Raw genomic sequence first — 57,671 nt, 5'->3', positions numbered from 1 at the left:
CTCTTCCACACCTACTGGTTCATGACCCGGACGGGTAGATTCCCCACCAATATCAATGATATTCGCTCCATCCTCCACTAGCTTCAATGCATGTAAAACAGCAATCTCTGGATTATAATTTAATCCTCCATCCGAAAATGAATCCGGGGTCACATTAAGTATGCCCATAATCTGGGTGGAATGCCCGAGTGTAAGCTTGGCATCCCCCATTTGATAGCTGCGTTCATAAAGAGTTGGTATATTCACTTCATCCCTGCTTTCTGCCTATAATCATGCAACAGCAAAGCTGTTATGGACTCGGTCTGCGCCAAGGGCACCGATAAATGACTTGCTACGCCTCCCGGTTCCAACAATAAATCCACGGGTCGTATTTCTTGTATAGAGTTGGTCATAAAAATTTCATCAGCCTGTTTCAGCTCATCCCAGTGGTATAACCCTTGCTCACATGGAATGCCCCGCAGGTCCGCCAACTCCAAAATGAACTCACGTGTAATGCCTGGCAGAATTCCTGTAGACAAGTCAGGGGTATACAGCGTATTATTCCGCACAAAAAACAGATTGCTAACTATTCCCTCTGCCAGAAAACCGTTGGCCGTAAGCATTATTCCTTCAGCCTTATAATGGACAGCCTCGGCATACTGCTGAAGTTCCCGCTTCGCAAGAATATTATTCATATAATGGAGCGATTTTAATCGAACCTCACCCTCCGGAGTGTTTCTGGAGGTTCGTAGCAACTGAAGCGCAGAGGATTGCCCGGTTTGTGTATTTGTAGAGGGCAGCGGCTTGGCGAACAAAATATGGTTGGGCCGCGTGTAGTCACCAGATGGCAAGCCCAGTGCCTCTTCACCCGCCGATACGGTGTAGCGGATATAGGCTTCATCCAGCCCATTTGCCACCATCAGATGCTGGATGTGTTTCGTAAGCTGCTCCTTATCCGCTTGAAAAGGAATGCCGAGCATTCGGCAGCCTTCCTCCAGTCGACGTAGATGCCGATCCAGCAGGAAGGGAACCCCGTTATAGGTGCGGAATGTCTCAAACAAGCCCATTCCGTATAAAAAGCCGTGATCACTTACGTGAATCACGGCTTTTGCGGCTTCCGTGAGGACGCCATTGACTCCGATATATCTCATAAATCAGACGCCTACCTTGCGTTTTAGGAAATTGCGCAACAGTTGATGCCCGTAGTCCGTAATAATGGATTCGGGATGGAACTGGACTCCTTCTACGGCAAATTCTTTATGCCGCAAACCCATAATTTCACCCTCTGCGGTTTCAGCAGTAATCTCTAGACATTCAGGCAGGCTCTCGCGCTCTACCAGCAATGAATGATATCGGGTAGCTGTAAACGGAGAGGGCAAGCCTTCAAATACCGAGGTATTGTGATGGAGAATCGGTGATGTTTTGCCATGCATGAGCCGATCAGCCCGGATAACCTTACCGCCAAAAGCCTGTCCGATGGCCTGGTGACCGAGACACACGCCAAAAATCGGAATCTGGCCTTTAAAATGGCTGATTACATCCAGCGATATTCCCGCTTCATTCGGCGTGCATGGACCCGGCGAGATCAAAATGTGATCTGGTGCCAGCTCTTCTATGCCTTTCACATCAATCTCATCATTCCGTTTTACGGTTACTTCTTCGCCAAGTTCACCCAGATATTGAACAAGATTGTACGTAAATGAATCATAATTATCAATCACCAAAATCATTAGACTCACCCTCCTGTGATACCGCTCCTGCTCAAAGCGGCTTCTTCTTCCCCACATTGTACCGCCTTCATGACAGCTCTGGCCTTGTTCCGACACTCCCGATATTCCCTGTACGGGTCTGAATCAATGACAATACCCGCACCTGCCTGTAAATAAGCAGTGTTCCCCTTTACAGCTAGTGTTCTTATTATAATATTTAATTCCATATTACCATTATAGTCAATCCATCCAAGGGACCCCGTATAAGGACCCCGACGGACGGGCTCTAATTCTTCAATAATTTCCATCGTACGCACCTTAGGAGCTCCGGTAATGGTTCCACCCGGGAAGGTAGCAGCAATTACGTCTATAGCTGTACGACCCGTGGCTAACTTCCCCTCAACCTGAGAAACCAGATGCATAACGTGCGAATAATATTCGACAGTCAGCAATTCAGGAACATGCACCGATCCGTATTCAGCAATCCGGCCGATATCGTTACGCTCCAGATCGACGAGCATAATATGCTCGGCTCGTTCTTTTTCACTTGATAGAAGCTCTGCGGCCATAGCGGCATCTTCATCCGGTGTTAGTCCCCTTCTTCTCGTACCTGCAATAGGTCGAGCACTCACACGTCCATCTTCCAGCTTCACCAGCAATTCCGGTGAGCCACTGACGATCCGCAAATCTGGCATGCGCAGCATCCCCATATAAGGGGAAGGATTCAGCAGACGAAGCCATTCATATATATTCTCAGGAAGGGCTGCAAGCGTACGTTGCTGACGAATCGACAAGTTCACCTGAAATACATCTCCTTGAGCAATGTATTCCTGCACACGTTTCACAGCATGTTCAAAATCTTGTTGACTGAATGCCGTTTTCCAGCCTTCAGATTCCTGATGAACAGCCTCTAATCCTTTTTCGGACAACCGAGCACAACGAAGAGGGTAAGCTGGATCAGTCTCTCCCGCATGTATAATGTTCTTCCACTGAGTCAACATGCGTTCTGTACGTTGGACCGCCTCCGCATAATGCTTGCCAAGTATCGATGCGGTCTCATTCAACATAACCTCATTTGCCAAATCAGTCTGACTACTGAATTCACCGAAGCGGACAGGGTTAGGCATATGAACAGCACAGTATAAGCATGATGTTTCATGATCATAAATCCATAGCTCATTCACCCGCATCCACACATAATCAGGTATATCGGTATCGTCTGCAGCTTGAGTTGGCAAACGCTCTAACGAGCGAGCTACATCGTAGCCCAGGTAGCCTGCAAATCCCCCAGAGAAAAAAGGCATGCCAGGTACACGTGGCGCACGGTAAGGGGCGATCCAATCGTTCATGACTGTCAAAGGTTGTCCATGTATAGCACCATGCTCCCCGCTTTGCAAATCAGTCCAAACTGCTTGTTCCCCCTTGCCTTCCAATATAGCAACCGGATTCAAGGCCAGATACGTATATCTTCCACCTTTAGCGCTCTCCAGCAAGAAGGCATATGGCGACGAATCCTCCCAAGCCCTCCGCCACGATGGAGGTAATCCGCCTCCGGGCAATGGGTACTCAGCAATATAGGGAAGTATACTCCAGCCCTCCTTCTGCCAGGTTTGCCACTGCGCCTCCGTCACTCTAGCTGTCCATTTCATCTGTGTGCGCTACCCCTTCCATTACTTTGCCAAAAGTCTGCATTCTTCTCCTTACAAAGAAACCCTCATCCCCCGGTTACAGGGAAATGAGGGTTTCCTTACGTATAGTATACACAATTACGACATAATTACAGCTCAAAATTGTATAGTGGTGTACTCAGGTAACGTTCGCCATTACTTGGAATAATGACAACAATCCGCTTACCCTTGCCCAATTGCTTAGCAAGCTTCAAGGCCGCGTGAACAGCCGCGCCAGAAGAAATACCGGACAAAATGCCCTCTTCCTTGGCCACTCTACGCGCTACCTCGAAAGCTTCATCGTTTTCTACATGAAAAATTTCGTCATAGATATCGCGATTTAGAATTTCAGGAATAAAGTTGGCACCCAGCCCTTGAATTTTGTGAGGTCCTGGCTTGCCGCCTGCTAGCAATGGGGAAGAAGCGGGCTCTACAGCCACGATTTTAATATCAGGGAATTCTTTTTTAAGCACTTCTCCAGCACCGGAAATAGTTCCACCAGTCCCTATACCTGCTATAAAAGCGTCCAGAGTGCCGCCAATGGAACGAATCGCTTCTACGATCTCAGGACCCGTCGTTTCACGGTGAATTTTGATATTAGCTTTGTTCTTGAACTGCTCGGCAGCGAAATAATCCGGGTTTTCGCTCAATAGCTCTTCCATTTTCTTAACAGATCCGTTCATACCCTCTGAGCCAGGTGTTAACACAAGCTCGGCTCCATAAGCACGCAGCAAATTACGACGCTCTATACTCATCGTTTCTGGCATAACAATTACTGCTTTATACCCCTTCGCAGCAGCAACCATAGCCAAGCCGATTCCTGTGTTACCGCTAGTTGCTTCAATAATAGTACCGCCCGGCTTAAGCAGACCTTCACGCTCAGCTTCTTCCACCATACTAATCGCAATACGGTCTTTTACACTGGAGCCCGGGTTCTGATATTCCAGTTTCAAATAAATTTCGGCGCTATCTTCCGGTACGATCCGGTTGAGGCGAACGAGGGGAGTCTCCCCGATAAGGTCGGTGATGTTATTAACAACTTTAGCCATGATAATTCCTCCCTGACTGTAGATGATATATTAAAAATTGCGAAAACATATTGTAGATGATTCTAGGTAAATCATTCTTCGTGTTATGCCGTTCATTTAATTTCCGATAAAAATAGTTGGTTTTATACGCTAATCATAACAATCTTCAATTCCATTGTCAATACGAGTAAATAAGCTACAATGCTGTTCGCCCGCGTTATCCGCACCGCGCTTCCTTCAAATCTAGATTCTTTTACGACGCTATAGAGAAGCGGAAGGTACCTCTTTCCCAGATAAAATACGAGCTCCATATTTATCACGCAGACTCTTCTCGACCTCATCCAAAGGAGCGGCTTGTGCAAGCGCAAGCGACCGGCGAATTTGCTGACGAATCTGCCGCTTATCCGAAGAACTCTTTAGCCTGACATCCTGTACATAAATGACCGCATAGCCATCGTTAATGGAGATGGGACCTGCAACGTCCCCGGAGCTTAGTTCTCTTGCCGCCTTCATGATCGCCTCCGGTTGATATGGGTCATATTCATCCACCCATCCCAGCTGTCCGCTATGATCCTCGCCGAGAAGATTACCTGAGCCTGAATGTTCCCGAAGCAGCGTGTCGAAGCTTTCTCCTTGCTTAACCCGATCCAGCAATACCTCTGCTTCCTCTGCTTTGGCCACATAAAGAGCTGCCAGTTTGATCTGCTTACCAACGGCAAATTCCTCAGGGTGCTGTTCCCAATACTCGTCAATCTCCGTTTCCTCAACCTGAATACCTTGCGTGGCTATTTTCTCCAAGCCAATTCGGTACTCCGCTTCATTCCGCAAGTCAACCGGATCTAGGCCAAATTGTCGCTGCATTTCCTCAAAGTAGGCGTGTTCTGAGTCGTACCCTTTGCTATCCTGCTCCAGCACCTGCTGTAAATCCTCTTGGGTGATCTTGATACCGAGACGCTTGGTTTCAGCCTGCACGGCTTTACGATTCAACATTTGCAACAGCGTATTCGTTCCATATCGCTTTTTCAGTTCCGCTACCCACTGTTCCTCCGATATGCCTTCCTGACCCATCTCCGCCACAGTATGATCGCCGTCATCCTTGCTTACATCACCCGGCTTTAACAGCCCCCGAAGCATGATAAGACCACCCAAGGCGGCGACGCTAACGGTCAGAATAATGACAGCTGTCCATAATCCCTTTTCCCGTGTAGTCATCGCTTACACCGCCTATCCGGTTAGGCCTTGGCTTGATCTAACAGATTTTGCAATTCATCCTTATTAAACTGATAAGCCTCGTTACAAAAGTGACACACGACCTCAGCCTGTCCTTCTTCCTCAATCAATTGCTTCAATTCACTTTCTCCCAGACTGATCAATGTTTTCTCTACGCGCTCGCGTGAGCACTCACATTGAAAATGGATATCCATTTCATCAAGGATTCGAACGTCCGGCAGCATCCAACGCAGCATTTCGTCAAGCTCTAGCCCTTGATCCAACAGAGCGGTAACGGGTGGAATGGAGCCGACTGCATTTTCGATAGCAGTAATCTCATCATCATTCAAACCTGGAAGCAATTGAATAATAAACCCGCCGGCCACTATAACGGAGTTATCCGTATCTACCAGCACACCCAAACCCACCGCTGACGGAGTCTGTTCGGATTTGGCAAAATAATAGGTAAAGTCTTCACCAAGTTCACCTGAAATAATCGGGATACTACCGCGATACGGCTCTTTTAATCCCAAATCCTTGATGATATGAATAAATCCCTCTGTACCTACTGCACCCGCTACATCCAGTTTGCCCATACTATTGCTTGGCAAATGCACATGGGGCTCAGTAACATACCCTCGCACTTCCCCTACAGCATTGGCATCCACGACGATTTGACCAATCGGCCCATCACCTTTGACTTGAATGGTCAGTCTTTCTTTGCCTTTGAGCATGGAACCCATAATTGCACCTGCTGTGAGAGTTCGTCCCAAAGCAGCAGTTGCTGTAGGATAAGTATCATGTCTTCTCCGCAATTCTTCTACCAATTGAGTTGTCCGAACCGCAAAGGCTCTAACCCTTCCATCCATGGCTGTACCGCGAATAAGTCGATCCTGCTTATTTTCCATATTGATATCCTCCCCTATTATCCAAGGCAGCCATGCTGCTTATTTTCGTTAGTATTTCCTCATCCTTGAAACATCATTTCCCACTATATAAACAACCTGCCTTAACAGATCACCGAATTGTTCAAAAACGTAACATATTTCAGTATAGACGAAAAACGCCGCTAATCCAAACCGATAAGATCATCGGCTTGACTCAGCGGCAGCTTATATCCACTTTTTATTCGGCGTTACGTTGGTAAATGATGCGTAATCCTTCGAGCGTCAACATCGGCAACACTTTCTGAATGCTCTCTGTCTCTGATGCGATTAGCTCTGCAAGACCTCCGGTAGCAATAACTGTAGGTTCCGCTTGCATTTCTTCCTTAATGCGCCTCACAATGCCATCCACTTGCCCAGCGTAACCGAAAATAATCCCGGCTTGCATGGCATGGACCGTATTCCGACCAATAACCTTTTTGGGTTTCTCCAACTCGATACGAGGGAGCTTGGAAGCCCGTTGATACAGTGCCTCTGTCGAAATGCCGATACCCGGCACAATGACTCCACCCAGATAGTTTCCCTTATCGTCAATACAATCAAACGTCGTCGCCGTTCCAAAATCCACCACAACGAGAGGCCCGCCAAACCGTTCTACAGCCGCAACAGCGTTCACGATCCGATCCGCACCTACTTCACGCGGATTCTCGTAACGCAGGTTAAGACCGGTCTTGATTCCCGGTCCGACGATTAACGGCGTTTTGCCTATATATTTATCGCACATTTCCTCTAATACACGGACCAACGGCGGAACGACAGAGGAAATAATAACTCCCTGAATGTCATCCTTTAATACGCCGCCCATACTAAAAAGATTATGTATGAGTACGCCGTATTCATCCGCGGTTGCCTGTCTGGAGGTGCTGATCCGGTAGTGGTGCAACAGCTCGCGCCCTTCATACATCCCCAGAACAATATTGGTATTACCTACATCCACTACAAGAATCAATCGGTGTCACCTATCTTTCTTAGCGTTAAGGTCAAGGCTGATATCCAGGTTATGAAAAGAGTATGTCAGCCTGCCTACAGAAATCACATCTACGCCGCTCTCAGCCATCTCACGCACTGTATCCAGCGATACATTGCCTGAGGCTTCTGTTTTGACGTGTGGGGCCTGTTCACGAATGAAGCGAACGGCTTCCTTCATATCTGGGACGGACATGTTATCCAGCATAATAATATCCGCCCCAGCCTCCAGAGCTTCCCGGACTTGCGTCATGTTTTCCGTCTCTACTTCGATCGTCATTGTATGCGGTATATGCGCGCGCGCTCGGCTGATCGCCTGTGCAATCCCACCCGCACCCTTAATATGATTATCCTTAATCATAACCGCATCGTACAGACCAAAGCGATGATTCGAGCCGCCACCTACACGCACAGCATACTTCTCTAACAGTCGATGTCCTGGCGTTGTTTTACGTGTGTCCACCAAGCGCGTGGAAAGTCCATGCAGTTGATCTATAAAAGTCCGCGTCCGCGTTGCAATACCGGACATCCGCTGAAGTAAATTTAATGCCAATCGCTCCCCGGTCAAAATCGCATGAGTACTCCCATTCACTTCTGCCAAAACGCTCCCCTTTTCAATCCATTGGCCATCGGTCACCAACGGAGTGAACGACAAGGAAGGGTCCACTACTCGAAATACAAGTTCAGCCACAGGTAAACCCGCAATCACGCCGCTCTCTTTGGCATGAATGACAGCCTTGGATTGGTGACCCGGCTCAATCGTCCAACGTGTGGTCACATCGCCAGAACCTGTATCTTCTCGCAGCCAGCTGCGAATTTGTGCCGTCAGTTCTTCCTGATATCCGCTAAACTCTCCATAAAGCTCGCTGTTAGATGTCATGAACGCTCTCCTCCGTTATGCCTTGCTCACGTCGCTGCTGAACATGCTTTCGCCACATGCGATCATCTGTCTCAGGGAAGTCCTCACGATAGTGTGCCCCCCGGCTCTCCTCACGCAGTAGCGCACCATCTGCTACTAATAAAGCACAGGTGAGCAAATTGGCGAATTCGATCTCTTCCCGGCTGGTGATCACAGCCTGAAAAACAGGCACTAGCCCATGCAGCTCTTCTAAAGCTGCTTGCAGCCCTTCACTATGCCGACGAACTCCAGCATAATGAACCATCGTTTCTTGCAGCTTATGTCGCTGTCCCACGACGGATGAAGCCTGGAACTCTGCACGGTTATCACTGTAAGATATCAAAGTATGGCCGACCAGCGGTGGCAATGAATGCAGCCGCTCGATAATCCTACTGGCGAACACAATAGCTTCAGATAGCGAATTGCTCGCCAGACGATTAGCACCGTGAACACCTGTGGAAGAAGTCTCTCCACAAGCGAACAAACGCCTAACGGAGCTTTCCCCGTATAGATTAGTCTGGATACCACCCATCATATAATGGGCAGCAGGAGCAATGGGAATCCAGCCTGTCGTCATATCCAACCCATATGACAGACATGTCCGATAAATCGTTGGAAAACGTTGCTTTACCCGCTCAGGCGGCTCGTGTGTAATATCCAGGTATACAAACGTAGACTGAGTGCGTTCCATCTCATGGATGATCGCACGAGCTACGATATCTCTGGGTGCAAGCTCCTGCCGGGAATCGTACTTGTCCATGAAGCGTTCTCCATGAATGTTGCGTAACACGGCCCCTTCTCCCCGTACGGCTTCGGAAATTAGAAACCTTGGAGCGCCCGGATGGCACAACGCCGTAGGATGAAACTGTACGAATTCCATATCCCGTACAACTGCCCCCGCACGATAAGCCATAGCAATACCGTCCCCAGTTGCGATATCCGGGTTAGTCGTGTAACGGTATAATTGCCCGCTACCTCCTGAGCACAAAATGGTTGCATTGGCAGTGATATACGACCTTTCTCCATCTGGCATTTGAACGAGGGCCCCAATACACTCACCATGCTCAGTCAGCAGGTCAATGACCATGCACTCTTCCCACACCTCAATACTGGGATGGGCGACAACCTGCTGTGACAAGGCACGCACGATTTCATAACCGGTGGCATCTCCATTTGCATGCAAAATGCGACGATGACTATGCGCCCCCTCTCGGGTTAGCGCTAGTTCACCATCCACACGGTCAAAGGCTGTCCCCAATCGTATTAACTCTTTAATACCGTCTGGTCCTTCATGAACAAGCGTTCTGACCGCCTCGGGTTCACACAGACCTGCACCAGCAATCAGAGTGTCTTGCATATGATAAGCCGGTGTATCCTCGTCCGATGTGACAGCAGCAATGCCGCCTTGAGCATAACGTGTGTTGCTTTCCATTAAAGTTTTCTTGGTAATCAGCAACACTTTCCGATTCTCCGCAGCCTTAATCGCTGTATATAAGCCCGCAATGCCGGAGCCGATGATTAAGACGTCGGCTTCGTATTGGGTCAATTCCGCTACATCAAAATCAACTAGATATCTTGGAATCATGCCTTTCACCTGATTTCACAGAAGAATAGCGCACACCATAGATCGTACAGTATGCGCTCACGGATATGTTCAAAATGATAGTAAGTCGATTGCAGCGGCTGTTAGCCTTTTAAGCTAGGAAGGCGACAGCCGTTTATTTAACAATAAATGTACACAACGTTCCTGAGTCTGTCAAATCATGTTAGCAATAATCTTCCATATTTAAAAAAGCTTCGGGAAACCAATAGGATCTGGTTCCCCGAAGCTTACATATATGCTTATTTAACTATCCATCAGATGATCAGGTTGTTGTCGGTGGAGTACCGCCGGAATTGCCTGAATTGTTATCATCCTCTGGTTTTTGCAGATTAGGGATATCGTTCGGTTGATCTGTTGTATTCTTAGGCTCGTCATCCTTACCTTGAATACGTACACGAACATCACCGATGTTGTCGATCACAGGCTCACCGTTTTCCGGTGTTCCTTCTCCCTCATTCGTATTGCCGTTCAAAGAACCTGTCTCGATCAAACGTTTGATTTGTTCAAGCTCCAGAGTTTCTTCTTCCAACAAGGTTTGAGCGATCAAATGAACCTCTTTCGAATACTTCGTCAAGAGTTCTCTAGCACGCTCATAGGAGTCAGTGATGAAGCGATTCATCTCCTGGTCAATCTCATAAGCGATCTGATCACTGTAGTTTTGCTCATGACCGATATCACGTCCAAGGAATACTTGACCTTGGGAAGTTCCGAACTGCATCGGGCCGAGCTTCTCACTCATACCGTATTCCACGATCATGCTACGCGCAATGCCTGTCGCTTGTTGGAAGTCACTATAAGCCCCTGTTCCGATCTCACCAATAAACAGCTCCTCGGAAACACGTCCACCCAACAATCCAGTGATTTTGTCCAGCAATTCCTGCTTGGTTGTCAGCATGCGGTCTTCCTTCGGAAGCATGATGACATATCCGCCTGCACGTCCACGTGGAATAATAGTTACCTTGTGAACCATATCGGCATTCTCCAGGAAGTAACCGATAATCGTATGCCCTGCTTCATGATAAGCAACAATTCGTTTCTCGCGGTCACTGATTACGCGGCTGCGTTTTTCAGTACCTACAATCACGCGGTCAATAGCTTCATCTACTTCTCGCATCGAAATATCTCTACGGTTGCGACGAGCGGCCAGCAAGGCAGCTTCGTTCAACAAGTTTTCCAGATCAGCGCCCGTAAAGCCTGTTGTACGTTTCGCAATGACGTCCAATTTAACATCCTTCGTTAATGGTTTGTTGCGTGCATGTACATGCAATACTGCTTCGCGACCTTTAACATCTGGACGGTCAACCGTAATTTGACGGTCAAAACGTCCTGGACGAAGCAAGGCTGGATCTAGAATGTCCGGACGGTTAGTAGCAGCAACGATGATGATGCCCTCGTTTGCGCCAAATCCATCCATCTCTACGAGCAATTGGTTGAGCGTTTGCTCACGTTCATCATGTCCGCCACCCAATCCGGCACCACGTTGACGTCCAACGGCATCAATTTCATCAATGAAAATAATACAAGGTGCGTTCTTCTTCGCATTCTCGAACAGGTCACGAACACGGGAAGCACCGACCCCGACGAACATTTCTACAAAATCAGAACCTGAGATACTGAAAAACGGCACTCCGGCCTCGCCTGCAACAGCTCTCGCCAAGAGTGTTTTACCCGTACCTGGAGGGCCCACTAACAGAACACCTTTTGGAATACGAGCGCCCACGGCTGCGAACTTACGTGGGTCCTTCAAGAATTCTACGACTTCGACAAGCTCCTGCTTCTCTTCGTCAGCCCCTGCTACGTCTTCGAAGGTAACTTTCTTCTTCTCTTCGTTATACAGACGGGCTTTGCTCTTGCCGAAGTTCATTACTTTGCCGCCACCGCCCTGTGCCTGATTAAACAGGAAGAAGAACAACAGGAACATGATCACCAAAGGAATAATAGAAGTCAAAAATGTCAGCCAAATGCTTTCGCCTTCCATTTTCTTCTGTACGTATTCAAACCCGTTCGTTTCGCTGGCATTCACCAGTTCACTTAGTGCTTGATCCGTTGGCGGAACGTATACGGAAAAATTGGTTGATTTAGCATTAGCCGGCTGCTTCTTATATGCACCGGTTACAAGATAGGCGTAACCGTCAAATTGGACCGTTACTTTAGAGATGTTATTAGCTTTAACCTCTTGCCGTAATTGGTCATATCTAGGGAGATCGGAGGCTTCGTTACTGTTGCTAACAAACTGAACGATACCCACCACAACTAAAAAAAGAATCAAATAAAAACCAGAATTCCGGATGAACCGATTCATCCCCTACCTCCTCTCGAGACACTTAAGTTATTTTACCATAGCCTGTAAGCCCTTCTCAACAAAGGACCCTATTTAGTCCTAGGACTGGAGGCTGAGATTAGCTGGTGTAGATTTCCGGCTTTAAAATCCCTATGTATGGGAGGTTCCGGTAGTGCTCGGCATAGTCCAGACCATAGCCGACAACAAACGCATCCGGAAGTGTAAATCCGGTGTAATCAGCTTCAAGATTAACTGTCCGGCGTGCAGGCTTGTCGAACAAAGTTACGACACATACCGAATTGGCATTACGATTCTTAAGCAATTCAATCAAATGTGTCAGTGTCAGACCACTGTCGATAATATCTTCGACAATCAGAACATCGCGTCCTTCTACGGAAGCGTCCAAATCTTTGATGATTTTAACGACGCCTGATGATTTGGTGGATACTCCATAACTAGATACAGCCATGAAATCAAGTTCCAACGGCACTGTAATGGATTTAACCAAATCGGCCATAAAGATAAACGCACCCTTCAGCACGCAAATCACCAATGGATTTTTCCCTTCATATTTCACGCTAAGCTGTGCGCCTAATTCCTTGATTTTACTCTGGATTTCTTCTTCACTGATCAATACTTCCTGAATATCATTTTGCAACGGTGTAAACCTCCTAAGTTTATACTATGAAAGCCGTTCCTGCGCAATTACCGGTGCCCCGGACTCTCTCGTCTTTGCCATGACATATATATAACCGAAGACGTGTGCTTTTGCACCGCAGCATGTACAGAACGTCGTACGCCCGGAATCCAGAGAACAACTCCAGAATGGTCGCAGACGATGGGAATAACGGAACGCATTGAAGGAGGTATTTTTTCATCAATAAAAATATCTTTAACCTTTTTTCTTCCGTTTAATCCCATTACATACATGGTATCTCCAGGTAATCGCGAGCGTACAGTCAACGGCAGAGTCAATTCATCTGCGTCGAACCATGCTTCTTCCTCATTCGCCGGATGTTGTCCATCCAAATAGGAAGCTCTTTGCCACCGGAGTATACCACCCGCTTCAGGCAACTCAAGCTCACCGGAAATAGGCAATACGCTCAGTCCATAGCTCCATTCACCCATAACGACTTGCGTACGGTCAAACAAAACCGCCTGGTCATATTCGCGGACTCCAACCGCACCGCCGCCCAAGTCCAAGCTCCATGTAGAAGTTGTCTCCTGGAGAAGTCTTAGTCGAACGGTCTCAATTTTACGAAAATCAAAATTTCCACTGTCCGAAGGCAGATAATTTAATATTAGTTTAATCAACCTCCGTTGTAAAGCAACGGATAGCTTACGGTATGATGCGATGGAAAACATGTACCTGCCATTATTGAAATGCACCATTTTCTCGTATACCGACAGTGTAGCTGCCTCCATAAAATCATTTTCGTCAGCCATCGTTTCGGCCAGCCGGTTCAGGGACGGTGTCAGTTGCTCATTATATTGCCCCAAAAAAGGAAGCACATCCATACGGATGGCATTACGACGGTATTTGGTCGATAAATTAGTGCTGTCTGTCACATAGGAAAGACCATAAAAGTTACAATACTCAATCAAGTCAGCCTTGTACATACGAAGCAGCGGGCGAATGAGTTGCACATTTTTTTCGGTGCGTGCCAAACGCATACCCGCCAAACCCGCCGGTCCGCTACCGCGCAGCAAGTGCAAGAGGACTGTTTCCGCTTGATCATCGCCATGGTGAGCCATAGCAATATGCTGTGCCTCCCACTTCGTAGCCGTATCATGTAAAAAGCTGTACCGTAGCTCACGGGCCGCTTCCTGTGGACCCTTGCCGCTTTCCTTTATATAAGCGGGTGCATCAACCCGGATCATTTCAAATGGAAGCTTGAGCTTTCGGGCAATATTGCGTACCTCTTCAGCCTCCGCATCCGATTCCTCTGGCCTGAAGCCATGATGAACATGAGCGCAGACAAGTTGTAATGGCATATGTATAACGGATATTTCATGTAAAATGTGCAAAAGGGCCACCGAATCCGGTCCGCCGGATACAGCAACCACAATGCGGTCTCCGGGGCTCCACAGGGAATGTTCTCGCGCCAAAGCGAGCACTTCCTGTACAACACCGGTCGGTTTTGTTGTTCCCATTCACGACCCTCTTTTCTCCCGACCGTAAAAATGATGATCCTATGTTATCTTATGTAAGTCATGCTGCTACCTTAACGCAATCCAGAGCGCTCCAGCAAGCAGCAAAAGCGATACCGTGAAAGCATATCCCAACCAGCGTGGATTTCCTCTTTTGACAGATGATTGCCTGACATGCGCGGAAGCCAGACGCGACCAAGCTCGGGCCGCTGCACGAGTATCGGAATATTCGCCACGTACTGCACCCAGCAGCCATTCGGCGTAGGGGCGTAATACACGACTGCGACGAATAATGACTGTCAATTCTGCCGTATTACGTAGCTGCGGCAGCCTACTCGCAGCCGCCTTTAACGATTCGCTCTCCAATATATGAACCGTTAAAAGAGCAAAGGCAAACAGATCATACTGGGGATCAGCATTTCGGCTACCAGCATTCCAAAATCCCCTATCGTACCATTCTGTAAATTGTTTAACACTCCGACCTGCAAGGGACACGCCACCATAATCAATCAACTCAGCCTCTCCATAGGCATTGACCAATATATTTTGAGGCTTCAGGTCGCCAAACACCCATCCTGCCTGATGGAGATCGGCCAGACGATTCAGTATGCCAGTCCCAGCCACACCATACCATTCAGACCCTTTGGCTGCCACAAATTTATGAAGCGGATCTCCTTTAACGTATCGCATAACATAAAAGGGGATCTCCCCATTGCGTAACACTACATCATCCACTTCAAACAAGAAGGAAGGATTCCCATTCCGCTGGAGGGCAGCCTGAGTCCCTTGAGACTGTAATGTGGTCAGCACATTAATCTCCGATTGCAGATCAAGCGTGTTCTTTCCCATTTTGAGAGCAAATTGCCGATCGGCCTGTGCTTCTTTTACCAAATATACAGTTCCGTTCGCTCCCCGGCCCAGCAAGCGCTGGATGACATAGCTACTCCGCTTCCACTTGCCCTTGATGACCGTTCCGGGTGCAAGAACGGGATCAGACGACGTAGTCACCGAGCATCCCTTCTCCTTTGCCATAGGATTCTTCCAGATCTTTCTGTTCCCCTAGTGTAACATATCGGTAATAATCAATCACTTGTAAAATGGCTGGTCCTGTCGGTGTCGCTCCTTTCATCCGCAAGCGTCCGAATATCGATTTGATCTGGTCTAGCTCAGAGGTCCACCCGATATCCATGACTGCGTCTTCTCCCATTCGTCCACCCGGAAAATGAAATACAGATATACGGCTGAGTCCGCTTCTGGACTGTAAACTGAGCAGCAAATCGCGGATACTATCCTCTACAGCAGGCAGCTTAGGCTTCATGCTTGCACTTGCATCAATGAGTAAAGCAATTTCCAGAGGGCTTGTTTCTGTCAGTTCATCCATTACCTCAACTACCTGGGCTCGTTTGGCCGGAGGCAGTTCACCGATATGCCGGGCGCCGCCCTCACCCAAAATGTGCGTTAACTCTCTATTAACCGCCTGCTGAATCGTTTGAACCACTGTTTTGCGCGTCATCATTTGCATGGTTTGTGCCAACTGCTTCGTACCGACGATTTGGCTAAACCCTCCCCCTGCTTTAGCAATTTCCTGAATCTCTGCGCTCCCAAGCTCGCCGATGGTTCCATAATCTATGACTCCGGCGACATTCACTGTAATTCCCTCACGTAAAGCTTGGGCAGCCGCCATCACTGGGCTAACCCCTACGTTAGAGCATCCATCTGTAATGATCAAAATTTGCTTCATCGCTTTTTGACCTCCGCTTCCTCTTAATCTATTCCGATAGATTCTATCTTTGCCTAATCCGGAACGATTCAAACGAAGGATGCGGATTTTTAAAAATGAATAAGCAATTTCCCGGGCAATGTCAGTCTAGCTCACCGTCCGCGGACGTTCCAACCACCTCATGCCAGGTACATGAAGGGTGGCCCACTCTGGGCGAAAGTGATCAATTTTACTAACAACTACAGTCATATCATCATAGATTTGATTTTGTTGATATCGAATAACCCGTTCTAGCAAACAGTCGGCCAGTTCCTGCGGGTCCTCACTTTCAATCTCTTGAATCATGCGTTTCATCCATATTTCTTTATTGACTGCATAACCCGGTGAATCGTATATACCGTCTGTTATCATAATGAGAATATCTCCTGGCTGGAGTTGCAGTGACACCAAATCAACTTCGATATCCTGTATAATGCCAATCGGTAAATTGCTGGCAGATACGGGAATGACCTCCTCCCCTCTTTTAATAAAGCTCGGTGTAGATCCAATCTTCATAAAGGTTGTCCGGGCCGTATACTGATCAATCAGCGCCATATCCACCGTAGCATACATTTCCTCAGGTGATCGGAGCATCAGGACAGAGTTAACCGACTTGATCGCTAATTTTTCGTCCATACCTGATTGTAGTAGTTCTTCCAAAATGTTAAGTGCTGCACTGCTCTCTTGCTGCGCACGCTCTCCGTTCCCCATACCGTCACTTAAAGAGACTGCGAAAGTCCCATTCCCTAACTCCATCATGCTATAACTGTCTCCTGAGAAGAAATCGCCTCCTTTGGCCGCACTAGCTACTCCTGTAGCAATCTCATACGTTTTAGCAGAGCCGAACATGACTGTAGCCAAGCCTTGGCGGCGATCTGCCGCCGTTTCGCGCATGACAGCTATATGCTCGTCCAGTATGTCCGACAGCAGTGGAGCAATGATTTTCCGACATTCATCAAATCCCCTTGTATAGGCATGGACAATCTCTATTTCAACCTGACCTGCATCCAGGCTAATAATCTCAATGGATTGGATGGACAAGCCGAGTCGATCAAGAGCCTCTCGGATTTGCTCTTCCTGCCGATGCATGGTCTGCCCTTCTCGCTGAATTTCCCGCGCTAAATCCTCCATAATTTGCGATACACCGGATAGCTGGTCAGCAACAAGCTGACGACTATCGTATACTTGGCGCTTCCACTGCATATTATGTTGGTAGAGACTATACTGCTGCTTCATTACCTGCAGGACAGCGCCCGTCTTGGCACATGCCTTGCTCCATTGTGGCGGCATCTGCTCCGGCTCCAAATCAGGATTATCCTCAATGGCGCTCATCATTTCCGTCATATACTGATGGGTTTGCATAAACTTGCCGTCCCAGCACTGCTCGCACTTAAAGCAAGAGGCACAGGTTCCTTCCGCCACCGCATTCATAAAGTGTTCCATTTCTCCGTCCGGTTTTGCTCCCTCACTCGCAGATATCTGATGGAAGCTGCGCGATAGCTGGCTGAATACACGGGAAAATTTCGTCACCCGCTCGGCAGTGAGATCACGAACTCTTTTGGCATATTCATGCTGGGACTTGGCGTGATCCTGCGTACCAGGGACATAGGTAGAAACCGCTTTAAAGAAACTTTTTGGAGTCATTAAAAATAATAGAATTGCCGCGCAGCTCTCCCAAGTTGATGTCAACACGTCCCCAGTCCCATCCAAATAGATCGTCAAAATGGAGGAGCCCAACAGCATGCCAAGGGCCACTGCACCTTTTCTCCCTTCACGCAGCATTCCTGCCAGCAAACCTGCAAAAGCAAGTAGACTCATCTGCACAATTGCGGACATATTGGCCAGGCTTAAAATTAAACCGGTAATCACACCGACCGAAGCACCCAACGAAGCACCTCCCACCAAAGCAAACACCAAGACCAAATATCGTGAAAGCACATGATCGACAGACAGTGAATGAACGGTCCATCCTACTGCTCCCGTCATCACAGAGGCTAATAGAATAATCAGACACAAAATTTCTTCGTTCTTCAATTGGCTTGCCTTCTTGCGGTACGTAAACAGCGGTATGGCCTGTGTGAACACCAATGTAAGCATAAAACTGAGCACCGCATCCGTTCCCACAATGACAAGCTCATACCATGTAAAAGCCGGAGCCATCACGGCGTTAAATAAATTGACCATAAACACAGACAAGAAGACCATAAGCGGGGCATAGGATAATTCCAGACGATCGAAGGTACGTAGCCCGCGATACAGGAGATAAAATACGATTAGCTCACCACCAATCATGAACAACGATGGGTAAGGAGCTAACAGGCTGCCTAGCACAACGGATACAGCTACAGGCAGCATTAGATCACGCCGAAGGAACGTAATGACCGCAAAATAAGCGAGGGCAAAAGGAGAAAGCTCGTCCAAAATAGTGGCGCGTCCCAGTAGAACTCCCATAGCTGACAATAGCAGCATCCATCTTTGCGCGGTTACCCATTGCACCATTTTATGTGAATCGAGCCGTTTCTTGAGTCTGGAAGGCCAACCTTCCGTACGCTCTTTGGATTTGGACTTTCTAGATTTTAACCCCGGAAAATGTACCACGTTCCATTTCTCCATCATGCGTCAGGCACCCCATTCATCAATTTGATGTTCCCATCTTAAACCGGAACGATTGAGAAAGTTTGTCAGAACCTCACGTCTTATTCCAAGAAATTTCCGACAAAAAAACGTGCCGCGCGAAAGGACAGAGCATTCCCCTGTACTTCAAGCTACGCCCGTATGGAAGCGGATGGAAGTTGTCTCTCTCTACGCTTTGGGCGACCTCTCTATGTCAGTCATCCTGATACCAAATCTAGCGATTTGCACAGAAGATAGACGGAAAACCGTTGGAGTTTGTCGGACGATTATGTCCACACGACAAAAAAAACATCCAACATTTCAGTAGATGCTTCTTCTCTTCTTCATAAAACTACTAATCTTAAAAATGTGCCCGTACAACTCCACCCAAACATATTGCCCGTAGCCACGACTTGTCGCATCTCTTGTCGGTAGAACGCAAAAAAACCGTAGCAGTCTTTCGACTGTACGGTTTTCCGTGTATGGTTGATACGGTTGTCAAAGTGAATTAAACACGCTTCGCGCCGCGTCCTCCGCGTTTACCTTCGGTGTTCTTTTTCAGCGACGAAATGCGTTCCTCACTATCTTTCAGGAAGCGTGACATTTTATCCTCAAATGAAGGTTTACCCGGTGCAGGCTTGAAAGAACGGCCTCCACGATCGCGGTTGAAACCACCACCGCGTCCCTGACTTGGACCTGAACCTCCGCCGCCAAAACGGTCTCCTCCGCCTGGTCCTCCTGTACGCTCCGGTCTTGGAGCTCTTGGGGGACGGGCTTCACTTGCCGGCTTATCAATCGTTTGCTTAATGGAAAGTCCGATTTTGCCATCTTTGTCAACATTAATGACTTTCACCGTCACAACATCATTAATCTTCAGGTGGTCGTTAACATCCTTAACATAATTATCGGCGATTTCCGAGATGTGAACGAGACCCGTGACACCTCCAGACAAATCCACAAATGCTCCAAAATGCGTGATGCCTGTCACTTTGCCCTCTAACTTGGTGCCCACTTCAATTGCCATAGAATAAAATGATCCTCCCTTAAAATATACAACCGATTTTTTTGCAAAAAAATCCCGCTGTGGTGATTTGATTATACAAAATGGCGGAACCAAGGTCAACTAAGCATTGGCCCGATATGATTCTATTTTTGATCTCCGATGATTGGCGTCTCTTCCGGTTTGTAAAGACCGTACTTGCTTCTAGCAATTTCTCCAATGTACTCAGGGTCCTTGAGACGATTCACTTCGGTTTGAAGCTGTTGTTCCGTTTGTGTAGCAGCTTGCTTCTGTTTTTCCTTCTGGGTGAGCTGTTCACTTCGATCGGCCATGATCATGCCTTGAGAAAAAAAGGTGAATATGGCCCAACTACCAAAGGCGGCAAGCGATAGCAACCAAATCATGATTCGCCTGCGCCCGCCCGCATTGGACTTGGACGTAGGAGATGAATGGCGATCTACAGACGAATTACGCATGATACTACCCCCTTCCAAACCATCTTTTTGCTGTATTTTTCAGTCTGATACCTAGCTTTATGAGCGGATCTGGCGTCTTCCAGCGCGCTATAAGCGGACGGATCAACCATAGAATCGGCTTCCAAACCGGCATCAGGATGTATATCAGCATCCTTCCTAGGAACACAATAAGTGCCCATGTCCATCCGACCAGCTTGCGTAACAGCCGATACAGCGCTAACACCGGAAGAACAATCAGGATGCGCAGTATGCTGTTCACGATCAACGTCAGTCTGCGAACGATCTCTATTAACATTACCACAAAACGTTGGGTTGTAACACTAAAGGCCCAAAAATAGAGCCAAACCCCCAAAAGTAGTCCTAAAAAGACATAAAACCGCAGCTCACCGCGATTACTCGCGTACAGCACACGGAAAATAAACAAAGCCGAGGCCACCCAATACAGCACGTCCAACATATGAACACTCCAACGGGCAAAATGAAAGCGGATTGACAGCACCCGGTAGCTGTCAAATACCACTCCCATCGCTATGCCCGACAATAGCATCCACGTCAATGTCAGCCATTGTGTGTAAGGGTTCATTTGAAGAGCTTGCCGAATAGGCTTTTTCCGTTTTTGGCCGGGGCCCCAGGCTCCAGGTAGACGAGGGAAGTAATCAGACCTTCAATGGACAGCAGCCCCTCTTCCAGACTGAGGTTTTTGATATGTAAATGTTGTCCGCGAATGGTGAGATGGCCCAGCTCGGTCTGAAGCAAAAACTCTTCACTGTCAAAGCTCTCCACATTGCTGACGCCTGAAATGTCGAGCTGCTTGCGGCTTTGCATGCGCAGATCATGGTGCTTGGACTTCCCTTGTTCAATCATGGCATGTACCCCTCCTTCTGTTCTTAGCTTATGAAGGGGTGGGCATGATTTAGAACCGCATTGGTTATTCACGAGCATATATTAGACGAAAGCTCATTATCCAAAAGAAAAAAGCATCCCTTCATAAAATATGAAGGAATGCTTCTATGTACAACGTTATGAGAAAATCAGATGTCTGCTTACCAGTTCAAACCGTTGTCCCTGGCAATAGGCTCTTCCTTTACCAAAGTGTACATACTTGCAGCCTCGTCCTTGCGTGTAGTGTCGGCGAGCCGTTCCACTCGCACGGTCACCAGCTTCTGGCCAAATTGGACGGTAATTTCATCGCCCACTTTGACCGCACTGCTCGGCTTGGCTTCGCGTCCATTCACCAGCACTCTCCCTTGTTCAGAGACGTCCTTGGCTACTGTACGACGCTTAATCAGCCGCGAGACTTTCAAGAATTTATCAAGACGCATTAGTTAACGGCTTCTTTAAGCTTATTACCGGCTTTAAAAGCAGGAACGGTCGATTCTGGAATTTCAATCGTGTTGCCGGTTTGTGGATTGCGGCCTGTACGGCTAGAACGCTTGCGCGTTTCGAAAGTACCAAAGCCGATCAGTTGTACTTTGTCGCCACTCGCAAGTGCATCTGTAATTTCACCAAGTACGCCATTCAATACAGCTTCAACGTCACGTTTGCTCAAACCGCTTTTGCTGGAAATATTGTTGATCAGATCTGTCTTGTTCATAAGATAAAAGCCTCCTAAATGTCAAAAAATAATCATCACGCTACATATCCATAAATGGAGCAGACGTGAGGTCCAACTGTGGCCGTAGCCTTTCTGAATACTACTGTAACATGTTAACTATAGGCTACAGTTATTTTCAGAATTATTACAAGTTATTCGGGCTTGTCCTTAAAAATCCTGCAATGACAGGCGTTTTTTATTCGACCCCCAGTTAAGCCAACATCCTACTACAAAACTCTGCCCATTGGCAAGTCTGCTCAAGCTGGGCGTGTTTTCAACCCTGCTTATGTCTCATTTTACTGGCCCATACAGCCAAAGATCAAATCTATGGAGTCAATTTCTGTCAAGGAGCTTTTTCGCTTCCTGCCAGTAGGTCTCCATTTCATCTACGCTGCTGTCTTCGGGGCGGCGTCCCTGCTCGCGTAACTTCTGCTCAATATACTGGAAACGGCTCACAAATTTGCGATTAGTGGCTGACAGCGCCTCCTCTGGATCTACTTCCATGAACCGGGCTGCATTCACGGCAACAAATAACACATCGCCCAACTCCAGCAACTGAGCTTCCACGGAATGCCCTTCCCGAACCGCTTCCTTCAACTCAGCCACTTCTTCGTCCAGTTTATCAAATACGCCTTCAATGCTATCCCAGTTAAAGCCTACTTTAGCTGCCTTTTTCTGGAGCTTGTACGATTTCATAAGAGCAGGTAGATCACGGGGAACCCCATCCAGCACGGAAGGGTCTGCTGCCGTTGTGCCTTTAAGTCGTTTTTCCTCAGCCTTCATCTGTTCCCAGTTTTGCAGCGCCTCTTCCGCATCATTCGCTTGATTATCACCGAACACATGCGGGTGACGGAAAATAAGCTTATCGTTCAGCCCTTGGATCACATCATAGACATTGAAGGTTCCGACTTCCTCTTCCATTTGGGCATGCAGCAAAATTTGTAACAACAGATCGCCGAGCTCTTCCTTCATATGCTCAGGATCATCCTCATCTATAGTTTCAATGACCTCATACGTTTCCTCGATCAGATTTTTGCGGATCGATTGATGTGTCTGTTCGCGATCCCATGGACAGCCTTCTGGACTGCGCAAAATATCGACAATCTCATGTAGACGGTCAAAAGAACGCCGTTTCAGCGCCTCATCCTCACTGCGAGGTATGTACACCAAGGATAGGTTCCCGTAGCCCTCTACTCGATCCAGCTCGTACAGCGGCACCTTGTGGACTGCTTCCTCACCTTCTACCCCAAGCGCGTGGCCGACATACACCTCATAATCGTCAGGATACCGCTCCATTAAGCACAGCTTCACATCGGAAGCCGTAAAGGTGTCATATACCTGTCCGATCAGCGTGTGCAACTGAGGCTGGAGCCAGCTTGCATCCAGTGTACCTGCATCCAACAGCTGGAAACCCTCAATCGGATCAAAACCAAGACGCACAAAAGCCTCATCCAGGAAACTTTCGCCCCCCAAGATGTTTAGTTCAATCCCTTGCGCAGGACAACGCTCCTTGAGCAACTGCACCGCTGCTTCCGCCACCATCGGGTGACCGGGAACCGCATAGACGATTTCGCTTCCGTCTGCCGCCTTAGCAGCTGTTGCCATCAATTGACTGGTAATTTCCTCGTATACCTCTGGAAAAGATTCCTTTGTCTCATATACCGCATCAAATGACTCAAAGGCCACTTCAAACTCATCCAGCACTTGAACCGCCGGATGTTCCTTGGTTCGCAGATATAGCGCTGAAGCCCCCCGCATTTTGTTCAATATCCCTATCGTAAGCTGATCGGGATCTCCCGAGCCCAGACCTACGATCGTTAATGTTACGCTCATATCCAATCCTCCGTTCCGCAAAAGCAGGATTCATGCTCGGAAAAAACACCCGGCGCAATCCAATCCAGCTTCCGCTTCCTTTGCTTTGGCATTTACTATACCACAAAGTTGTATAGGCTCATAAAATGGCTTGCGCAGCTGTCGCGCGGCAAGTCGTATAACCCCGGCTAAGCCAGTACACGCAGTCTGCGCAGCACGGCTGCCAGCGGTCGTCCGAGCTTGGGCACTGCCACAAGCTCGGCTTCCGTGATCAACCTCAAGCGTGCGAGGCCGATCACGAACACCACAGCGCCTGCAGTTACTCCCAGCAGGCTCTCCGCCGCTGCCGTGGCACGACCTCCGGCAGCCCATCCCAAGGCACCCAGCACAGCACTGGTGCCCCACATCGCCGCCCCGGCTGCACCAGCCAAGGCGACAAGCAATGCCGCCGGTTTGAGTACACTGGCGGACCAGCTCCCGCGCAGCCCCACCAAGCGGGCCAGCAGCGCGATGTTGATCACTGCCGCCAGCAGATAGGCGACAGCCCCCGCAATGGCGGCACCAGCCGTGCCTAGCTGCGGCACGAGCAGCCAGTTTAGCAGCGCCTTGGCTGCCGCGGCCGCGAGCATCGCCAGAGCTGGCGCACGAACCGCGCCAAGCCCTTGCAGTAGCGCAGCCGAGATGATGCTGAGCGTACCTCCTACGGCAGTCAGCGCCATCCAGCGCATCACCGTGCTGCCGGTGTCGTCTGCATACAGCATCACATTGACGGGCACGGCCAGCACGATCAAACCTGTCGCAGCGGCTAGTCCCAACAGCCAAAACCAGCGCAGCGATTGCTCGCACTGACGACGTGCCAACTCCGTACCTCCGGTTACCCGAGCCTCAGCCAGCGAGGGTATGAACAATGCCGACAATGTGGTGGCAAACATCATGACCAGCTGTACTAGCGGAAGCCCCCGGTTATACACGCCGAAGGCCACCATAACCGCCGTATCGTCCAAGCCCTCCTGCTTTAACAAGCGAGGGACGGTAAATGTATCTACCAGGTTAATTAACGGAACGGCTAGCGCTCCAAGGCAAACAGGCAAGGCATAACGTAGCAGCGCCTTTAGCAAAGCGCCGTTGCTTTCCGTTGGGTGAAGCTCACCAGTCTGGGCTTGCACTGTTGTCATCGCCATCTCTTGCCGCCTAAGTCTCTTTCTGTGACCTCGCCAATACAACAGCATGATCACCAAGCCCGCTGCTCCGCCTGCTGCTGAGCCAAACACTGCTCCAGCGGCTATCATATCCGCCCCTGCTCCTTGTGACAGCATGAACAGCAACAATATGATCATCACGCTTACCCGTATCGCCTGCTCCGTCACTTGGGAGACCGCCGTTGGAATCATATTTTGCAAACCTTGAAAATAGCCTCTCAGTCCCGCCATAACCGGCACGAACAAGAAGGCAACCGCCGCCGCCCTCACCGACGGAATGACGTGAACATTGTCGATCCACTGGCCGATTAGCGGCGCACACGTATACATCAGCAGCCCCAGAATCAATCCGAATATGCCCAGTACAAGCGAAGATAGCAGGGCAACACGTTGCCCTGCTGCCCGGTTCCCCACAGCCTCATACTCAGCTACAAATTTGGATACAGCCACCGGGAATCCAGCAGCTGCAATGGTAATGAACAGCGTATAAAAAGGATAAACCGTATTATAAATGCCAAACACGCCGTCGCCGCCAATATTTTGCAGTGGGATTTTTTGCAATGTGCCGATCAGCTTGCTTGCTACCGCTGCCATTGTCAAAATGACAGCACCCCGTAGCAGCCGCGAAGCGGCGCGATTTTCCTGCATTCTCCGTCTCCACTCCCACCTGGATAAGCATTTTTACGAGTCCTATTATACCGTCTCTTCTCCCGGAAAGAAAAAAATCCCTGTACGACGTTGAACGGCTTTGTCCGTTCTGTACGTCATACAGGGGTGAAACGGGGTGTTACTGTTCCATTTGTTTGCCCAGGAAGCCAGCGGCTGTTTCAGCCATCTTGACCTCCATTTCGGACATTTTTACATTTTCATCCTTGTTCAACAATATAACAGATCCGATGGGATCACCACCCGAAACAATGGGAGCCGTCACAAAGGACGAGAGTGTTTCTTCGTGGTCTCGCGTCAGCTCATAAGAGCCGCTGGCTGTCTCCAGCACAGTCTTGCGATTATCCATGCTACCTTCGATAATGCTACCGATTTGCTTGTCCAAAAACTCTTTTTTCGAGCCTCCAGCCACCGTAATAATGGTGTCACGATCGGTAATCATCGTAATATGGCCTGTGCTTTCAAACAGGGACTCAGCATATTCTTTGGCGAAATCACCAAGTTCACCAATGGGTGAATACTTTTTCAAAATGACTTCTCCGTCACGATCCACAAAAATCTCAAGCGGATCTCCTTCACGAATTCTCAAGGTGCGGCGAATCTCCTTTGGAATAACTACCCGCCCAAGATCATCAATACGGCGAACTATACCAGTAGCTTTCATTTCACATGTTGCCCCACTTTCTCAAGAAGAATTTAGTAAACTACTGACGGTATCGAAAGACGCTTCCACTCCCCCAGAAGCGGTCACGAAGAACGTCGCGGTCATGGTGTTTATGGTGATATCTGACCATAGTATTCATCTGTTCCCAATTCCTTATGCATGTTCAGTTATTTACCTTCGTTTGCAACCCCATCTTTGGCTGTTCCAGCCTTGCTATCGCCCGTACCGCTTGTTGTTCCGCTCGGTGTAGTTGTGCTGCCCGCACCGGACGTTGCACCACTTTTCTCTTGCGTAGCAGGTGCCTTCGGCAGATTGATTTTCAAATCAAGCTTCGCCAAATCATTTTCGGTAAAGTTTTGGATACTTTCTCCAGCCAATTTATTTTTCAGGGCAGCCTTCTCGTTGTCCTTCAATTTATCAAATGTTGGATCATTGCGGGACTCCACTTTGATCACGTGATATCCGTATTCTGTTTCCACAGGCTCACCAATTTTGTTAATCGGTTGAGTTTCGGCAGCCTCTTTAAAAGCAGGTACCCATTGTGCTACGGACGCATTCTCATACAGCCCCCCATTAGATGCGGAACCTGGGTCTTCCGAATACTTCTTGGCAATCGTCGCAAAATCCGCTCCACCGTCCAGCTTCGTCTTTACTTCTTTGGCGAGCTTGAGAGTAGCCTCTTTTGTGCGCTGTTTCTTAGTTTTTGGATCTTCGAAATTAATCAATACATGGCGCACGGTTGCTGTCGTGAATTGATCTTTATTTTTCTCAAATTCCTGTTTCAGCTGATCATCCGTTACTTTATTGGTTTCGCTGTTGATTACCGTCATGACACGCGTGAAGTAATCTTTCACACCTTGTTCGGTCAGCTTCTGATCACTCAGAAATGTCTTAAACTTATCTTCGCCGACCGACTTTTTATACTGCTCCAACTGCTCGTTCCCTTGTTTGGCGCCCTCTTCCTTGGCTTTATCGTCCGCTTTGGCCGCCAAAAGCTTGTACACTACTTCCTGCTTTACAATTTGCTCACGTACCTGATCAGAAGCTAAAGCAGCCTCATACTCTGGGTACAGAAATTTCATCATGCTGATTTCTTGGTTGAACTCATTTTCGGTAATCGTTCCACCCTTATAGGTCACGACAACCTTGCTGTTGTCTTTCGGCTCATCCTTGACCTTATTCTCATCCGCTTGCTTTGTACATGCTGCCAGCACCGATATAGCTAGCAACGCTGCCATGCCCAAGGAGAGCATTCTCCAAGGTTTTCTTTTATTTAGTTGTGGCATTTTGCAGTTCCTCCTTCAATGTGAATGCTTCTTTCAATGCACTCAAAAATTGCTCCAGCAGTTCTAGCAACTGTGGATCATTTAGACCTTTGCCCTTTATGCGTGCGCTCATAGAAGTGCCCTGTTCAAATTGTACACGTCTTTCAAAGCGATTGCCAATCTCGGCAAGTTTGGCCGTCTGAACCGCGTGCTGACGACCTTCATGGAATTTCAGCACTATATTGTCATCCCGCTGCACAATGGACTCGATTCCATACATCCGTCCATATACTTTAAGGCGAGCCACGGCAAGCAAATGACGAACAGCCTCTGGCAGATCGCCAAATCGGTCGACCAGTTCGTCCTCCAGTTCGGAAGCCTCATCAAAGGTACTGACCGCTGCAACCTTCTTATAAATCTCAATCTTCTGGATGCTGTCATAAATATAATCTCCCGGCAGGTAAGCATCGACACCCAAATCAATCGATGTACTCCAATTCCGGTTGGATTGATCCTCTTCTCCAAGCACACTGACTTTACGTTTGTTGATTTCCTCAGCCAGCATTTGCGAGTAAAGGTCAAAACCAACGGAAGCGATGAATCCGTGCTGCTCGGCGCCAAGTAAGTTACCCGCTCCGCGGATGGACAAATCACGCATTGCAATCTTGAACCCAGAACCCAACTCCGTAAATTCTTTGATAGACTGAAGCCGCTTCTCCGCCACCTCTGTAAGCACCTTATCTCGCTGGTACGTGAAATAAGCATAGGCAATCCGATTGGAACGGCCTACACGCCCACGCAGCTGATAAAGCTGGGAGAGCCCCATTTTATCAGCATCATGCACAATGAGTGTATTCACATTGGGGATATCCACACCGGTTTCGATAATGCTCGTGCTAACCAGTACATCATATTCACCATCTAGGAAATCCAAAATGGTTTTCTCCAGTTCCGTTTCAGACATCTGTCCGTGACCTACGCCCACCTTGGCGTCTGGGACAAGTGCATTGATCTCGGCAGCCATCTCCTGAATCCCCTGTACGCGATTATACAGGTAGTACACCTGTCCTCCACGTGCCATCTCGCGTTCAATAGCCTCGCGAACTAGAGTCTGGCTATGCTCAACTACATAGGTCTGCACTGGAAAACGGTTTTCTGGTGGCGTCTCAATAACTGACAAATCACGTACACCCAGCATGGACATATGCAGCGTACGGGGAATAGGTGTAGCCGTTAGTGTCAACACGTCTACATTCGTTTTCAGTTTTTTCAGCTTTTCTTTGTGCGTTACGCCAAAACGTTGCTCTTCATCGACAATAAGCAGCCCCAGATCCTTGAACACCAGATCCTGGGAAAGTAGACGGTGAGTACCAATGACAATATCCACCGTACCTTGTCGAACTCCCTTGGTCGTCTCATTCTGCTCTTTGCGCGAGCGGAAACGGCTCAATACCTGAATATTGAACGGATACCCGGAAAAGCGCTCACGGAAAGTCTCATAGTGCTGTTGTGCCAAAATCGTCGTCGGTACCAACACAGCCACTTGTTTGCCCTCAATAGCAGACTTAAAAGCAGCACGAATAGCCACCTCAGTCTTGCCGTAGCCTACGTCACCGCACAGCAAACGATCCATCGGACGACTCTGCTCCATGTCCTTTTTAATTTCTTCAATAGCCCGAATCTGGTCACGTGTCTCATCATACGGGAACATATCCTCAAATTCCTGCTGTTCTGGTGAATCCTTTTCAAAAGCAAAGCCTGGTGCTGACTGTCTTTCCGCATATAGCTTGATCAAGTCATCTGCGATGTCCTGAACCGAGCTGCGCACCTTACTTTTAACACGTGTCCACTCATTGCCGCCCAGTTTGTAAATCTTGGGTTCCTTGTCCTCGGAGCCCACATACTTCTGAATCAGATCAATTTGTTCAATCGGTACAGACAGCTTATCTCCGCCCGCATAGAGGACATGCATGTAATCCTTATGGATACCGCCAACCTCCAGCGTACCGATTCCCATGTACTTCCCGATTCCGTGATTTTGGTGTACGACATAATCGCCCACCTTCAGCTCGCTATAGCTCTTAATCCGCTCTGCATTGTCTACATGTCGCCCCTGCTTACGTGCTTTCCGCTGCTTCTGGGAGAACATCTCACCTTCGGTAATCACTGCCAGATGAATAGACGGCATCTCAAAACCGCTTTGCAGATTACCAATCGCCATCGTCGGCTCATCAATACCGTAGTCTTGAAGCACTCGCCGCATCCGATCCAGACGTTCATCTCCGCTCGCCAGCATCATAACCTGTGTGCCTGCCTTGCGCCAACGATCCATCTCTGCCTTGAGTACATTCATTTGACCGTGGAAATCCTGCATGCCACGGCAGATGAAATTCAAAATATTTTGCGGCTGTGTATGCGGAACCTGGCGAAGAAAGATCGACAGGAACAGCGTTTGAAATCTCCGATTATACAGCAGATTATCCGAGTTATCCGATAGCTCCAGTTGCGGTAGAGTTTTACCGTTTTGAAGCAAATGCAAATTCCATTCAGACTCATCCCGCTCTAGCTGCCTGGCTGTTTCTAGCATCCGTGCTGGTTCATCAATGATTAGAATCGTATCTTCCGGCATATAATCAGCCAAGGTTTTGCGTTCAGGATACAGCAGGGAGATATATTTATAGATTTCGTCAAAATACACATGCTCCCGCAGCAGCTCAATTTCACGATGAATTTCCTCTTTCAGATGCTGCTTAGCCTGACGATCTGTCATTTTGTCCAGCTGTTCCTCCAACAACAGAGCAGCGGCATCAGCAGCTTGATCCATACGCTGGTGGCTTGCAATAACTTCCTTACATGGCGTTACAGTAACTTCCTGTACCTTTTCCACCGAACGCTGATCTTGCGGATCAAACATACGGATGGAGTCAATTTCATCATCAAACAACTCCACACGATATCCCCATCGGGTTGTCATTGGATAAAAATCAACAATTCCCCCGCGTACACTCATCTCCCCGCGGGATTCAACACGCTCTACACGCTGGTATCCCATCTCCACCATATGCAGCAAAAATGCTTCCAGCTGAATCGTTTCTCCCTCTTTCAGCTCAACACGAGCCTCACGCCATGTTTCCGGGATTGGTAGTAGACGCCGGACTCCAGAAAACGGCACGACAACAACCCCACGAAAACCCTGGGCACATCGGATCAATACATCAATTCGTTGGGATAACGTCTCTGGACTGGATATGGCTGCTTCAGCAGCTACCAACTCGTTAGCTGGATACAATAAAACCTGATCAGGAGAAAGCGCTTCCTGCAAATCATCTGCTATCTTTTGAGCGGCAAACATATTGTGCGTCATGACCATTAACGGTCGTCCAGTATCTTCAGCAAGTGCGGCCATCAGGACCTGTCTTGAAGAGCCTGACAAGCCTGATATCAGCTGTTCCTTCATGCCTGAGGAAATACCTGCCGCAATGGATGCATAATCAGCATCCTTCGTAAAAGCCTGAATAAGTGCTTGTAACAAAAAAGGCACCCCTTTATGCTTATAAATAGTTACATGTAAACCGAAAAAGAAGCCTCAGCAATGCTGCCAAGGCTCCATAAGCGGAATTGCCGCTTCACCTCTCAAGCTGGTACATCAGACCAGTTGAATACCTGTTATTGGAGCGGGTTTACGAGCAGACTCAGCTCCGGATTATTCTCCAGTGCCTGACTGCAATGCTCGCAAATGACCTTAACGGTCACCTCACCACCCGAATTATACGCTATTATATCTCTACGTTCAGCAGGGGTCAAGGAATGGAAGCCCAACCTTTCTTCGGTTATTGCAGCGGAGTCAATTCGCCCTAAGAAAGTTCGACAATGTCTGCATACATAATTAACAACCATGTAATGTATATGCCTCCTGAAAGTTTTCTATACCTTTCAGTATGTCCAACAATCTTCCATTTAAGCCCGTCTACCTACGTCAGAACTTACTTGTTGAATTCAGCCATCGTCCGCTCAAACGGATGATTTAGACTGTATTCTAAAGCGTTGCACGTATCTTCTATCATTCCGGTCAATAGTTCCTTTTCCTTCTTTGGAAAGGTGCCCAAAACATAATCGACAATAGCATGTCCAGGCTCTGGGCGGGAAATGCCCATGCGAATCCGGTTGAAGGATTGCGTCCCTGTATGCTGAATGATCGATTTAATGCCATTATGACCGCCTGCGCTACCTTGATAACGCAGTCTTATTTTACCGAGCTCTGTATCCAGATCATCGTAAACGACAATCAGATCTTCCATATCGGCCTTATAGTAGTCCATGTATGCACGTAGAGACTCACCTGAGAGATTCATATATGTCATAGGCTTAATCAATACCGTTTTCACGCCACCAATGTGCCCCTCACCAATTAATGCCTTACATTTGCTTTGGGTAATCTGGATATTATGGCGTGAGGCAAGTGCATCTAAGGCCATAAATCCGACATTATGTCTCGTTTTCTCGTATTGGGGACCGGGGTTGCCCAATCCTACAATCCACTTCATTAGCCTTGACACCTCTTTCGAAGTCTTGATTTTTTGGTAAAATAGTTTTAGTGAACAGGAAGGTGCGTGCCGATATGCTCAATCAAGGTGATATCCTCTTATATGACAGCCATTTTCTATATCATTTAAAACATTCCGTTCCTGTCCAAATTTATGACGGGAATGTACATGTTCAAATTGGCATCGTTGCGCGTTTTAATGAGCATTTCGTCGAAATCGAGGACACACTATACAATCGTCAACGCTTCACATTCATATCTCGGCCAGGCTTTTAGCCTGACATGCTGATAGGGGTTACCTTTTCCATATGGAAAAAGCAACCCCTTTTTTAATGAGCCAGCGCTTATTCGATTTCAAACAGTTTGCTGATCGACAATTCTTCATGCACACGGATGATGGCTTCTCCCATTAATGGAGCCACAGACAGTACCTTCAGCTTGCTTGTCGGATTTGGGTGAACGATCGGGATCGTATCCGTCACAACCACCTCTTTTAATGGCGAATTCTCCAGTCTTTCCATCGCAGGACCGGACAGCACGGCATGTGTGCAACATGCATACACATCTTTTACGCCGCCTTCTTTAAGCGCATTTGCACCCAATACAATCGTTCCGGCTGTATCAATGATATCATCAATTAAAATAGCCGTCTTACCCTCAATGTTCCCGATGATATTCATCACTTCACTGACATTTGGCTCTGGACGACGCTTATCAATAATAGCGAGCGGCGCACTCAGGAAGTCCGCCAGCTTGCGCGCACGAACAACCCCACCATGATCGGGTGAAACGACAATCGGGTTCTCAATTTGCTTGGAACGGAAATATTGGGCCAGAATTGGCGCTCCCAGCATATGATCAACTGGAATATCAAAGAATCCCTGAATCTGCATCGCATGCAAATCCATACTGATTACGCGGTGAGCCCCCGCCTTTTCAATCAAGTTAGCGACAAGTTTCGCCGTGATTGGATCACGCGAACGAGCCTTACGATCCTGACGAGCATAACCGTAATATGGCATAACAACATTGATACTTTTGGCAGAAGCGCGTTTAAGTGCATCAATCATAACCAATAACTCCATCAAGTTGTCGTTAACTGGCAGACAAGTGGACTGTACAATATACACATGGCAGCCGCGAACACTTTCCGACAGCTTAACCTGAATTTCACCGTCACTAAACGATGTGGTATGGGATTCCCCCATTGGGATTCCGATGTAGTCCGCAATCTGGTGGGCTAACTTCGGATTGGAGTTACAAGTAAATATTTTGAGTTTGGAATCGCAATAAGTCATTAATAGAAACCCTCCGTGCTGGTTCATTCATTACAGATTCAACCGCTTGCTGATTAAGGTCATTCCGATCTTTTTTTCTTTGCTTTGGCACGCGCGCGGATTTTGTCCGCATATCCGGCTTTGTTCTCTTGACGTGGTCTGGCAATGGCCAGGTCGTTATCAGGGACAGCATGTGTTACAGTGGAGCCTGCGACAACATAAGCACCTTTTCCAATCTTAATCGGGGCGATCAGATTCACATTGCTGCCAATAAAGGCATCGTCTTCAATTTCTGTAATGGATTTATTATATCCATCATAATTAACCGTTATTGCCCCGCAGCCAATATTTACGTTTGTACCCACCTTGGCATCACCGACATAGCTCAAATGAGACACCTTGGAATGATCTCCAATGGTCGCATTTTTCACCTCTACAAAATCACCAATCTTCACATGTTCGCCAAGCTTCGCGCCTGGACGCAGATAAGCAAACGGACCTACAGATGTACTGCTTCCCACTTCCGCTTCGTTCAACACCGAATGTTTCACTGTTGCTCCTGAGTGGATAATCGTATTCTGGATCTCTGCCTGCGGACCAATCACACAATCTTCTCCGATTTGTGTTTGACCATGCAGCCATGTATTTGGGTACAACACTGTATCGGAACCAATGACAACATCGCTTCCGATGTAGGTAGAAGACGGATCAATGACGGTGACACCATTCAGCATATGTTTGCGAACGATACGCTCGCGCATATAGCCTTCAGCAACCGACAAAGCAACTCTGTCGTTTACACCGATAGATTCCGACACGTCATCTGTCAAATACGCCTCAACCTTCTCACCTTCGCCATGCAAAATACCAATGACATCGGTCAGGTAGTATTCCTGCTGTGCATTGGCATTCGTTACCTTGTCCAGCGCTGCAAATAACTTAGCATTGTCAAAACAATACGTTCCTGTGTTAATCTCACGGACAGCATCTTCCTCAGGTGAACAATCCTTCTGTTCCACGATCTTAAGCACGGCCCCGGAAGTATCACGAATAACTCGTCCATATCCTTTCGGGTCGTCCAACTCGGCGGTCAGAATCGTTGCAGCCGCTCCGCGGCTTTCGTGCAGTTGCACCAAACCTTCCAGCGTTTCCGCTGTGATCAAAGGAGTATCTCCACAGATGACAATTGTGGTGCCCTGATCCTGACCGAGCAGATCCTTGGCTTGCTTGACAGCATGGCCCGTTCCCAGTTGCTCTGCCTGAAGCGCATATTCTGCCGACGGTCCCAAATAAGACTGTACCGCCTCTGCTCCGTGACCCACGACGACTACACTGCGGGACACACCGATTGCACGAACCGTGTCGAGCACATGTCCGACCATCGGTTTTCCGCACACCGGATGCAGAACTTTATATAATTTGGATTTCATACGTTTTCCCTGCCCTGCGGCAAGAATGACTGCCAACCTTTCCAACAAGTCCAACCTCCTATCCTGAAAATAACAGTTACCCCTCGGCTAAAACGTTAATTCCCAGATCAGATTTTGCTTAACTTTTCACAATCCTCCTGAAAAATAACGGCGAACCTTTGGTTAATGGCTATTTTTTCAGGCCAGCTTGTGCTGGACGTTCATCCCCAGGACGCATCGCTGCCTAGTCCCTGTCTTATGAAAAAGCCGCTTCGGCAGCCCGGATGGCTCCAAGTTGCCTTAAAACTGACTGTTAACTCACTAAAGAATATATCTCATTCCAGACAAAAAGAAAAGAGAGCCACAGTTAGTGGCTCTCTTTTTCTTTTGTACCCCAATCCTGCTTTAGGCGAATTAAGCGCCTTCTTCAATAGCAACTTCTTCATCAACAGCTGCACGTTCGTACTCAGTCAATACAGCAGCTTGAATCTTTTCACGAGTTCCTGAAGATATCGGGTGAGCGATATCGCGAAACTCTCCGTCAGGGGTTCGTTTGCTTGGCATAGCTACGAACATCCCGTTGTTACCGTCGATAACTCGGATGTCATGAACAACAAACTCGTTATCAATTGTAATGGATGCAATCGCCTTCATTCTTCCTTCTGAGTTCACTCGGCGGAGTCTAACATCCGTAATCTGCATGTGTGTTTCACCACCTTTTTCCAAATAGGACTTGGTGTATACATTCCACACAGCATTTCGAATTCCTTCTTTTTTTGGACAATTCGTATCCTAAATTCAGGTAATTTTTTTGAAAAGATTTCTTTTCGACATATTTAGGTATTTTATGATGAATTGTGACAATTTACTGCCCTGTTAACTCATCAAAATAATTACCCAGCTTGACTGTAATTTGCTTGCTTCGAGAATCGACTGCAGTCAGATTTGCCAGTGAAATATAATCGTGCAACAGGCGCTCTTCATTCTCCACCTCGCCCGACTCTACCAGCACACCGACACCAGCTACCTCAGCATCAAACTCTGCTAACAAGTCGACCATTCCTTGTATCGTGCCGCCAGCCTTCATAAAGTCATCTACGATGAGCACACGCGATTTCTCACGCATTGCACGTCTGGATAAAGACATCGTATGCAGGCTCTTTTGTGATCCAGAAACATAATTAATACTTACAGCTGAGCCTTCTGTCACCTGATGGTCACGTCGTACAAGCACGACTGGCAAATTAAGCTGTGCTCCGGTTGCATATGCAAGCGGAATGCCCTTCGTCTCTACAGTCATAACCACATCAATCTGACGATCGGCAAAAGCGGTCGCAAATATTTTACCTGCTTCGTTCATCATCGCTGGTTGGCCCAGCAAATCGGATAAATATAGGTACCCTCCCGGTAATATGCGATCAGGCTGCTCCAGCTGCGCGCACAAGTCGTTCGCAAACGCAAGCGCATGCTGCTTGGAGAGCCGTGGGATCAACTTGACGCCCCCTGCTGCTCCCGCCAGTGTCAGAAGCTCGCCAGTACCCTCATCCTCAAATACTTCTTTGATAATAGCTAGATCCTCGCTTATCGACGACTTAGCTGCTCCGTATCGATCTGCAAAATGAGTAAGAGGCACCAATGTATGCGGCCGTGACAACAAAAATTGTGTCATTTCCACCAATCGTGAGCTTCTTTTAAGTTTTTTCACAACAATTCCTCGCGATCTATTCTCCTGCCGCCCGCTTCGTACAATAAAGCACCGGCGGACTGGCCGGTTGCTGGCGGAATGTAAGTGATATAGTAAAATCCGAATATTTAATAGTAAATATATCATCTTCGTACGTATTTGTACAACAATTACCACTATAATATGAAGAAAATATCTAAAATCAGGTCAAAAGTCGTACTGCGTATACATCTTTACAAAAGCCTCTTAGTCCGTTATAGATCCGTGGCACTTTGGCTTCCTTAGATACCAACCCGAACACTGTAGGTCCACTGCCTGACATCAGCACGCCATCTGCTCCTAAACGGATCATGGAGTTTTTAAGATGCTCCACTTCTGGATACAGCTTTAATGTCACATCCTCCAGTACATTACCCAGGGCGTTGCATACATCGGTAAAAGAAGCGTTACGAATCGCCTGTTCCATCTGCCGGGCAGACGGGTGGTGCGTAATCTGATCCGCTTTGACACGACCATACACTTCAGCCGTCGAAACATTAATCGGCGGCTTGGCGAGGATCACCCAGCATTGTGGCGGATTCGGCAGTGGCTTGAGCAGTTCTCCGCGTCCGCTCGCTAAAGCTGTGCCCCCTGTAATACAGAAAGGTACGTCTGAACCCAATTCAGCACCCAGTACCCTTAATTCCGCATCCGAGATACCGAGTTTCCACAGCTTGTTCAGTCCACGCAATGCTGCAGCAGCATCGCTACTTCCGCCTGCTAATCCTGCAGCCACCGGGATATGCTTATCCAGATGGATATGGACGCCTGTAGACACGTTATAACGTTCTTTGATCAGACGCGCAGCCTGAAAAGCCAAGTTCTTTTCATCCAATGGTATGTACCCGGCTTGACTAGAAATGATAATGGTATCACGCGGTAACTCGGACATCGTCAATCGGTCGGATAGATCAACCATAGTCATGATCATTTCGACCTCGTGATAACCATCATCCCGCTTACGTAGAACATCAAGCATTAAATTAATTTTCGCCGGTGCTTTTTCATATATTTTCAAGGCGTTCACCCACCTTCAACTTTTCCCTCAAGACAGCTTAACATATTATATCAGACTCAGCCTGTCAAGTCATGAGGTTCAAAAAAGCGGAGATGCCCCGGTATGACCCCGGATATCCCCGCTTTTCATCAGCACCACCGAGAGCTACGATTTGCGAGAAGCCGCCTGCTCCGCAAGCTGAATGGCCCGCTTGACCATATTGCCCGCATCCTTGGCTTTAATGCCTCCCCAGCCTTCTTCCTTGACCGTGTCGTAAAACCCAAGATCTTTGGCTAGTTCGTACTTTAGCTCTTCCGACATAACACTCCGTCTTCTTCGGCTCATGCATACGCCTCCTTCGGCAATGGAATAAGGAAGATCATTCCCGCCTTAGTATGTGCAGAGATATCATGCTTCATCCTGCTCTGCAAATACAAAACGACCCCGCCATTAAAAATGACGAGGTCGCCGTTAAACCTGCAAAGCTGGTATAAATCACGTAAAAAAGAATTAAGGTGTTTCGAAATATTCGACTACACTTGTGTGAGAGTCGGGATCATATACACTGACCTCCACCGACTCGGTAAGAATGTCAGCATAGCTGTAGGAGACACGTTTAAACGTCTGTTGCTCCTGATCCAGCTTGACGATAAAAACAGAAGGGTACGTTTCTTCCAAGACACCAGTTCGTTCGACGGTCTTACGGCGTCCGCCGTTAGCCCGCAGCAAAATCTTTTGCCCTACATGTGCGTCGAGACTGCGTTTGATTTCCAACAGCGTATTTTTAGCCATTGCCTAACGACCACCTCTTTCCTTGTCCATTATAACGAATTTTAGAGGGATTGTCAAATCAAGCTAAATATTATAACAACACGAAAAATAAGTTGTCAATTTAATTTTTTTGCGAACAGGAATAATATACATAAAAAATGACAAAAAGCCTCTAAAAAGAGGCTTTTGTTCAGATAAATCCTATCATACACATTTGAATGTCAGATCGCTGAAGGCGTTACTTTAAGCGTTGACAAATTTTCAAGCTTCGGCAAACCGATGCGGTAGCTTCCCCTTGTTTCAATTCCGCCCACTCCGCGGCTGCCACTGATGGTCTGGTGAAACAAGTCTCCCATATTGACCGTATCACGGATTGAAGTAAATGCGGCCTTGGCAGCCACGTAAACGGGGTCCAGAGCGTGAATCAAGATACGCCCTGGGGAACTGGCAAAGTTGGCTCCCGCACGTAGCAGCGCCTCAAAATGGGACTGGCACGCACCCGCTACAATTGTCAGTGAATCCAGATGACGCTCATATTGTCTCGCTACCTGAATCGCTGCCACAAAATTTTGCGAATTCTTGTAGCTTTTCAAGCTGTACAAATCATAAGGCTGCGGTTGCTTTAGCACACCATCATGTCCAGTGATGACTACAATATCAGGACGAATGCGGGGAAGCAGTCGGTATAACGTATCCGCCATCGCCGATTCGTGAACGTGATGTCCCTCTGCGGGAACACGGAGCTGTTCATATAGACTGAGACATTTCCTTAAATAGCCAGGGTCTCCATCCAGATGAAGAACCTTTCCTGGCATTTCAAAATACGTTGACTCCACCGGATCACTCCACTCTCCAATCAGAGCCGCCTGGCTACGGGCAGCTTGCTGCTGGCGTGCCCGTTGCAAAAGATTAAGAGACTCCCCGGCCTTAATGTGGGCCTGTTGAGTCTTACCGCTAACCTGGTCTGCCGGCACTCTGACCAAATCGTTCACCGGGGAATCAGCCAGTAGCCGAAATTCCGTCCCCTTAATGATCGCTTTATCCCGCTGGATGTCCTCAACGCGAAACGTGACATCACCGCCGTACGATTTCCGAACGACCAAGTCTCCTAAACTCATCACACTGTATCACCCCTCCTATATCGTATGGGTGAATGCACAGTTTGGTTCCAATTTAGGATATTCCAGCCTCTAACAGCACGGCGCTGAGACGCGCAAATTCCTCGATACTCAGCGTTTCCCCTCGACGGGAAGGCTCAATACCAGCTTGTTGCAACAGCGGCTCCAGCGTGTCCCTGTTCTCTTTAGTGAAGAAGCGGCTTTTTAGGTTATTTGAAATGGTTTTACGACGTTGGGCAAAGGCGGCATGAACCACTTCAAAGAAATGCTTCTCGTCCACCACTTCCACCGGAGGAACTTCTCGTACACGCAGCCGAATAACTGCCGAATCAACATTCGGCTGAGGAATAAATACTGTATTCGGCACCGTACAGACCAACTCAGGCTCGCTGTAATATTGCACGGCTATGCTTAAGCTGCCGTAATCCTTCGTACCAGGAGACGCAGCCATGCGCTCAGCCACCTCCTTTTGAATCATAACGACGATATTCTCCAAAGGAAGCTTGTCCTCCAGTAGACGCATCAGAATCGGTGTAGTGACGTAATACGGCAGATTAGCGACGACACTCACTTTGCTCACGTCTGCAAAATCGACTGCGAACACCTCACGCAAATCCAGCTTCAATACGTCTCCATGACGAACCTTTACGTGATCGTAAGGGGCCAGCACTTCTTCAAGAATGGGCAGCAGCCGCTGATCAATCTCGACAGCGGTAACTGCCTTAGCCGATTGCGCCAATCTTTCAGTCAAAGCTCCAATCCCCGGACCGATCTCAAGCGCACCCTTTGTATCATCCAAACCGGCAGCATTTACAATCTTGCTCAAAATATTTTGATCAATCAGAAAGTTTTGTCCCAAGCTCTTTTTGAACGAAAAACCGTGCTTTTGAATAATTTCCTTCGTACGCCGCGGTGTTGCTATATCTTGAATCCCTGTCATACGGATATCACAATCCTTCACTTTCGATTTGTGCCAGCGCACTGGCAAATTCCTCACGGCTGATCTGAAATACAGAGAGCCGCTTATGTAGCTGCTTTCCGTTACAATAGCCAATACCCAGTACATTCCCCAAGGCCATACGGCGTGCAGCAGCATTGGGATGGGTAATAAGTCCAGCGTCAATCAGGTCCGCCCATTCAATCAGCGGTTCGGCACCTTCCACTGTCGTATGTACCCGCGCGAGAGCGTGTCTGATGGCTTCCGGGGAGGCATTCTCTACGCCAATATCCCCTTTGCGCGTCGCCTCTGCCTCAGGTATAAAAGCCTGCTTGCAGCCGGGTACCTTGGAGGCGATGATTTTACGGATACGCTCCCCTGCATGATCGGGATCAGTTAAAATAATGACCCCCCGCCGTTCCTGCGCCAATGCAATTTTTCGCAGCGTCATTTTATTAATGGCTGAACCGCCAGTTTCTATCGTATCTGCTTCGACAGCACGGCGAATGGCTACCGTATCATCCCGGCCTTCCACCACGATCACTTCCTTGATCATCTTCGTTTCCCTCCACTGTTACACAGCAACATATATTTATCTTTCCCTGCTTTTGAAAACAAAATAAGAAGAGGGTATCCTCTTCTTAGCATGGCATAACTATGTTGTTAATACTATCGCATTGTCCTCAACATACACAACCTGTTTTAGTTGATTTCCGGCTTTACAGGTCCGATAACATATACGGTTTTACCGTGCTTACGACCAAATTGGTTGGCCCGGCTCAAACTCTCATAATACACATCGATTTTGTGGCCTTTAATCGCGCCACCGGTATCCTCCGCACGGCGGAAGCCCACCCCTTCAATATACACCCACCACCCGATTGGAATTACACTCGGATCGACAGCGATGGTGCGTCCTTCCGTGACACGCGTGCCGGAGGCGGTACGTGTACCGATACCTGGCTCCTGTGCGGAATACGCCGTCATGGAGACATTTTGTAAAACTTTTCTATAATTAAAATTAATACCTGCTTTACGGACAGCACTGCCCGAACTAACCTTTGTAGCCTTAACCGCATCTTTAGGGCCGATGGAAGCAGCTAGAACGACCGGTTTCTTCTTCGTTCCTACCGCAATTACCTTATCCACACGATTCTGTGCGACTTCCTTGTTGACCAGCTGTTTGGATACCAATTTTCCATCATGGTATACCTTTTGAACATGCTGGACTACCACACCCGATTTGCCACTTTGAATGACTCGATTATCGCCTTTATAGAGACTTGGATCTGCCGTTTTGATGACCTGATAAGGCACTTGTTTTTTCTGTTCGACCTGCTGTTTCTTCACACGGACGATTTTTATGTCCATGTTAGCTGAAACAGAGGCATCCAACGCAGGGTAAACTTTATCCGTTGATGATAATTTATAGCCCGAAGTGCGAATGGCACCCTCTACTGTATTTTCTGTTGTGTACAGCTTTTTCGTCTTATTGCCTGAGGATACTTTAACCTGATTGGCACGTTTAATGACTACGCGATCCCCATCCTGTACTGCTCCATTTAGCGGCATGGAAATTGTATCATGCGGCTGAAGTGAAATAGAATGCTCATTGAGCAAATCTTGGAGCTTGGATTCCCGGGTTTCTACCGCAGATGCCTTACCATCGATGACAAAAAAGACTTGTTTTTTAGATTGCGTGTACATCAGAATTGAAATCATAATCGTTAGTGCGATTAGAAAAATAGCAACCAAAGCAGCCTGGCGCACATTCTCTTGCTTCCAACGTAATACGTAAGACATGCTGGATGAGCGTGACTCATGGGTCTCCTCTTTTCGGAAAATGCCCATTTCCTCCGTCCTCCTTACATAGCCCGCCGTCTGGAGTAAGACATAGTTGATCGTTGACGTGACTATAACAGATTTTCTACAAGACAAGCCCGTACTGCGACTGTCCTGCACCATGTACCCGTCTTCGCGGCATGCTGTCCTCCCCTGTTTAACCACAGTATGATGACAGATTTTCTTTTATTCACAACAAAAAAAGCCAAAGAAAGAGACTAGAGAGCTCTTTCGTGGCTTCCGACATGTGTGAATATGCGGGAAAACTCATGCACGAGATGGCTTCTCTCTTGTTACGCTTACGGGGTTAGCTGTCGGGTTCGGACGTAGAGAGTCGCCCTAGCTTAGGTCAACCGCTCATGGCGGTCGCCTTCACATTCACCCCGAAGACCCAGAAAGAAATCGAAATACGGCTTCTCTACCTGTTCATCCCATTCGGGAAATGAATTTCGGTTGAGCCGGCTGCTGAAGAGACATTCTCTCTTGCACATACGCCGGACGTACTGTAAGCCATATCGGTTCCCCCGTTCCCTGCAAAAGGGACTCAGCGAGACTGGTTCATGAAATGATTTGTTGATGTTTACACTCAACAACAATTCACTGAAAAGATGATATCCTGTTTCCATGCATGTTGTAAAGCAGGTTTCAAGTACATTTTTTAAAATATTCGGTTAAAAAATTGTAATATTCTTGAGTTTCCTGCAACAAAATCATAATTAGCTCCGTCTATCTCTTTATTTTGATTGATTTCTTCGCTTTTTCACTGAATGTCAAATCGTTCCAAAGCATTTTGGGTCGTAATGGATACCAATTCCTCCACTGTAATTCCCTTAATTTGGGCAGCTACCTCTGCCACCAATCTCACATGGGCCGACTCATTTCGCTTCCCGCGAAACGGATGAGGCGTCAAGTATGGCGCGTCCGTTTCAATCAGCAGACGATCCAGCGGAACCAGGGCCAGTACCTCTTTTGGCTGCTTGGCATTTTTGAACGTTATGGGCCCGCCAAAGGAAAGGTGAAAGCCCATATCAAGCACCATTTTAGCGGTCTCCCAGCTCCCAGAAAAGGAGTGCATGACTCCGCCAATCTCGCTCGCCTTTTCCTCACGTAAAATCCTCACAATATCTTCATGTGCATCTCGGTTATGGATAACAATTGGCATGTTGAGCTCACGTGCCAGGCCAATTTGATTTCGAAGTACCCGCTGCTGCACATCCTTTGGTGATGTATCCCAATAATAATCCAGACCGATCTCTCCGATCGCTACAACCTTTTTATGACTGCATAACGATGCAATCCATTCTAAATCACCCTCCTGCATTGTAATGGCATCCTGCGGATGCCATCCAACGGCTGCATAAATAAAATCATACGTCTCAGCCAGCTTCATGGTGGATGGAATGGTCTCACGATTAAATCCGATATTGATCATCCGTGTTACTCCTGATTCGACAGCACGTGCTATAACTTCTTCACGGTCTTCGTCAAATTGTGGCGCATCTAGGTGAGTATGAGTGTCGAATAAATCCAAGGTTTTCATCTCCTTTTCTTACTTACATTTCTATATATTTGTCTATTGTTTGACAAAATAATTCCTTATTTCGGCAGGAAGCCTGTCTTTTACCCCGTTCAATTTATTCTGGGGAAAATACATGTGATATTTTCCTCGGTGAATGCCACTTATTGAGCGTACAATTTCTGAAACTTCGGATATTTCCCGCACCTCGCCCTGACGTCCAAGCAGTAAAATCTGGTTGTCCGTTGAACCGCCCTGCCGAAACACATCATAAGGAAGATCTGTTGGAAAATCAATTTCAAGATCATATTCAGGATGCAATCCAGCCTCTTTCAAAGCCTCTCGAATATGGTCAACGGTATCTGTATCCATATTTTCAATCTCTACATATTTATACAATCTACGATCCATAAAACGGCTACTCAAATCACTTAAAATTTCATCCTTTTCTCGTTTCCATTGGCTAAATACCGTCTGAATCAAAGACTCATCCAGCATCAAATACTGCTCCACTGTTAGTTCCCCTTTTAACAGATCGGGCAGCGGATCAAGCAGAAAACCAAACTCATATCCGTTTTTGAACAATTCCTTTGCTCTCTTAAAAATTTTACGTAACAGGATTTCCGAGCTGCGTGTTACAGGATGGAAATAAATTTGCCAGTACATCTGATAGCGTGACATTAGATAATCCTCTACAGCATGCATACCCGACTCTTTTACGACAATTCTCCCATTATGAGGACGCAACAAACGTAAAATACGATCCAAATCAATCGTTCCGTAGTTAACACCTGTCGAATGAGCATCCCGCAACAAATAATCCATACGGTCAGCATCGAGCGGACTTGTTACCAGGTTGACAACAATCGGCTTATCATACGTTTTGGCTATAACCGCCGCGACTTTGTGGGGCAGCATCTCATCCACTTGCCGTAGCACAGCGTTAATCTTCGTGTCGCCCAGTACAATGCGGCATGTCCAATCCTCATGGTTCATATGAAAGGCTTCTTCAATGGAATGAGAAAATGGACCGTGCCCCACATCGTGCAACAAAGCAGCACACAGAGCAACCAGTCTTTCTTCCTTTGGCCAGTCGGGAAAGTCTCCACGTTCAAATTGGGAAATGATGCGTCTCGTAATCTCGTATACGCCCAGTGAATGTGAAAACCGGCTATGCTCCGCTCCATGAAACGTCAGATAAGATGTGCCTAACTGCCGAATGCGTCGTAAACGTTGGAACTCCGGCGTATTGATCAATCGCCATATCGCAGTATCCTGAACATGGATGTAATTATGTACCGGGTCCTTAAAAACTTTTTCTTCACTGAGTGGCTGGTGCAAGATATCAGCTCCTTTAATATTCGGAATAATGGATTAAAATACAATAAAATCCTAAACGACCTGCCTTATTCGACATTTTTTGTCGTAATATGTCGAATTATCACTTTTCGACATTTCCAAATCGACACACAAGACAAATCATCCGTAAAATAAGGTAATTCACATGAATAAAGCTCTTTGTTCTAAATACTTTTGCATAATTAGGCTGTTACTACTTTTTTAAGGTTGACTGTTTTGGGAATCGTTGGTATAGTAAATATCAGAAAAGAGAAAATTTTGTCGAATGATGACACTTATATTATTTTAAACGGCGAGAGGAGCCTGATTTATTATGATGAAATCCACTGGTATTGTAAGAAAAGTTGACGAGCTCGGACGTGTTGTTATTCCAATCGAATTGCGCCGTACCCTGGGAATCGGAGAGAAAGACGCTTTGGAAATTTACGTTGATGGTGAGCGCATCATGCTTAAAAAATACGAGCCTGCTTGTATCTTCTGCGGCAATGCTGAGAACGTAATTTACTTCAAAGGGAAAATTGTTTGCCAAGATTGCATTTCCGAAATCCCAACACCTGTGACAAACTGAGAATTTTAGTATATAATAGACTTATCAGAGATTGTTAATTCTAACCTTTTTCATATATACTCCTTGTTGCCTTCCACGGTTTGAACCCAACCGTTGGAAGGCCCTTTTTTGTTTACACACGTACTCATAAGAGTGCGTTGTATACATCCCTCTTGGAAATTGAACGGTCTGTAGCTGTACGCTTCATGGCATCCTTGCGCGTAAGCCCCTCTGACTCGTAATGCGCGACGTGAGACTCCAAAGATAAGTCCTGCCACCATGCCTGACGCTCCTGTTCCTCTTCCTCTTCGTTTTTCCCCTCAACGACCAGACAATATTCACCAATCGGTGGGTTCTCCTCTAGTTTTGCAAGACATTGCTCCACTGTTCCACGCACCCATTCCTCATGCAGCTTGGTCAGTTCACGGGCAAGTACTACGTTGCGTGATCCTAATGTTTCCTTTATTACTGTCAATGTCTTTACAATACGGTGGGGCGATTCATAAAAAAGAATCGTGCCATGGGATACCTGAAATGATTGTAACAACTTCTCTAGATCCTTTTTCTCCCTTGGTGGAAATCCAGCGAAGGTAAATCTCTCTGTATCCAGTCCTGAGGCAATTAAAGCGGATAGTGCAGCATTTGCCCCTGGGATAGGAATAACACTGATTTCTGCTTCAAGTGCCAGCTTGACCAGATCCGAACCAGGATCAGAAATGGCCGGTAGACCTGCATCGCTAACCAGTGCCAAATTTTTCCCTTCTATTATATAACGTATCAGCTCAGGCCCACTGGCAGCTTTATTATGTTCATGATAACTGAAGAGCATTTCCGGCGTGATGTCGAAATGTGTGAGCAATTTGCGTGTTTGCCTCGTATCCTCAGCAGCGATAATATTGCATGACTTTAGGGTGTTAATTGCCCTAAAGGTCATATCGTCCAGATTGCCAATCGGGGTAGCAACGAGATATAACTTTCCCCGTTCCTCTTCACGGTTACTAAAGCTTTTTTGTACAGCTGCTGTCACACTGAATCCCCCTTGCTTACTTCTCCATAGATTTCCCTTATTTCCTGAGTATAGTTCCCATCTTCCTGATATACAATGAGTGGAGGTAATAGACGAACTTCCGGTTTGCCGTCACGCATTGCTTCAACAAGTACCATATTTGCTTCCATATGAATCCGTGGGTGAACAAAACGTATCCGCTTGGGTTCCAGGCTATAACTGCGCATCAAGGATATAATCTCACCCAGGCGCTGTGGGCGATGAACCATCGATACTTTCCCCCCATTTCGGACAAGCCGAGAACATGCCTGGATGACTTCTTCCAGTGTACAGTTCACTTCATGACGAGCAATGGCCTGGTGAGGATTCAGCTTGATATCGCTACCATTTAGCGGCATATAGGGGGGATTCACGGTAATCGCATCATACACGCCATGTCCCGTGATTTGAACCAGCTCACGCAAGTCTCCTTCCCGAATCTCAATTGCAGATTCTAATCCATTCAAACTGACAGACCGTCTAGCCATATCTGCCAGGCGTGGTTGAATCTCAACTCCTTCAATAGATGCTTTGGTGCGTGTCGTCAACAGTATGGGAACAACCCCATTGCCCGTACACAAATCGAGAATCTTCCCACGCTGAAGCGGAATACCAGCAAACCGTGCCAGCAAGACCGCATCCATCGAAAAGCTGAACACTTCATCACTCTGAATAATACGCAGATTATGTGAAAGCAGATCATCAATTCGTTCAGACTTCTTTTCATTTTCGTACATAATGCTCTCCTATCCTATAACCTAAATCGCTTTTTACTCATACTTCCTTACAAAAAAGCCGTAGGCATCTTGCTCCTACGGCTTGTTTTTATTTATTCAAAAATGACAGACAGAAGAGGCAATCGCCTTCTGTTCGCAAATGTCCGTAATACACGTTGCATATATGAAATCCTTCATGATACAGCCTTGCCAGATTGTCGTAGCCTTCGCCCACGACCTCACCCGTCTCCTCTTCATTCTTAACGACGATCGGAGGAGGAAGCTTCGGCTTGCTTGCCGTCTTTTCTTCTCCAGAGGTTTCACGTTTGAGCATCTTGCGCACCTGTTCGTTTTCAATCGTTAGTCGTTGATTTTCCTCCAGCAGCTCTTTTACTGCCAGTTTCAATTCACCCAGATCGCTATGCAACTGTCCCATTTGGGTTTCCATTTCGTGAATACGCGCAAAAACATTTAATTTATCCAAGTTTCCACCCCGAAGCAACCTAATGGTTTACTTGACGACTACATCGTCCATTGGAAGTTCCTTGACCTTACTGATCTCAAACAGTTGAACATGTACCGTACGATGGCCTGCATTGACACCTACCACTTTTCCTTCTCCCAGAGAGGTGATAACCATCTTACCTACCTGAGGCAGCTCTTCCCGCATGCTCTCGTAGTTATCATGTTCAAATTTGAGACAGCACATCAATCTTCCGCACAACCCGGAAATTTTCGTCGGATTCAGCGATAAGCTCTGATCCTTCGCCATCTTAATAGATACCGGGTCAAAATCCCCCAGCCATGAGGAACAACACAGAATACGTCCGCAAGGTCCGATTCCACCAAGCATTTTAGCCTCATCCCGTACTCCGATCTGCCGCAGCTCAATTCGTGTACGAAAAATGCTGGCCAAATCCTTTACAAGCTCTCGAAAATCAACCCGACCCTCAGCCGTAAAATAAAAAATGATCTTATTGCGGTCAAATGTAAATTCCACATCTACCAGCTTCATTTTAAGGTTATGGTCTTTAATTTTATTTAAACACGTACCGAATGCATCCTTGGCCGCCAATTTATTCTCTTCTACAACAAGAGCGTCATCATCTCCGGCAATACGAATGACTTTTTTTAAGGGTAGGACAACATCCGAATCATTTACTTCTTTTTTGCCCACCACAACCTTGCCATATTCAATACCGCGAGCGGTCTCTACTATGACGCAGTTTTCTTTCTCCACTGGAAGGTCCAGCGGATCAAAATAATAAGTCTTGCCCGCCTTCTTGAAACGGACACCCACTACACTATACAAAAATTAACCCCCTTGTATGCCACTAAACCTCATTTGTAGCCGACATTGTAAGAATGGCCGCAATTGAAGTCTCACTGTCGCACAAACCGGGAACCTGGCGTCGCGGATTGTGCAGAGTGGAACAAGCGCGCCTTCCTGTTAGCCGGTGATAGAACCGCTTGTATCGGACAACCCAATCAGAAGCTGCTCCACGCATAATTGTCCGTTGACGTGAAAACGGAGCTTCTTCCTGCAATTCGCGGCCAAATCCATATAAGAGACCCATTGTTCCGTGCTGCGGGTGATTGCCAATTTGGAGACGGACTCCAAATGATCTATGAAAACAATGCTTTCGTGCCTTCCGTAACGGAAATGAAGCATATCTTTAAACCACAAATGAAACAGATGAAACAGAATATCCAGGTGTTCAGAAAGTCCAGTTTTAAAAATCTTCTGTTGAGCCAGAATAATCGACGAACTCCCCCGGCTCATGGACTCCTTCACTAATTGTAACACTACGTTTCTAATTTCTGCAAACCAATTCTGCTGGAGAATTTCTCTACATGATTCCAGTCCTGAAGCCATATGAACCACTGACCGGACAAGTCCTGCCGTATAGCCTTCCCCAATTAACACCTGCATCATCATTTCCGGCTGTAAAGCGTGGAAAGGCACCTGCTGTGTCCGCGATTGAATCGTAGGCAACAACGCCTGTCCATTCTCTGAAATGAGTATACCGACCACGGGAATCTGAGGCTCCTCCAAAAACTTAAGCAAGCTGTTAGCAGCTTGCACTGTCATGGTATCCGCCTGTCGAATGATATATACCTTCGGGTTGGAGCTTTCAGATTTGTATGAAAATATTCGTTGAAGCCCGCGAATCTGATCGATTTTAACCGTTGCTCCATCAGGCTCCACAATGTGCAAGTCCGGGTGATTCCCGTGCTCTACCTTGCGGCATGACAAGCACTCGCCACATGCATCATCCGTCTGTTTTTCACAGAATAAAGCCTTGGCAAAGGTCTGTGCCATGTTCATCTGTCCGCTTCCCTGCGGTCCGCTAAAAACATAAGCATGGCTGACTGTGTGATTCCGCAATGCACTTTGCAGCATTTTTTTGGCTACATCCTGCCCCAATATATGTTGGAAAGACATATTTCCTCACTTTCTCCACTGAAAACAACGATGAATCATCAGCAAATCATTGTTTTCCCGGGCGAGTTTGTTGATGTTGTTATGCTCTCACCCTCAAATCATGGTTCTTCAGTATAGCTGTGCCGCTATTCGCATATTACGTTTGCCCACATGTACATAGTCAAAAATAATCTGCCAGCATGATCAGCAAGCAGATTATTTCTTCGTGGCAACAGCCCGTCTGTATTCATTTATAACATAAGACTGCATTAAAATGAGAGATTAATCAGCAAGCCTCTAATCTCACCGACTCCTTGCAAAAGCTCAATCTTCCCTTGCTCGGTATCGAGCAGCTCATCTGCCATTTTGAGCAATAGCTCATCCACTTCATCAATCAGCTTATAACGCTTGCTGCGTCCCCGACGATCCCATCCTTTTGTGTCCTTCATAGACACGCCCCGCCGAACCGTATCTTCCAAAAACCGTTTAACCAGCATCTTATAAGCCTTCAACTCACGAATCGTCATTGAGCGAGCAAGACGATCTCCCTGCATTTGAATTTCCTTAAAGCGCCGGTTCAATTCCTCCTTCGAAGCCTGCTCCCCATTTTGCTGCATAACATCGGAGAAGCTTTTCGGCTGAATTGGCTTGGCACTCGTTTCATTTGTAGACAATGTACTGTGTAAAGGGCGGTAGCCCGGATTTATTTTCATATAAACCTGCTTTCTCCCCGGATGCTTTCCTTTGCCTCAACGAACAGTTCAATAGAGAACTCGGGAGTCTCTTCGGTTTTCCGGGGGCTGCGCTGTAGCGCTGCCGTTTTAGTGGATCTGCTTCTCATTCTCATCGTATGAGCGAGAAACAGGCATTTCCACTATCATATCGGCAAAATAGGTTCTATTGTGTAGATTCAGAAATGCTCGAAACGGTCTACAGGCATCACGAAAACTGTCGCTCCACCCACCTGCACTTCAACAGGCAACGGCAGATAAGAGTCCGTCGTCCCACTCATAGGGGTGACGGGTGTGACCAGCTGTTCACGTACCTTGCAACTGCTGCGAATGACATTCATCAACGAGTCTACCTGATTGTCATCGACACCAATCATAAATGTCGTATTACCTGCACGCAGAAATCCCCCTGTGCTGGCCAATTTGGTAGCACGGAAATTAGCTTTCACCAGTCCGCTGGATAATCTATTACTGTCCTTATCCTGTACAATCGCAATAATCAGCTTCATCCTGTATTCCTCCTTCAAGTCATATTAGAGACAGCCTTGTCCCTAGCTCAATTTTACCGTATATCCTTCGACAATTATACGCTAAAATTCTGAATAAACCGCTTTTTCAGCAAATCCTTCAATACTTGCTCTACCTGTTCAGGTGCGGGAGAGGCATCCACAATCGTAATTCGTTCCGGAAATTCGCGAGCTAGCTCCAGATAAGCCTCTCGCACCTTATGGTGAAACGATATGCTCTCCATATCTAGGCGATCCATTTCCTCTCCTCGTGACGCATTGATTCTTGCCAATCCCAACTCGGGCTCAATATCCAGATAGAACGTGGCATCCGGCTCCCAATCATCCACCGCAAAGCGATTAATCGAAGCTACCTCTTCAATGCCAATGCCTCTTGCAAACCCTTGATAGACCAGGCTACTGTCCACAAAACGGTCACACAATACGATAGCTCCTTGCTCAATAGCCGGCTTTACCTTCTCCACCAAATGCTGGCGCCGCGCCGCCGCATATAAAAGCGCCTCTGTTCGGGCATCCATACTGGTATGAGCAGGGTCCAGAATGATAGAACGAATCTTTTCAGAAATTTCAATGCCGCCCGGTTCCCTCGTCGTGACGACTGGATAGCCTTCTTCCTCTATATACTTCGCCAGTCGTTGGATCATGGTTGTTTTACCGGAGCCGTCTCCCCCCTCCAGCGTAATAAAAATGCCTTTGCGATTCATGTTATTCCCTGCTTTCCTGCCTGAAAAATAAAAGTCATCCACAGGCTGCGTATGCTTCTTTTATCCAGTCTTCTGTATTTGTTAATTCTCTAGTATCTAATCTTTATTGTAAACGGAATACCCGAATCGTAAGCATACTTTCATCTGCTATCCCTTGCCATTTAGCTCCTAGCTCACGTAGACGAATCATCCGTAGAGCAATCACTTCTGTGATCATTTCCCCTGCATATAGCAGCGGGATACCTGGAGGATACGGGATAATCATTTCAGCAGCTATCCTGCCAGCTGATTCCTCCACAGGCACGATCTCCATCTGATCTGGATTAATCGGTTGAAGCCCAAACTGCACCGGACTGGAGTAAGCCTTCATTCCCTCATTGTTCCACGTGGAAAAATCCAATTCTAGTCTCTGCTGCTCTATCCCCGCTAACTCCGGCTTATCAGTCGTCCACTTAAACCTTATATCATTATTTATATGCACAAGAGCCTGCAACAGGTGACTCGCATCCCTAGCTGTAGAGCCTAACGTAAACAATAAAACCACATGTTTCTCGTCGCTCATCTCTGGGATACAACTGTAAGTCTCCAGCTCACGTTTTAATCCAAAGCCATCTAATACACCCCATGTATCATATAGCACCATTTTAAAAGGATCCTGAGTTGAGTACCCATCACTTCTCTTCTCGGCCCTTTCCAGAGCCTCAGAGATCCCCTTCTGAGCGCCACACTGTTCACTTGCCTGCTGTGTAGGTTCTACCAAGCGAAAGCGTGGGAGCTGCGCCAGCCCCTTTCTAAAAGCGTCTGCTGCTGCTATGCCCTCTGTAAAGGCATCCGTGCCATAAGCATCGATATACCATCTTGCCAAATCGAGCGAGGCCATTAATGGATACGAAGGGCTGGAGCTTTGCACCATAGCCAACCGCTGACGGAGCAGTTCCCGATGAATTCTCTGTCCTTGCACATGTAACATGGCTCCCATGGTCATAGCTGGAAGCATCTTATGTGTCGATTGGACAACTATATCAGCACCACAGGAAAGAGCAGAGACTGGCAAACGAGGATGCAGTCCATAATGAGCACCATGTGCCTCATCTACCATCAACGGCACATCGGCTGCATGACAAGCTTTAGCTGTAGCAATCAGATCATGCCCCATCCCATAATAGTTAGGGAGCGTAAGTAATACTCCTTTAGCCAATGGATAGGCCTTGAGAGCAGCCTTTATCGTGTCTGTCGATGGAGCAACCGCCAGCCCGCTTAGTGTATCTATTTCCGGATCTAGAAATACGGCCTTGGCTCCCGATAACATGAGACCGTTCAGAACAGATTTGTGTACATTTCTCTGTACCAGTAGTACATCTCCCGGCTTCGTACATACGGTCAAAATCATGGCCAAATTACCGACCGTGCTGCCTCCAATAAGCCAAAAGCTCTCTTCTGCGCCAAAGCACTTCGCAGCCAGCTCCTGACCTTCACGAATCACGTCTTCTGGGTGATGCAAATCATCCAGTCCGGTAATTTCAGTCGCATCAATAGACATCACCTCTTGCAACAGAGATGCCATTTCTTCATACCTATAGACTTGCCCGTTTTTATGACCGGGTACATGAAATGAAGCGTTTCCCTGAGACCTGTAACGTATTAGAGCTTCCACTAATGGTGCATGAACCGCCTTTTTCCCCATCATTCTGCAATCCTTCCAAACAAAGCTTTATATCTACCCTATTTTATCGTAAAATCAAGCGGAATCCTACTTTTACTCATAGAAAAAAAGGCCCGTATCGACAGACCTTGGAATGCCCATCCTTCAAACGCTAGCTAGCGAAGGATATTATGCATTTTTCTGAACCCAAATTTGCTTTAGTTGATCAATAAAAAAATGATATTTGGCGTCAGTTGCATCCGTGTGCACCATTTCGGCTTCACACGCATCACAGATAAACTCGGAAACGATAAAAATGCCTTCATGTTTGTGTTGTCCGCATATGATGCAGCGGTGGTCACCTTGATCATGCATATCCATCCCACCTTGTTTCTTTTACTATTAGTATGGGTCACTTTCTAGTATTTTAAACCTTTTCATAGCCCAATTCGACGATATACTCTATATATATTCCCCTTGGGCTATTATGGTGTTTGTACCCCGTATGTTTAAAAAAACAGCCGCATATGCCGATATAATAGGAAAAGCTTCTATGTATGGATGCCCTTTCATTGGAGCCTTTGCACACTTCATCAGTGAGAGCTTTTCCTGTAATTATAGAATAGGTTAGCTAACGCTAGATGTCCTTGCTCTATACTATTACAAAAAAATGATTGATGCTTATTAAAGCCGCATGAGCGAAGTACCGTCCCTTTTTCCGGCTGTGGACGGGAAGCCACTTGTGATGCAGTAGATTAATGAAAGGACTGTTCGCATGACAGAGGAAACCGGAACCAAAGCTACCTACTATCACTACAAGCTCATCAAAAAAATCAATATACCACGTCAGCTGATATGGAGTCACCTCACACTGCCTGTTATTATGCTTCTCTTTCTGCTTCTAGCCTTCTCCTGGACTAGTGTATTTTTGTTTGCTCTTGCCCTTTTCCTAACCTTATGGGTACACTTCGTAATCTCGCGATCTGTCCTATACATAGGTGGTGGGACAGCCTTCCGCAAACGCTGGGCGTTCCATCGCAGGTTGCCTTGGCTAGGCTATATGACAGACCAATACATAGGCTATAGGATTTTTCGTCGTGTGCACATACATACACTCTGGATTGGTATCTGCTTTTCAGCCGTATTCATTCTCTGGTCTCCGCCAGCCTTTACCGTATCCTTACTCTTCTGGCACCTATGGCTCATTGCACCGCGTTTATACGTCTTGAGTCGGCTTATAGGCGAAAGAAAAGACGGCATGTTGAAGTTCACCGATGAAGAAGCCTCCTACTATCAACAGTAAATCAATTCACTTCCCATCTGTACAGATCGAAACTTCAATTAATACATCCCCAACGCTTCAGCCTTAAAACAATAAAAAAGGAGCAACCCGGGTCGGGTTGCTCCTTTTTTATAATTTAGCAATTATATTCCCTTAGTTCTCTCATTAAATAACTTTACCCACATAGGATTTACCCACATTATCTATGTCATAAAAGTAGTAAACCGATCTATACACAAATATACAAAAGGAAGCCACTTTCTACACAACGGCAGTTTCAAGTGCTTCCCCATCTCATCATTCATCATTATACGCACAGCAACCAATACGCTATGAGTTAATTATGACCTTACAATACATCTTGTGTTGCACGCTTGAGTGAAAATCGCACTCTTAATTAAGGTCTACACTTTTACTCTTCACAGTAGCTTTTCTGTCTTTTGGAACCAATACGGTAAAAGAACCATCATGCACAGACAAATGCACCATGTGTTTATTTTTCTGGAACACCTTTTGATTCGAGGTAGATAAATTCGGTTCCTCAGTCCAGCCCCAGGCTGCAATCTCCTCCAGATAAGGAGCAGGTAGGCTATCGCTTTCCTTCAACGCTGGCAGTGCATAGCGTACATAGTCCATGTCCGAATTGCTGCTGGCCCGATCGGTTTTACTAGCTTCTTTGGGAACTGGAAACGTCTTCTCGTTAGCAGCACCCTCAAACGATGTCCAAGAAGGCTCCTCTTCCACGCACCCGGTAAGAATCGCGACAGCGACACTGAATAGCACCAATAGAGCAAGCCATTTATTTCGCCGCATGATCTTCCCTCCTTACCAGCCTGATTGACTATACAAAATCCTATAATGGAGTTTGCATAATTCTGCAATATAGCAGCGTATGTGTATGGGATTCAATACCTATATTATACAGGGTTTGCTCTTACATTCCGTAACAAAAATGTTACCTTCCTTTTGTAAGGATATTTCTAAATTACATCTATATGCAAAAAAGAGGACCATAATCTCAATAAGATCATGGTCCTCTTTACTTGTTGCTTGGCAACGTCCTACTCTCCCAGGACCCTGCGGTCCAAGTACCATCGGCGCTGGAGGGCTTAACGGTCGTGTTCGGGATGGGTACGTGTGGAACCCCTCCGCTATCGCCACCAAACATGAATTTGCCTCGCAAATTCTTCCGTAAGCTTATTCGGTTATCACAGATTGTGTGAATGAATCGCCATACGCTTGTCGTATGTACTTCTACATACTTTCAAGGTTACACCCTGAAAACTGGATCCGAAACTCATTGCGCCTTATCTTAGGATAAGCCCTCGACCGATTAGTATTGGTCAGCTCCATGCATTACTGCACTTCCACCCCCAACCTATCTACCTCGTCGTCTTCAAGGGGTCTTACATACTGGGAAATCTCATCTTGAGGGGGGCTTCACGCTTAGATGCTTTCAGCGCTTATCCCTTCCGTACATAGCTACCCAGCGGTGCTCCTGGCGGAACAACTGGTACACCAGCGGTACGTCCATCCCGGTCCTCTCGTACTAAGGACAGCTCCTCTCAAATTTCCTACGCCCACGACAGATAGGGACCGAACTGTCTCACGACGTTCTGAACCCAGCTCGCGTACCGCTTTAATGGGCGAACAGCCCAACCCTTGGGACCTACTTCAGCCCCAGGATGCGATGAGCCGACATCGAGGTGCCAAACCTCCCCGTCGATGTGGACTCTTGGGGGAGATAAGCCTGTTATCCCCAGGGTAGCTTTTATCCGTTGAGCGATGGCCCTTCCATGCGGTACCACCGGATCACTAAGCCCGACTTTCGTCCCTGCTCGACTTGTAGGTCTCGCAGTCAAGCTCCCTTCTGCCTTTGCACTCTTCGAATGATTTCCAACCATTCTGAGGGAACCTTGGGGCGCCTCCGTTACTCTTTAGGAGGCGACCGCCCCAGTCAAACTGCCCACCTGACACTGTCCTCGTACCGGATCACGGTACCAAGTTAGAACCTAGATACGATCAGGGTGGTATCCCAAGGATGCCTCCCCTCAAGCTGGCGCTCAAGGTTCAACGGCTCCCACCTATCCTGTACAGATCGTACCCAAATTCAATATCAAGCTGCAGTAAAGCTCCATGGGGTCTTTCCGTCTTGTCGCGGGTAACCTGCATCTTCACAGGTATTAAAATTTCACCGGATCTCTCGTTGAGACAGCGCCCAAGTCGTTACGCCATTCGTGCGGGTCAGAATTTACCTGACAAGGAATTTCGCTACCTTAGGACCGTTATAGTTACGGCCGCCGTTTACTGGGGCTTCGGTTCATAGCTTCGCCCGAAGGCTTACCACTCCCCTTAACCTTCCAGCACCGGGCAGGCGTCAGCCCGTATACTTCGCCTTGCGGCTTCGCACAGACCTGTGTTTTTGCTAAACAGTCGCTTGGGCCTTTTCACTGCGGCCCCCTCGGGCTATTCACCCTACCGAGGCACCCCTTCTCCCGAAGTTACGGGGTCATTTTGCCGAGTTCCTTAACGAGAGTTCTTCCGCGCGCCTTAGAATTCTCTTCTCGCCTACCTGTGTCGGTTTGCGGTACGGGCACCTTCTCCTGGCTAGAGGCTTTTCTTGGCAGTCTGAGATCATGACCTTCGCTACTATAATTTTCGCTCCCCATCACAGCCCAGCCTTACGATGTGCGGATTTGCCTACACATCAGCCTCACTGCTTAGACGGACATCCATCAGTCCGCGTCACTACCCTACTGCGTCACCCCATCGCTCATAGCGGATTACGGTGGTACAGGAATTTCTACCTGTTGTCCTTCGACTACGCCTATCGGCCTCGCCTTAGGTCCCGACTTACCCTGAGCGGACGAACCTTCCTCAGGAACCCTTAGGCTTTCGGCGGATCTGATTCTCACAGATCTTTTCGTTACTCATACCGGCATTCTCACTTGAATGCAGTCCAGCGCTCCTTCCGGTACACCTTCAACCCGCATTCAACGCTCCCCTACCCCTGATGCAAAGCATCAAGCCATAGCTTCGGTGGTGTGTTTAGCCCCGTTACATTTTCGGCGCAGAGT

Annotated in this window: 56 protein-coding genes, 2 rRNA genes and 1 riboswitch (2 of these 59 only partly in view); of the genes, 3 read left to right on the top strand and 55 right to left on the bottom strand. The window is 47.4% G+C overall.

The features are described 5' to 3' along the window. The 29 genes from folP to pth form a co-directional block, all read right to left on the bottom strand. On the bottom strand, window positions 1-246 hold the beginning of the coding sequence (gene folP / locus ACH59B_RS00340; RefSeq protein WP_404303065.1) for a dihydropteroate synthase. The gene continues 621 nt to the left of window position 1, outside the view; the window shows 246 of its 867 coding nt (coding positions 1-246); its start codon is at window positions 244-246; the stop codon falls past the left edge of the window. Further along, window positions 243-1,130, bottom strand: a complete 888-nt coding sequence (gene pabC / locus ACH59B_RS00335) for an aminodeoxychorismate lyase (protein ID WP_113050366.1) — start codon at window positions 1,128-1,130, stop codon at window positions 243-245. Before pabC ends, folP begins: the two co-directional genes overlap by 4 nt. A 3-nt stretch (window positions 1,131-1,133) precedes the next feature. Next, complete coding sequence (gene pabA, locus ACH59B_RS00330; RefSeq protein WP_102997558.1) at window positions 1,134-1,709, bottom strand: aminodeoxychorismate/anthranilate synthase component II; 576 nt, start codon at window positions 1,707-1,709, stop codon at window positions 1,134-1,136. Between the two features lie 5 nt (window positions 1,710-1,714). Then, window positions 1,715-3,337 carry an anthranilate synthase component I family protein gene (locus ACH59B_RS00325; RefSeq protein ID WP_113050364.1) on the bottom strand — a complete coding sequence of 541 codons (1,623 nt, stop codon included), beginning with the start codon at window positions 3,335-3,337 and terminating at the stop codon, window positions 1,715-1,717. 128 nt (window positions 3,338-3,465) lie between these two features. Continuing rightward, complete coding sequence (gene cysK / locus ACH59B_RS00320; RefSeq protein ID WP_016818901.1) at window positions 3,466-4,404, bottom strand: cysteine synthase A; 939 nt, start codon at window positions 4,402-4,404, stop codon at window positions 3,466-3,468. Between the two features lie 240 nt (window positions 4,405-4,644). Then, entirely contained in the window at window positions 4,645-5,595 is a 951-nt protein-coding gene (locus tag ACH59B_RS00315) for a peptidyl-prolyl cis-trans isomerase (RefSeq protein WP_017427050.1), read from the bottom strand. Window positions 5,596-5,615: 20 nt separating this feature from the next. Further along, window positions 5,616-6,500 (bottom strand): Hsp33 family molecular chaperone HslO, encoded by an 885-nt coding sequence (hslO, locus tag ACH59B_RS00310; RefSeq protein WP_016818903.1) that lies wholly within the window; start codon window positions 6,498-6,500, stop codon window positions 5,616-5,618. A 217-nt stretch (window positions 6,501-6,717) separates the two neighbouring features. After that, window positions 6,718-7,485 (bottom strand): type III pantothenate kinase, encoded by a 768-nt coding sequence (locus tag ACH59B_RS00305; RefSeq protein ID WP_013308148.1) that lies wholly within the window; start codon window positions 7,483-7,485, stop codon window positions 6,718-6,720. 6 nt (window positions 7,486-7,491) lie between these two features. Next, window positions 7,492-8,382, bottom strand: coding sequence for a carboxylating nicotinate-nucleotide diphosphorylase (gene nadC / locus ACH59B_RS00300; protein ID WP_102997560.1), 891 nt, complete (start codon window positions 8,380-8,382; stop codon window positions 7,492-7,494). Then, complete coding sequence (gene nadB, locus ACH59B_RS00295; RefSeq protein WP_102997561.1) at window positions 8,372-9,985, bottom strand: L-aspartate oxidase; 1,614 nt, start codon at window positions 9,983-9,985, stop codon at window positions 8,372-8,374. The genes nadC and nadB overlap by 11 nt, the downstream gene beginning before the upstream one ends. Before the next feature lie 280 nt (window positions 9,986-10,265). Continuing rightward, window positions 10,266-12,305: an ATP-dependent zinc metalloprotease FtsH gene (ftsH, locus tag ACH59B_RS00290; protein ID WP_017427052.1), complete on the bottom strand. Its 2,040-nt coding sequence runs from the start codon at window positions 12,303-12,305 to the stop codon at window positions 10,266-10,268. 97 nt (window positions 12,306-12,402) lie between these two features. Next, window positions 12,403-12,942 (bottom strand): hypoxanthine phosphoribosyltransferase, encoded by a 540-nt coding sequence (gene hpt / locus ACH59B_RS00285; protein WP_013368693.1) that lies wholly within the window; start codon window positions 12,940-12,942, stop codon window positions 12,403-12,405. Between the two features lie 47 nt (window positions 12,943-12,989). Then, a complete protein-coding gene (tilS, locus tag ACH59B_RS00280; RefSeq protein WP_222821989.1) occupies window positions 12,990-14,438 on the bottom strand; it encodes a tRNA lysidine(34) synthetase TilS in 1,449 nt (482 codons plus the stop codon). 66 nt (window positions 14,439-14,504) lie between these two features. After that, window positions 14,505-15,443 carry a protein kinase domain-containing protein gene (locus tag ACH59B_RS00275; protein ID WP_016818909.1) on the bottom strand — a complete coding sequence of 313 codons (939 nt, stop codon included), beginning with the start codon at window positions 15,441-15,443 and terminating at the stop codon, window positions 14,505-14,507. Next, a complete protein-coding gene (locus tag ACH59B_RS00270; protein WP_016818910.1) occupies window positions 15,427-16,176 on the bottom strand; it encodes a vWA domain-containing protein in 750 nt (249 codons plus the stop codon). Before ACH59B_RS00270 ends, ACH59B_RS00275 begins: the two co-directional genes overlap by 17 nt. Window positions 16,177-16,302: 126 nt before the next feature. After that, entirely contained in the window at window positions 16,303-18,810 is a 2,508-nt protein-coding gene (gene spoIIE / locus ACH59B_RS00265; protein WP_019685739.1) for a stage II sporulation protein E, read from the bottom strand. A 505-nt stretch (window positions 18,811-19,315) separates the two neighbouring features. Next, window positions 19,316-19,831, bottom strand: a complete 516-nt coding sequence (locus ACH59B_RS00260) for a S1 domain-containing RNA-binding protein (RefSeq protein WP_013368688.1) — start codon at window positions 19,829-19,831, stop codon at window positions 19,316-19,318. Between the two features lie 122 nt (window positions 19,832-19,953). After that, window positions 19,954-20,283, bottom strand: coding sequence for a septum formation initiator family protein (locus tag ACH59B_RS00255; protein WP_013368687.1), 330 nt, complete (start codon window positions 20,281-20,283; stop codon window positions 19,954-19,956). A gap of 4 nt (window positions 20,284-20,287) precedes the next feature. Next, window positions 20,288-20,866 carry a spore cortex biosynthesis protein YabQ gene (gene yabQ / locus ACH59B_RS00250; RefSeq protein ID WP_016818912.1) on the bottom strand — a complete coding sequence of 193 codons (579 nt, stop codon included), beginning with the start codon at window positions 20,864-20,866 and terminating at the stop codon, window positions 20,288-20,290. Further along, window positions 20,863-21,147 carry a sporulation protein YabP gene (gene yabP / locus ACH59B_RS00245; RefSeq protein ID WP_013368685.1) on the bottom strand — a complete coding sequence of 95 codons (285 nt, stop codon included), beginning with the start codon at window positions 21,145-21,147 and terminating at the stop codon, window positions 20,863-20,865. The genes yabQ and yabP overlap by 4 nt, the downstream gene beginning before the upstream one ends. Window positions 21,148-21,326: 179 nt before the next feature. After that, the gene (locus ACH59B_RS00240) at window positions 21,327-21,605 is read right to left on the bottom strand and encodes an RNA-binding S4 domain-containing protein (protein WP_016818913.1); all 279 of its coding nucleotides are present in this window, start codon (window positions 21,603-21,605) and stop codon (window positions 21,327-21,329) included. Continuing rightward, a complete protein-coding gene (locus ACH59B_RS00235; protein ID WP_007428028.1) occupies window positions 21,605-21,877 on the bottom strand; it encodes an HU family DNA-binding protein in 273 nt (90 codons plus the stop codon). Before ACH59B_RS00235 ends, ACH59B_RS00240 begins: the two co-directional genes overlap by 1 nt. A 333-nt stretch (window positions 21,878-22,210) precedes the next feature. Continuing rightward, window positions 22,211-23,710: a nucleoside triphosphate pyrophosphohydrolase gene (mazG, locus tag ACH59B_RS00230; protein WP_031462550.1), complete on the bottom strand. Its 1,500-nt coding sequence runs from the start codon at window positions 23,708-23,710 to the stop codon at window positions 22,211-22,213. A 167-nt stretch (window positions 23,711-23,877) separates the two neighbouring features. Further along, complete coding sequence (locus ACH59B_RS00225) at window positions 23,878-25,536, bottom strand: oligosaccharide flippase family protein (RefSeq protein WP_404303056.1); 1,659 nt, start codon at window positions 25,534-25,536, stop codon at window positions 23,878-23,880. 139 nt (window positions 25,537-25,675) lie between these two features. Continuing rightward, entirely contained in the window at window positions 25,676-26,218 is a 543-nt protein-coding gene (gene spoVT, locus ACH59B_RS00220; RefSeq protein WP_013368681.1) for a stage V sporulation protein T, read from the bottom strand. Between the two features lie 167 nt (window positions 26,219-26,385). Beyond that, complete coding sequence (locus ACH59B_RS00215; RefSeq protein WP_016818916.1) at window positions 26,386-27,504, bottom strand: peptidylprolyl isomerase; 1,119 nt, start codon at window positions 27,502-27,504, stop codon at window positions 26,386-26,388. Next, the gene (gene mfd / locus ACH59B_RS00210; protein ID WP_404303053.1) at window positions 27,488-31,015 is read right to left on the bottom strand and encodes a transcription-repair coupling factor; all 3,528 of its coding nucleotides are present in this window, start codon (window positions 31,013-31,015) and stop codon (window positions 27,488-27,490) included. Before mfd ends, ACH59B_RS00215 begins: the two co-directional genes overlap by 17 nt. Window positions 31,016-31,149: 134 nt before the next feature. Beyond that, complete coding sequence (locus ACH59B_RS00205; protein ID WP_007428020.1) at window positions 31,150-31,380, bottom strand: anti-sigma-F factor Fin family protein; 231 nt, start codon at window positions 31,378-31,380, stop codon at window positions 31,150-31,152. A gap of 86 nt (window positions 31,381-31,466) precedes the next feature. Further along, on the bottom strand, window positions 31,467-32,027 hold the full coding sequence (gene pth / locus ACH59B_RS00200; protein ID WP_404303051.1) for an aminoacyl-tRNA hydrolase: 561 nt from the start codon (window positions 32,025-32,027) through the stop codon (window positions 31,467-31,469). A gap of 74 nt (window positions 32,028-32,101) precedes the next feature. Here pth and ACH59B_RS00195 point away from each other — a divergent pair, with 74 nt between their 5' ends. Further along, window positions 32,102-32,302: a hypothetical protein gene (locus ACH59B_RS00195; RefSeq protein WP_013368676.1), complete on the top strand. Its 201-nt coding sequence runs from the start codon at window positions 32,102-32,104 to the stop codon at window positions 32,300-32,302. 68 nt (window positions 32,303-32,370) lie between these two features. Here ACH59B_RS00195 and ACH59B_RS00190 read toward each other — a convergent pair whose 3' ends face one another. The 13 genes from ACH59B_RS00190 to ACH59B_RS00130 all read right to left on the bottom strand — a co-directional run bounded on the left by ACH59B_RS00190 (window position 32,371) and on the right by ACH59B_RS00130 (window position 44,957). After that, window positions 32,371-33,324 carry a ribose-phosphate diphosphokinase gene (locus ACH59B_RS00190; protein WP_013308125.1) on the bottom strand — a complete coding sequence of 318 codons (954 nt, stop codon included), beginning with the start codon at window positions 33,322-33,324 and terminating at the stop codon, window positions 32,371-32,373. A 59-nt stretch (window positions 33,325-33,383) separates the two neighbouring features. After that, complete coding sequence (glmU, locus tag ACH59B_RS00185) at window positions 33,384-34,781, bottom strand: bifunctional UDP-N-acetylglucosamine diphosphorylase/glucosamine-1-phosphate N-acetyltransferase GlmU (protein ID WP_019685734.1); 1,398 nt, start codon at window positions 34,779-34,781, stop codon at window positions 33,384-33,386. Window positions 34,782-35,126: 345 nt separating this feature from the next. Continuing rightward, window positions 35,127-35,414 carry a septation regulator SpoVG gene (spoVG, locus tag ACH59B_RS00180; protein WP_007428016.1) on the bottom strand — a complete coding sequence of 96 codons (288 nt, stop codon included), beginning with the start codon at window positions 35,412-35,414 and terminating at the stop codon, window positions 35,127-35,129. 163 nt (window positions 35,415-35,577) lie between these two features. Continuing rightward, window positions 35,578-36,417 (bottom strand): pur operon repressor, encoded by an 840-nt coding sequence (gene purR / locus ACH59B_RS00175; RefSeq protein WP_013368673.1) that lies wholly within the window; start codon window positions 36,415-36,417, stop codon window positions 35,578-35,580. Between the two features lie 181 nt (window positions 36,418-36,598). Further along, window positions 36,599-37,453: a 4-(cytidine 5'-diphospho)-2-C-methyl-D-erythritol kinase gene (gene ispE, locus ACH59B_RS00170; RefSeq protein ID WP_025676573.1), complete on the bottom strand. Its 855-nt coding sequence runs from the start codon at window positions 37,451-37,453 to the stop codon at window positions 36,599-36,601. A 144-nt stretch (window positions 37,454-37,597) separates the two neighbouring features. After that, window positions 37,598-37,777 (bottom strand): small, acid-soluble spore protein, alpha/beta type, encoded by a 180-nt coding sequence (locus ACH59B_RS00165; RefSeq protein ID WP_007428013.1) that lies wholly within the window; start codon window positions 37,775-37,777, stop codon window positions 37,598-37,600. Window positions 37,778-37,942: 165 nt separating this feature from the next. After that, on the bottom strand, window positions 37,943-38,224 hold the full coding sequence (veg, locus tag ACH59B_RS00160) for a biofilm formation stimulator Veg (protein ID WP_013308120.1): 282 nt from the start codon (window positions 38,222-38,224) through the stop codon (window positions 37,943-37,945). A gap of 200 nt (window positions 38,225-38,424) precedes the next feature. Next, complete coding sequence (gene yabG / locus ACH59B_RS00155) at window positions 38,425-39,321, bottom strand: sporulation peptidase YabG (RefSeq protein ID WP_025363644.1); 897 nt, start codon at window positions 39,319-39,321, stop codon at window positions 38,425-38,427. A gap of 55 nt (window positions 39,322-39,376) precedes the next feature. Further along, window positions 39,377-40,261 (bottom strand): 16S rRNA (adenine(1518)-N(6)/adenine(1519)-N(6))-dimethyltransferase RsmA, encoded by an 885-nt coding sequence (gene rsmA, locus ACH59B_RS00150; RefSeq protein WP_126666885.1) that lies wholly within the window; start codon window positions 40,259-40,261, stop codon window positions 39,377-39,379. Between the two features lie 7 nt (window positions 40,262-40,268). Beyond that, the gene (rnmV, locus tag ACH59B_RS00145) at window positions 40,269-40,814 is read right to left on the bottom strand and encodes a ribonuclease M5 (RefSeq protein ID WP_016818923.1); all 546 of its coding nucleotides are present in this window, start codon (window positions 40,812-40,814) and stop codon (window positions 40,269-40,271) included. 146 nt (window positions 40,815-40,960) lie between these two features. Further along, entirely contained in the window at window positions 40,961-42,109 is a 1,149-nt protein-coding gene (locus ACH59B_RS00140) for a 3D domain-containing protein (RefSeq protein WP_016818924.1), read from the bottom strand. Window positions 42,110-42,380: 271 nt separating this feature from the next. Then, a riboswitch (cyclic di-AMP (ydaO/yuaA leader) is annotated at window positions 42,381-42,660 on the bottom strand. A 200-nt stretch (window positions 42,661-42,860) separates the two neighbouring features. Beyond that, window positions 42,861-43,631, bottom strand: coding sequence for a TatD family hydrolase (locus ACH59B_RS00135; protein WP_404303045.1), 771 nt, complete (start codon window positions 43,629-43,631; stop codon window positions 42,861-42,863). A 42-nt stretch (window positions 43,632-43,673) separates the two neighbouring features. Beyond that, a complete protein-coding gene (locus ACH59B_RS00130) occupies window positions 43,674-44,957 on the bottom strand; it encodes an HD domain-containing protein (protein WP_017427068.1) in 1,284 nt (427 codons plus the stop codon). Window positions 44,958-45,288: 331 nt separating this feature from the next. Between ACH59B_RS00130 and ACH59B_RS00125 the strand changes: the two genes are divergently transcribed. Beyond that, window positions 45,289-45,543, top strand: coding sequence for an AbrB/MazE/SpoVT family DNA-binding domain-containing protein (locus ACH59B_RS00125; protein WP_007428005.1), 255 nt, complete (start codon window positions 45,289-45,291; stop codon window positions 45,541-45,543). A 124-nt stretch (window positions 45,544-45,667) separates the two neighbouring features. Here the strand turns inward: ACH59B_RS00125 and rsmI are convergent, their stop codons facing one another. The 10 genes from rsmI to ACH59B_RS00075 form a co-directional block, all read right to left on the bottom strand. Beyond that, window positions 45,668-46,549: a 16S rRNA (cytidine(1402)-2'-O)-methyltransferase gene (rsmI, locus tag ACH59B_RS00120; RefSeq protein WP_016818927.1), complete on the bottom strand. Its 882-nt coding sequence runs from the start codon at window positions 46,547-46,549 to the stop codon at window positions 45,668-45,670. Further along, entirely contained in the window at window positions 46,546-47,304 is a 759-nt protein-coding gene (locus tag ACH59B_RS00115; RefSeq protein WP_019685731.1) for a tRNA1(Val) (adenine(37)-N6)-methyltransferase, read from the bottom strand. The genes rsmI and ACH59B_RS00115 overlap by 4 nt, the downstream gene beginning before the upstream one ends. Window positions 47,305-47,392: 88 nt before the next feature. Continuing rightward, entirely contained in the window at window positions 47,393-47,767 is a 375-nt protein-coding gene (gene yabA / locus ACH59B_RS00110; RefSeq protein ID WP_016818929.1) for a DNA replication initiation control protein YabA, read from the bottom strand. A gap of 27 nt (window positions 47,768-47,794) precedes the next feature. Beyond that, window positions 47,795-48,595, bottom strand: coding sequence for a stage 0 sporulation family protein (locus tag ACH59B_RS00105; RefSeq protein WP_013368662.1), 801 nt, complete (start codon window positions 48,593-48,595; stop codon window positions 47,795-47,797). A gap of 138 nt (window positions 48,596-48,733) precedes the next feature. Continuing rightward, on the bottom strand, window positions 48,734-49,729 hold the full coding sequence (gene holB / locus ACH59B_RS00100) for a DNA polymerase III subunit delta' (protein WP_016818930.1): 996 nt from the start codon (window positions 49,727-49,729) through the stop codon (window positions 48,734-48,736). A gap of 248 nt (window positions 49,730-49,977) precedes the next feature. After that, window positions 49,978-50,421 carry a YaaR family protein gene (locus ACH59B_RS00095; protein ID WP_013368659.1) on the bottom strand — a complete coding sequence of 148 codons (444 nt, stop codon included), beginning with the start codon at window positions 50,419-50,421 and terminating at the stop codon, window positions 49,978-49,980. A 197-nt stretch (window positions 50,422-50,618) separates the two neighbouring features. Then, a complete protein-coding gene (locus ACH59B_RS00090) occupies window positions 50,619-50,948 on the bottom strand; it encodes a cyclic-di-AMP receptor (RefSeq protein WP_007427998.1) in 330 nt (109 codons plus the stop codon). A gap of 74 nt (window positions 50,949-51,022) precedes the next feature. After that, window positions 51,023-51,670 (bottom strand): dTMP kinase, encoded by a 648-nt coding sequence (tmk, locus tag ACH59B_RS00085; RefSeq protein ID WP_019685730.1) that lies wholly within the window; start codon window positions 51,668-51,670, stop codon window positions 51,023-51,025. 103 nt (window positions 51,671-51,773) lie between these two features. Then, on the bottom strand, window positions 51,774-53,357 hold the full coding sequence (locus ACH59B_RS00080; RefSeq protein ID WP_404303039.1) for an aminotransferase class I/II-fold pyridoxal phosphate-dependent enzyme: 1,584 nt from the start codon (window positions 53,355-53,357) through the stop codon (window positions 51,774-51,776). Between the two features lie 144 nt (window positions 53,358-53,501). Next, window positions 53,502-53,687, bottom strand: a complete 186-nt coding sequence (locus ACH59B_RS00075; RefSeq protein ID WP_016818933.1) for a sigma factor G inhibitor Gin — start codon at window positions 53,685-53,687, stop codon at window positions 53,502-53,504. 400 nt (window positions 53,688-54,087) lie between these two features. Between ACH59B_RS00075 and ACH59B_RS00070 the strand changes: the two genes are divergently transcribed. Further along, window positions 54,088-54,615, top strand: coding sequence for a hypothetical protein (locus ACH59B_RS00070; protein WP_016818935.1), 528 nt, complete (start codon window positions 54,088-54,090; stop codon window positions 54,613-54,615). Between the two features lie 372 nt (window positions 54,616-54,987). On the opposite strand, the gene ACH59B_RS00065 is transcribed toward ACH59B_RS00070, so the two are convergent. The 3 genes from ACH59B_RS00065 to ACH59B_RS00055 all read right to left on the bottom strand — a co-directional run. After that, window positions 54,988-55,407, bottom strand: a complete 420-nt coding sequence (locus ACH59B_RS00065) for a hypothetical protein (RefSeq protein WP_013368653.1) — start codon at window positions 55,405-55,407, stop codon at window positions 54,988-54,990. A gap of 235 nt (window positions 55,408-55,642) precedes the next feature. After that, a 5S ribosomal RNA gene (gene rrf / locus ACH59B_RS00060) occupies window positions 55,643-55,759 on the bottom strand. Between the two features lie 148 nt (window positions 55,760-55,907). Further along, window positions 55,908-57,671 (bottom strand): 23S ribosomal RNA (locus ACH59B_RS00055); it runs 1,162 nt beyond the window's last position.

The organism is Paenibacillus sp. DP01 (assembly GCF_044784315.1).
Taxonomy (GTDB): domain Bacteria; phylum Bacillota; class Bacilli; order Paenibacillales; family Paenibacillaceae; genus Paenibacillus; species Paenibacillus polymyxa.
This window is presented reverse-complemented; position numbering and strand designations above follow the sequence as displayed.

Coding starts and splice junctions, on each gene's coding strand:
- pabC (WP_113050366.1), bottom strand. CDS start 1,130: ATGAGATATATCGGAGTCAATGGCGTCCTCACGGAAGCCGCAAAAGCC.
- pabA (WP_102997558.1), bottom strand. CDS start 1,709: ATGATTTTGGTGATTGATAATTATGATTCATTTACGTACAATCTTGTT.
- ACH59B_RS00325 (WP_113050364.1), bottom strand. CDS start 3,337: ATGAAATGGACAGCTAGAGTGACGGAGGCGCAGTGGCAAACCTGGCAG.
- cysK (WP_016818901.1), bottom strand. CDS start 4,404: ATGGCTAAAGTTGTTAATAACATCACCGACCTTATCGGGGAGACTCCC.
- ACH59B_RS00315 (WP_017427050.1), bottom strand. CDS start 5,595: ATGACTACACGGGAAAAGGGATTATGGACAGCTGTCATTATTCTGACC.
- hslO (WP_016818903.1), bottom strand. CDS start 6,500: ATGGAAAATAAGCAGGATCGACTTATTCGCGGTACAGCCATGGATGGA.
- nadC (WP_102997560.1), bottom strand. CDS start 8,382: ATGACATCTAACAGCGAGCTTTATGGAGAGTTTAGCGGATATCAGGAA.
- nadB (WP_102997561.1), bottom strand. CDS start 9,985: ATGATTCCAAGATATCTAGTTGATTTTGATGTAGCGGAATTGACCCAA.
- ftsH (WP_017427052.1), bottom strand. CDS start 12,305: ATGAATCGGTTCATCCGGAATTCTGGTTTTTATTTGATTCTTTTTTTA.
- tilS (WP_222821989.1), bottom strand. CDS start 14,438: ATGGGAACAACAAAACCGACCGGTGTTGTACAGGAAGTGCTCGCTTTG.
- ACH59B_RS00270 (WP_016818910.1), bottom strand. CDS start 16,176: ATGAAGCAAATTTTGATCATTACAGATGGATGCTCTAACGTAGGGGTT.
- spoIIE (WP_019685739.1), bottom strand. CDS start 18,810: ATGATGGAGAAATGGAACGTGGTACATTTTCCGGGGTTAAAATCTAGA.
- ACH59B_RS00260 (WP_013368688.1), bottom strand. CDS start 19,831: ATGGCAATTGAAGTGGGCACCAAGTTAGAGGGCAAAGTGACAGGCATC.
- ACH59B_RS00255 (WP_013368687.1), bottom strand. CDS start 20,283: ATGCGTAATTCGTCTGTAGATCGCCATTCATCTCCTACGTCCAAGTCC.
- yabQ (WP_016818912.1), bottom strand. CDS start 20,866: ATGAACCCTTACACACAATGGCTGACATTGACGTGGATGCTATTGTCG.
- yabP (WP_013368685.1), bottom strand. CDS start 21,147: ATGATTGAACAAGGGAAGTCCAAGCACCATGATCTGCGCATGCAAAGC.
- ACH59B_RS00240 (WP_016818913.1), bottom strand. CDS start 21,605: ATGCGTCTTGATAAATTCTTGAAAGTCTCGCGGCTGATTAAGCGTCGT.
- ACH59B_RS00235 (WP_007428028.1), bottom strand. CDS start 21,877: ATGAACAAGACAGATCTGATCAACAATATTTCCAGCAAAAGCGGTTTG.
- mazG (WP_031462550.1), bottom strand. CDS start 23,710: ATGAGCGTAACATTAACGATCGTAGGTCTGGGCTCGGGAGATCCCGAT.
- ACH59B_RS00225 (WP_404303056.1), bottom strand. CDS start 25,536: ATGCAGGAAAATCGCGCCGCTTCGCGGCTGCTACGGGGTGCTGTCATT.
- spoVT (WP_013368681.1), bottom strand. CDS start 26,218: ATGAAAGCTACTGGTATAGTTCGCCGTATTGATGATCTTGGGCGGGTA.
- ACH59B_RS00215 (WP_016818916.1), bottom strand. CDS start 27,504: ATGCCACAACTAAATAAAAGAAAACCTTGGAGAATGCTCTCCTTGGGC.
- ACH59B_RS00205 (WP_007428020.1), bottom strand. CDS start 31,380: ATGGTTGTTAATTATGTATGCAGACATTGTCGAACTTTCTTAGGGCGA.
- pth (WP_404303051.1), bottom strand. CDS start 32,027: ATGAAGTGGATTGTAGGATTGGGCAACCCCGGTCCCCAATACGAGAAA.
- ACH59B_RS00195 (WP_013368676.1), top strand. CDS start 32,102: ATGCTCAATCAAGGTGATATCCTCTTATATGACAGCCATTTTCTATAT.
- ACH59B_RS00190 (WP_013308125.1), bottom strand. CDS start 33,324: ATGACTTATTGCGATTCCAAACTCAAAATATTTACTTGTAACTCCAAT.
- spoVG (WP_007428016.1), bottom strand. CDS start 35,414: ATGCAGATTACGGATGTTAGACTCCGCCGAGTGAACTCAGAAGGAAGA.
- ACH59B_RS00165 (WP_007428013.1), bottom strand. CDS start 37,777: ATGAGCCGAAGAAGACGGAGTGTTATGTCGGAAGAGCTAAAGTACGAA.
- veg (WP_013308120.1), bottom strand. CDS start 38,224: ATGGCTAAAAATACGCTGTTGGAAATCAAACGCAGTCTCGACGCACAT.
- yabG (WP_025363644.1), bottom strand. CDS start 39,321: ATGAGTTTAGGAGACTTGGTCGTTCGGAAATCGTACGGCGGTGATGTC.
- rsmA (WP_126666885.1), bottom strand. CDS start 40,261: ATGACAGGGATTCAAGATATAGCAACACCGCGGCGTACGAAGGAAATT.
- rnmV (WP_016818923.1), bottom strand. CDS start 40,814: ATGATCAAGGAAGTGATCGTGGTGGAAGGCCGGGATGATACGGTAGCC.
- ACH59B_RS00140 (WP_016818924.1), bottom strand. CDS start 42,109: ATGGGCATTTTCCGAAAAGAGGAGACCCATGAGTCACGCTCATCCAGC.
- ACH59B_RS00125 (WP_007428005.1), top strand. CDS start 45,289: ATGATGAAATCCACTGGTATTGTAAGAAAAGTTGACGAGCTCGGACGT.
- ACH59B_RS00115 (WP_019685731.1), bottom strand. CDS start 47,304: ATGTACGAAAATGAAAAGAAGTCTGAACGAATTGATGATCTGCTTTCA.
- holB (WP_016818930.1), bottom strand. CDS start 49,729: ATGTCTTTCCAACATATATTGGGGCAGGATGTAGCCAAAAAAATGCTG.
- ACH59B_RS00095 (WP_013368659.1), bottom strand. CDS start 50,421: ATGAAAATAAATCCGGGCTACCGCCCTTTACACAGTACATTGTCTACA.
- ACH59B_RS00090 (WP_007427998.1), bottom strand. CDS start 50,948: ATGAAGCTGATTATTGCGATTGTACAGGATAAGGACAGTAATAGATTA.
- tmk (WP_019685730.1), bottom strand. CDS start 51,670: ATGAATCGCAAAGGCATTTTTATTACGCTGGAGGGGGGAGACGGCTCC.
- ACH59B_RS00080 (WP_404303039.1), bottom strand. CDS start 53,357: ATGATGGGGAAAAAGGCGGTTCATGCACCATTAGTGGAAGCTCTAATA.
- ACH59B_RS00075 (WP_016818933.1), bottom strand. CDS start 53,687: ATGCATGATCAAGGTGACCACCGCTGCATCATATGCGGACAACACAAA.
- ACH59B_RS00070 (WP_016818935.1), top strand. CDS start 54,088: ATGACAGAGGAAACCGGAACCAAAGCTACCTACTATCACTACAAGCTC.
- ACH59B_RS00065 (WP_013368653.1), bottom strand. CDS start 55,407: ATGCGGCGAAATAAATGGCTTGCTCTATTGGTGCTATTCAGTGTCGCT.